Raw genomic sequence first — 54,094 nt, forward strand, 5'->3', positions numbered from 1 at the left:
CAACGACTGAGGGAGTGTTCGCGGGAGTGAATGCACCGGCCGATTATTCGGGCCTTGAAAGCGAATTGAGGGAGTTGCGTTTAAAACCCTATGACAAACCTCCTAGCTTCTCGATTTTTGATGTTTGGCGTCAGCACACTCTGGGCATTAGCGCACTGGTTATCTTAATGGTTTTGGCCTTGGGGTTGCTCCTGGCGCTATTGGAACGTAATCGCCGCCTGGCAGCGCTCTGGAAAGACTTGCAGCGATCGGTGAGAGCACAGAAGGCGGATCATCAAAGACTGGAAGATCTTAATCAGCACTTCGAGCTGTTTCTCAATCGTACAACCGACTTTATGTACTTTAAGGATGCCTCACGGCGTTACGTGTTTACGAGTCGCAGCTTTGCGGAGCTGGTAGGTTTTTCGGATCGACGCGGCGTAGAAGGTCTTCGAGATGAGGATGTCTTTCCCCCGGAGATTGCCGAGGAATATGTTCGACAGGAAAAGGAGCTTTTCCGATCGCGCGAGCCGTTGGTGGATCAGCGTCAGCGCTTTAAGAAATTAGACGGGAGCATGGGTTGGATATCGACCTATAAATGGCCGATCTTTTCCAAGGATACCAGCGAGATTACCGGTCTCTTTGGGATAAGTCGCGACATCACCGACCTTCATGACCATGAGCAGCAGTTAGAGCGAGCCGCACACTACGATGCGCTTACGGGATTGCCAAACAGGACTTTGTTTTCTGATCGTCTCGATCAGGCAATGGCCTCTGCGGATCGTCGACTCGTGGAGCTTGCGGTCGTTTATATGGATCTCGATAAGTTTAAAGAGATTAACGATGAGCATGGTCATGCCACCGGTGACGAACTTCTCGTGCAGCTTTCCCAGTTGTTTAGCCGTCAAATCCGACGGACGGATACCGTCGCGCGTTTGGGGGGTGATGAATTTGTTTTTCTTATCTGTGACTTTAACAGCCGAAAAGAATGTATCGCGCTGCTAGATCGCCTTTTGACTGCGATTCATGAAACGCGCGTGGTGTCCGGTGTGTCGATGCAGGTGTCGGCGAGCGCGGGTATAGCTTTCTATTCCCCGGCTATGGACGTTGGCCCTGACCACCTTCTTAGGCAGGCAGATCAGGCCATGTATCGCGCCAAGGAAAGCGGTAGGAGCCTCTATCGTATATCCGACGAGCAGGAGGATTCGGCGCTTCGCGCCTTTGTAGAAGTCTTCGGCGATGGTATAGAGCGGGGGGAGTTTGAGCTTTTCTATCAACCCCTGGTTGATATGCGTAAAGGGACGGTCATCGGTGCGGAAGCTTTACTGCGCTGGCGCCATCCCGAGCGTGGGCTGTTACCCCCAGATCAGTTTTTGCCAGCCATGATGGGACATCGCTTGGCGGTCAAGCTGGATAGCTGGGTTCGCGGCGAGGCGCTCGCCCAGCAAAAACGCTGGCAAGAGAAGGGCTTGGATTTGGGTATGCACGTGAACGTTACGGCGCTGGACATCACGCAGCCTGAGTTTGTTCCGGGGCTGCGGGCAGATATAGCCGCCGCTGGTCGTGATTCGACGAGCGGGTTCACTCTTGAGATTTTGGAAAGTGCAGCAGTAGCCGATGCGGCTCGGGTAAACAGTGTCATCGAGGAGTGTCGAGAACTGGGCGTAAATTTTGCACTTGATGACTTTGGTACGGGTTACAGCTCGCTTTCCCATATTAAAGATCTTCGTGCCAGTACGGTGAAGATCGATCAGAGGTTTGTGCAATCAATGTACGTAAGCTATGACGATTTTGCGCTGCTTATGGCAATTCTATCCATGGCGAGGGCATTTGATCGAGAAGCTGTCGCAGAAGGGGTAGAAACGATAGAGCAGGCGGAGATGCTTCTTTTACTGGGCTGTTCTGTGGCGCAGGGTTATCTCTTTTCCCGGCCTATTCCTGCAGCGGATTTTGAGCGGTGGGTTGCAGACTGGGAGCTACCTTCAAGCTTACGTAACACCGCGGAAGAATACTCATCCTTGCCTACGCGAGGGGCACACGAGGGGCGTGCGCTCTGGGAGCAACGTACTCACACTTCGCAGAATCGCGTCTCTCCTAGCACTGTTAAGCGTGCACCGTGATTATCCCCGCGCTGGTGATTAACCCGAGCGCAAGTGGAGTAGCTCCCGCTCAAGATTCATGACGTGTTCGTCATACTCATCTAGCTCGCGAAGAGCTTCGGCGAGGGAGAGCAGATAATCAGCATTGCTTCCACTGGGGCCATGACTGTCGGCGATATGCTGCGCTAGCTCGCGATCAGAGCCCTCGCCGAGAAACGCCGGATTACTGCGCGTCGCTATGTAGAAAACTCCCGTGACAGTCTGGTCGCGATCTTCAAGTAACAGTGGCGTGGAATGGCGCTCGTAACCATTTTTCTCTCGATGATCCAGATGTTCAAATACCGATTCATCAACCAGATAGGCGACGCCGCGACACAGAGCATCGCGGTCGGGAATAAGGGTGACGACTCGACCGGGAGAGTGCGGAGTTCCTCGGTGATCGTGAGAGCCCTGCCAAAAGCGTCTCGACCAGTTTTTAAGCAGCGCGACTTCCCGTTCGATAAAAGGGAAGTCGACTTTGTAGATCAGGGATCCGTAGCCGAATATCCAATGCTGATTGTTCACTGTTGATCAACCAAAATCTCGCTCCCACACCACTGTTTACCAGCTGATCTTACATCTGTCGCGCCGCAAGCTGCGTACCTAAGTGAGCGAAACAACTGTTTATATTTCAAAGGTTCCAACATGACACAGAGTAGCCTTAGGGAACAGGCTTTGGTGATTGGCGGGCGGGGCGGCATTGGCAAAGCCGTTGCCAAGCATTGGTGCGAAGATCCTAGATTTAGCGCGGTATGGGAAGTCAGTCGACATGCTCCCAAGGATGACTCGAAGTTTGGTCGGCGGCGATCTCTTACGACGGACCACAGTGAAGAAGACATTGGGGAAGTCTGTCGTGAGGTATTGGCTGAAAGCTCTCGCTTGTCTCGGGTAGTCATATCTTTGGGCACGTTGCACGGTGTTGACTACGGACCGGAAAAATCTCTAGATGCCCTGCGCCAAGCAGCTATGGAGGAGGTGTATCGCGTAAACTGCGTATTGCCCATGTTATGGCTTTCGGCTCTTGCTCCCGGGCTTCGCAAAAATCCCGACTGTCGTATTGCGGTTATGAGCGCTCGCGTTGGTAGTATTAACGATAATGGCTTGGGCGGGTGGTATAGCTATCGCAGTGCCAAAGCCGCACTCAACATGGGTTTAAAGTCGGCGTCTATTGAATTGGCTCGCAGAGCAAAAGGGGTAAAGCTTATTGCTTTCCATCCTGGGACGGTTGATACAGCTCTATCTGAGCCGTTCCAGCGAAGTGTTCCCGAGGGCAAATTGTTTACTGCGGACTTCGTGGCGGAGCGCTTGACTGGAGTCTTGGACGAGCATAAGGCGGATGGGCAGATTTCTTATCTGGACTGGGCCGGCAAATCGATTCCCTGGTGAAATACCCTAGCTTGACGCTGGGTTATTCTAGGCTATGATCCCTCAGCTTTTTTATAAAAATGGACGGTCCTGAATGCTCTCTACGCGCGCCTCTTACTTACCCAGCCTGATAACCGTGTTACTGACGGCTTTTCTCACCGCCTGTGCCCAGTATGACTCGGAGCGTGGCGTGGAGGTGAATTGGGATCAAGCCACGCTGGATGGCTTTCAGATAGGGTCTACGACCCGAGGACAGGTAATGGCTGAGTTGGGGCCGCCGTCTCAACTGGTAAGTCTCGGGGATGAGACTGTGCTGTACTACCTTAACGAGTCCTCCCAAGGCCAGGGTTTGATCCTCGTTGTATACAACCGTTTTGACATCACCGCCCGCTATGATCGTGCCGTATTTATCTTTGATAGCCACGATGTTCTGGCTGACTACTCCGGGTGGGTCGTGCCTGCAAATGAAGACTAGCTTTGCCGTCGCTATGCTGAGCGCCAGTCTGCTCCTTGGTGGTTGCACGCAGAGGTTTTACCAATTTGGTGAGGCCTTGCCCGAAGGTATAGAGGAGCAGGCTCACGGTGAGAATATGGCAAGCGTGCTTGCTCGCCTGGGCCCACCCCTCCGATTTGCCGTCAGCAACGATCAGTTTGTCATGGCCTGGGAAGCCTGGAAGGTTCGCGAGTCGGCTCTAGGCTTGAGTTTAGGGTGGGCGGGTGCTGACTTTCTGAACATCGATTGGGGTAGTGCGCAAATTCAGGGCGACTTTCTCATCATGAGTTTTGATGAGCAGCGACGTGTTACGGTGGCGAAGCGCGTTTATCGGGATGATCGTTTGGGCGGCGGTGCAGCCATTCAACCCTTTTTCAGTTTTGTTTCTGTCGTAGACGTGGATGATTTGTTAGAGCCTTTGCCCCAGCACGATTGGGGCGGCGGGCAGCTACTGCCTTTACCGGAGGTTCTCAACAATCTTCTGAGTCCTGGCATGGGTAATGCGGTGGAGCAACGGGGGACCCCTTCCGGCGCGGGAGCCAGAACCCTGGAATGGCTGGAGTAATTGTTTAGTACAATCACGCATCACTTAATCACTCTCATAATCACTCTTATTTAACGTGGAGATAAAAACATAATGGATTTTCAAACTTTGCCCCAATTCCTGGATCACTGGGCCGACACCCGTGGTGACAAAATCTGGATGCGTGATCTGCGTGAAGAGGGTAGTGAGGACTACACCTGGGCAGAGGCGCGGGCACAGATTAACGCAGTTGCGGCCGCATTAGAGACACGCTTTGGCCATGGCCAGAGCATGATCGTGCTTTCACGGAATAGGCCGCATTGGTTTATGGCAGACTTAGCGACCGTTCGTTCCGGTAACGTGACCGTCAGTATGTTTACGACGCTGCCCGCAGGCACGGCGCAGTACATCGCTGAGTTTACAGAAGCGAAGGTTGTCTTCGTCGGCGAAAGTCCTAACTGGGAGGCGGTGCGTCCCGTGCTTCCCGAAGATATTACAATTGTGGCCTTGCCCGGCGTCGAGATCGAAGGTGATCACCTGACTTGGGATCAGCTCCTTGCAGAAGGCGAGGGCAAAGAAATCAGCTACGACTGCGCTGCTGATGACATGATGTCTCTCGTTTTCACATCCGGTACTACGGGCGTGCCCAAAGGCGTTATCCAGACCCACGAAAGCAACGTCATTCCTATTAAACGCTTCATCGATGCCTTCGGTCTTCGAGACCAGCCGCGGTATTTCTCCTACTTGCCCCTTTCGCACATTGCTGAGCGTCAGATCGTAGAGTACTCGTCGCTGTTTTGTTGCGGAGAAGTGAACTTCAACGAATCTCTTGAGCACATACTTCGCGATCTTCAGCGCACGCGCCCCCACATGTTTTTTGGGCCTCCGCGTATCTGGGAGCAATTTCAACAGGCGGTCATCGGTAAGTTTGGTGGTCAGGAAGCGCTCGAGGGAGCATTAAAAGAAGACGCCGAAGGCATAGGGAAACTCGTGCTCGATACCATGGGCCTGGGTGAGGTGGAGTTTTGCCTGGCCGCTGCCGCACCTACACCTCCACCGTTGATTCACTGGTGGGATTCTCTTGGATTAAAGCTGATGGAAGGCTTTGGGCAGACAGAGGCCATGGGGCTGATCGTGAGTGGTCATGACACGCGACGTATTGGTTCCATCGGTAAACCGGTAGGCGAAGTGGAATACAAAATCACCGAAGAAGGGGAGCTCGCAGTACGCGCCTTGGGTTGCACTCCGGGTTACTACAAGCAGCCCGATAAAACAGCTGAACTTATTCGCGATGGCTGGCTGCATACCGGTGACAAGGCCAAGGTTGATGAAGACGGATTTATTTACATCACTGGCCGAGTAAAGGATTACTTCAAGACGATTCAAGGGAAGTTTGTAGCGCCGCCTCCTATCGAGGGCATGTTTGCGAATAACCCTTTTATTGAACAACAGTGTCTGATCGGCAGGGGGTTTTCGAAGACCGTTATGATCGCGGTGCTTACTGATGCGGCTCAGAGTGAAGACACCGAGGTGGTAGAAGCCTCAATTCGCGATAGCGTCGCAACGATTAACAGTGAAATTGAGAAACACGCGCGTATTGGCGCGGTCATTATCAGCACCGAGCCCTGGAGTATTGAGAATGAAGTGCTCACCCCAACACTGAAGATTCGTCGGGACAAAATAGAAGAGCGCTTTGGCGAGCAGGGTGAGGCTCTGGCTCGTAGTGCGGCCGAGCAAGGTGAGCTACTGATTCACTGGGCCTAGTTCCGGTTCCTCCTCTCAAGTTGTTGAGCAACAAATGACGGACGAAAGAGCCGGGCAGGTGTGGGTTGATGCCGACGCCTGCCCGGTGCCGATCAAAGAAATCCTCTTCCGTGCGGCAACACGTTCACAATGCATGACTACCCTGCTGGCGAACCACGGCATGGCTGTTCCGCCATCGCCCTATCTGAGCTTCGTTCAGGTCCCTTCCGGTTTTGATGTGGCGGACAGTGAGATCCTCAAGCGCCTTGAGCCCTGCGATCTCGTGATCACTCAAGATATTCCTCTTGCCGCCGAGGTTGTCGAGCGTGGTGCTTTGGCAATTAGCCCGCGAGGAGAACGCTACACCGCAGAAAATGCCCGAGCGCGCTTGGCGGTCAGGGACTTTATGACTGAGCTACGAGATAGCGGAGTACAAACGGGCGGCCCTGCGCCCTTGGATAATGCAGACAAACAGCGTTTCGCGAATGCGCTGGATAGCTGGCTGGCAAAGCGTTCCCAAACAGGAACGCCAGCCTAAAACAGACTCAGCGTAGGAACTCTCCACGAGTCGCACTATCGTTTTTGAACGCGCCACCCAGAGCAGTGGTGCGGGTTGAAGAATTACTATCCATCACGCCTCGAGATTTTACGCAGTAGTGCACAGCGTTAATTGTAATGGCAACGTCTTCTGTCTCTAACAGGGTTTGTAGCGCGACCAGCACTTGCTGGGTAAGTCGCTCTTGAACCTGAGGGCGCTGCGCGAAAAACCTCACAATGCGATTGATCTTCGACAGGCCGATAATCTTATTTCCCGGGATGTATGCCACGCGAGCTGTGCCATCGATGGTGACAAAATGGTGTTCACAGGTGCTCACCAGGTCGATGTCGTCGACCAGCACCATTTCCTCCACTTGCATCTTATTCTCGATGACAGAGATTTTCGGGAACTGCGCGTAGTCGAGTCCACTGAATATCTCATCAACGTACATCTTGGCGATGCGGTGAGGAGTCTCCTGAAGACTGTCGTCAGTCAAATCCAGCCCGAGAGTTTCGGTAATCTCTCTAAAGCTGTCGCGAATCCGTTCATATTTCTGCTGGCTCGTCAGACCGTTGTCCACGAGCGGGGTTTCCAGCCCTCGCTCGACGAGCGCGCGGCGTACGCTGAGCGCTTCGGAACTTATATCTTCAACAAAATCAAGGGTTTCTGTCGCGACTGCTTGGTTCATAGACGTTCTCCTTAGTATGTCTTTTTACGTCGGTTTCGAGCACTCGGATTGCTTAAACTTTGCTTACTTTGACAGTGGCCAGGGTGGGTGCAACACTCAAACGAGAAGGTCCGAAGCAAAGGCCCGCAGGTGAAGGTCCTTAGGTGAGGATCCTTGGGTGTACATCACAGGGAGCGGTACGATGAACGGAACGAGACCCATACGGTTGGGCATCATGGGCTTTGGCCAAACGGGCAGGCAAATATACGAACTGGCCGCTGCGTCCTCTGATATCGAAGTTGTTGCGGTGGCGGACGTAGGCAGAGCGGATATCCTGCATTATCTACTCCAATCTGAGGCTAAAAACCCAGAGATTTTTCGTCTAGACGGCAACTTTCTGTGCACCGACCGTCAACGTAGTCGTTTAATGTCTATCGATACACCTGCGGAAATGCCCTGGGATATTTTTGAAGTTGATATTGTTATCGACGCCACGGGTATCTACCGCTCCGAGGCGGACATGCAATCCCACCTCGCCGGTGGTGCTCCCCGGGTTTTGATACGCACGCTGCCCGAGGACACTATCGACCGGGTGATCATTCCCGAAATCAACAGCGGTGCTGCAGACGTACGGGATCGGATGATTTCTGCGGCGTCACCGACGACCACGGCGCTGTGCCTTCTTTTACACATCTTGTCAGAGCGGTTCGTCGTCGAGTGCGGAAGCATGACCACGGTGCATGCCTATACATCGGATCAAGCGCTGCAGGACTACGCGGGTAGTGATTATCGCCGTAGCCGCTCAGCGCCGAAAAATATTATTCCCAATGGCCACGATGCAGGTCGTTGGCTGGGCCATATTCTGCCCAGCTTCGCAGGCAAGGTGCACACATCGACTCTCAATGTACCGGTGCAGGAAGGTTGTCTGCTGGATACGACACTTGTCCTAGACGACGACACAGTAACGGCTGAGGACATTAATGAGGTAATGCGAGCTGGCGCGAAAAAGTATCCCCACAGCGTCGCTGTGGTGGAGGACCCCATAGTCTCCTCCGACGTACTGGGCAGTGATTATTCTCTGTTGTTTGATGCCAAGGGCACTTTAAAGGCCGGAGAGCACTTCATTAAAACGCTCGGATGGTATGAAACCCGTGGGCATGCAGCGCGATTGTTAGATGTCGCCAGGCTCTATGCCAGCCTTGATCAGCAGACGGAGGCCGCATCATGAGAATTGCAATTAATGGCTTTGGTCGAATCGGTCGCTCTGTTTTTCGTATTCTCGAAGAGCGCGATGATATTCAGGTTGTTGCGGTCAATGACTTGTTTGACCACGATGCGCTGCGCTACCTATTGAAGTACGACACGGTGATGGGGCCATTTCCCCATGAGCTCACTTTGGAAGATGATTTTCTGGTGACACCGAAGGGCCGCGTGCAGATGCTCAGCGGTCGCGACCCCTCAGCCTTGCCCTGGGCTGAGCTCGGTATCGACGCCGTTGTCGAATCCACTGGCGTTTTCCGTTCTCGTGAACAACTGCAAATGCATCTTGATGCAGGCGCGGGCCGCGTCGTGTTGACCGTGCCTGCAAAGGATGAAATCGACTACACGGTGGTCTTGGGCGTTAACGAAGAAGGACTCAACGATTCGCATCGCATCGTGTCCAATGCCAGTTGCACAACCAATTGTCTGGCACCCATGGCAAGGGTTCTTCACGAGGAATTTGGCATTCTTGAGGGCGTGATTAACACCGTGCATGCGTATACCAATGACCAGCGCTTGGCCGATGTTCCCCATTCCGACTGGCGTCGCAGTCGTGCCGCTGCCGAGAACATTATTCCCACTTCAACCGGCGCTGCAAAAGCCGTTGGCGTTGTGCTGCCTGATTTAAAGGGAAGGCTTCACGGTATTGCCTCCAGAGTGCCGGTGCCTGATGGGTCGGTGGTGGATTTGTTCGTGAAACTATCTCGTACGGTGTCGGTCGAAGAAGTGGACCGGGTTGTGAAAGCCGCGTCTGAGTCGACTCGTTTACAAGGCATATTGCAGTACAGTGACCGTCCCCTGGTGTCTACGGATGTTATAGGTGATAGCCACTCCTCGATTTATGATTGTGGCTTTACCGCAGTAACAGGCGGTCGATATTTGAGGGTTTTGAACTGGTATGACAACGAGTGGGGATATAGTTGTCGAGTTTGCGACGTGCTCGCTACGATGAGTCACTGGTAAACTTGCGCCACAAGAAACCACCTGGGCAGACAATACGGTTTGCTCAAGATTGATTAAGGATTCCCCATACTATGTTTAATCGCTTTTTCGGCTTCACGGCAGTTTTTGCTTTGCTTTTTAGCCCGCTTAGCTATTCCGGTGAGTATGACGACGCCCTCGCTTCTTTTCGCGCTGCGGATCAAACGGCGCCGTTCTTTGAGAATGCTTACGGCTATGTGGTTTTTCCCACCATCGGCAAGGGCGGGTTCGGGATTGGTGGGTCTCATGGAGCCGGTCGCGTGTATGCCAAGGGGATGTATGTCGGCGATACCTCGATGACCCAGTTGACCGTAGGTCTGCAGATGGGCGCACAGGCTTTCAGCCAAATGATTTTTCTGGAGGACGAGCGCGCATTCAAGAGTTTTACATCGGGAAATTTTGAATTCAGTGCTCAGGCGACAGCCGTTGCGATTACTGCGGGCGTGTCTGCAGAGGCGAACACCGGAGGCGGCACAGCTACCAGCGCCAGCGGTGGCAGAAACGACGCTAACGTGTCGAACAGTGGCTACCGTAAGGGCCTGGCAATTTTCACGATCGCTCGGGGTGGACTCATGTACGAGGCGTCTATCGGCGGCCAGAAGTTCTCTTACAAGCCGCTCTGAGGGCGGCTTTCTCGGCCACAGCGTTGGAGGCCAGTTCAGAGCTATTTAGAGCGGCTAGTGGGGGTGCTTCCGACGATCACGACATGTAGTGATCGCGGGCCGTGAGCGCCCAGTACCAGTTGCATGGAAATATCGGCGGTGCTCGAGGGGCCCGAGATCATCATCAAACCCCTTGGGCGAGATTCTCTGTCCTTCAACTTGGGTTCAGTCCAGATACCTTCCAAGCGTTCACAGATATCTGAGCGATCCACGAGGATAATGTGGTCTTCGACCAGCAGATTATTGAGGCCGGGATTATTGCGGTCCAGCATCAGTGCGAGAGAGCCAGTTTCAGCGACTCCGCGATAGGCGTAGCTTACCGAGACCGTGTCCCCTGGTTGAGCTGTATCGAACCGGGGTAAAAGACCGCCGCTTCGCCATGGTAACGCTGCAAGGCGCGGATCATGCCCCGTTACAATGCGCCGCTGCCCATACTTTTGAGCGATAGTTCTGGAGATTTCTTCCACCGCTGCACTGCGGGATTCCACTTCCATGGAGCTTGCGCCATTACGCTGCAGATTAAAGCGCATCGCCTCGCCAAGATCTGCCTTAGGCAGAGGGGCAGAGCGGGGTGTTCTGAGTTCGCTTAGCTCCTTGGCTATTTGCTCCGCGGAGCTTCGTCGAGAGGCGCCCTTGAGGCGTGCCATCACCTCTTTTTCTGCTTCGTTGGCGCTCATTCCTTCGACGCTTCCCGATGCATTTGCTGGAAGGTTTTGGCGGCAGGTGAGGGCAAGTCTCTCGCCTCAAACCAGCCCCCAATCAACGGTAGTCTGCCGATAAAGCCCTTGCGCCCTCCGATTCTGTGCATGATGCCCACGACCGCCGAAGTGATGGTCTGATAGAGACGCGGATGCAAAGACAGCCAGGAATGAAGCCGAATACCTGCGCGCCAGCGTTTCCCGGTGATGCCCTCGGTGAACTTCTCTTCGCGGAGATCGCGGAGCAGGTCGGGTATGGGGATAGCTGCGGGGCAGACTTCCTCGCAGCGACCGCAGGCGGTGCAGGCGTCAGGGAGAAGCGCACTATCTTCCAGTGAGGTCAGTAGTGGCGTGAGCACGGACCCCATGGGGCCCGGATAGACCCAGCCATAGGCATGGCCTCCCGCGCTCATATACACGGGGCAGTGATTCAGGCAAGCCCCACAGCGAATGCACTGGAGCATCTCAGCGTAGTCGCTCGCCAGAATCTCGCTACGCTCGTTGTCCAGCAGTACAAAGTGGGTTTCCAAAGGGCCGTCCACGTCTGTGGGGCGACGGGGGCCAGCGTAAAAGCTTGTGTAGCAACTGACAGCTTGGCCAGTGGTGGATCGCACCAGCAAACGAAGCATGGCCATGGCGTCTTCGGATCTCGGCAATACTCGATCTACGCTCGTGCAAACGATGAGCACTGGAGGAAGATTAGCGCAGAGATCACCATTTCCCTCGTTGGTTACGAGCATGGAGAAGCCATTTTCAGCGATGAGTGCGTTGCTACCTACAATGCCTATGTCAGCACTCAGGAAGTCCTCCCGCAGTATCTGACGCGCTTCCGCTACCATCGACTCAGCACTGCCAAGGTCCCGTTCCCCGAGGTCGTGGCGTTCGAGAAACAGTTCACGGATTTCAGCCTGTGTCTTGTGGAGCGCTGGGCCAACGATGTGGCTCGGCGTTTCCCCGGCTTCCTGAATAATGTACTCGCCAAGATCGGTTTCTCTTACAGTAAAACCGGCGCTCTCTAAAGCCGCGTTGAGTTCCGTCTCTTCGGTGATCATGGACTTACCCTTGGCAACTCGCCGTGCCTCGCTCCGCGCGCAGATGTCCAGGACTATCTCATTGAGCTCTTCACCATTACGGGCGAAATTCACTGTACTGCCGTTCTCGCGGGCATTGTGAGTGAAGGTTTCGAGGTAGTGCCCCAGATTTCCCAGTGCATGCTCGCGAATAGCTTTTACGTCCCGACGGAGTTCTGAAAAGTCGCCGTCTCCGAAGTCGCTAATCGCTTTGCTGCGCTGTTTTGGCATGAGGGCGCCCAGCACTTTGCGGTTCTTTGCGCGCTCGGTGCTGGCAATCGCCTCCTCGGCGAGTTCCAGAAATTCACGACTGCGTTGCTCCATTAGCTATCCGCAGCTTTGACTGTGGATGCGGCGCGATCATTATCCATAAGCACTTCCGCGATGTGCTTGAACTGCAGTTCCTTACCGGTTCTCCCTGCTCGTCCTTCCAATGCCAGGAGGCAGCCAAGGTCTCCTGCAACGAGCGTCGTTGATCCACTGTTTTCAAGATCCTCGATTTTGCGGTCAGCCATATCCCCTGAGATAGCGGGCATCTTTGCGCAAAAAGTGCCCCCGAAGCCGCAGCAAACATCAGGCTGCGCAAGTTCCTTCACGGTGACATTGGCACGGGTAAGCAGTGATCGTGGCTGATCTCTGATCTGCAACTCCCGTAAACCAGCGCAACTGTCGTGGTAAGCAATGCTGTTCGTTGATGTCCGCGGCGTCGGCTGGTAGTCGCAGACTTCAAGTAAAAACGTGGTGAGCTCAAAGACCCGACCGGCAAATTGCAGAGCGCGCTCTTTCCACGGCCCTTCAAGCAATTTCGGGTAATGCCTGATCAGCATGCCCGCGCAGGAGCCGGAGGGAAGTACTACGTAATCAAAGTCCTCAAAGCGCTCGATCACTTGTTTTGCTGTGCGCGTTGCTCCCAGGGAATCACCGTTGTTGTAAGAAGGTTGTCCGCAGCAAGTTTGCGCTGGAGGGACTGTTACATCGCAACCGGCGATTTGTAACAGCTCTAAACTGGCCTGCGCTACCGATGGGCGCATCAGGTCAGCGAGGCAGGTGATGAAAAGTGCGACCTTGGGAGATGACTGCGCCGGGGTCACTCTGGCGTTCTCTGTCACGCTGGCGATCTCTGGATAGTGCGCATAGCTTTGTCTTTCGCTGCCGCAGAATGAAGTGTGCAGCAGTATAGCTGCAAAAGATCATCATCCGATTATCAGTAGCAGACCGATACTCATAAGCAGTCCGCCGATCATTGCCAGGACACCCTTTATCCAGGGGTGTTGGGACAGCCATAGCGCGCCAATTATTTCGGAGGGCGTGCTCTTGAGCTTTGCGCTGTAGCGTTCGGTATCGAGACTTCCCGATTCCAGATTAGCTAGTCCCGGTATTGCGATCGGTAAAACCACCTCCGGAGCAACAAGCACTGCAGCATTTCCACGCATAACCGTTCGCTCACCATAGAAGTATCTACCGTCGTAATCCACGGAAATGAAGTGCTTGTCCAATAGTCCAAGGTGCCCACCGGAACCTTCGCGCAATTTGCTCGAGGCATATAGCAACCCGGCTGCCGCTGGAAGACCAGCGAGGAGCCACAGCCATCCTCCGAGAGTAGCGAAGAGCAGGATTAGGAAGAACATCAGAGCCACAAGTATCAGACTCGTTCGTTTTATCGCGGCATCGGCTCTTACCGAACGGGGAAGCCAATGGATGCCCCCGGGCATGGGGTCGAGGAGGGCACTCCTTTGCTGAGGACACTTCTGCAGCGATCGATAGCTAAAATGATATAGCAGCGCTAAAGACGCGCAAAAGACTATTAGTATCATCGGCAAGCCGATTCCAAGCTGCCTCATCAGGCTCCGTTGTTGAGACACCTTTATCCAGTTGTCTCTCTCTTCAGTCAGCAATGTGGACTCGAAGACGGCCTCGATGCTGCCATCGCTAGCGACCCGTTGTATCTGTGCTTGCTGAGTGTCGGCGACCAGCACCTTGTCCCGCCAGCGAATAAGGTAGGGTTCAACGAGGGGGGCGGGTAAGGCGATGGGCTTGGGACTTCCCCACTGTTTATCAAATTGAAACAAGTTAGCGGGCGCTTCTTCACCCGCCATTAATGCCCAATACTCCTCTTCCCCAATTGCCACATCACGTAATCTGTCTTGCCCCTTATCGACCGCTTCAAGAGGCATGACCAGGAGAGCATCAAGTTGCTGACCGAAGTTTTGTGCATCAGGACGATAGACCCCCAACATGGGGCCTTCTGCGGCCGGCGCCAGGAGCAGTCCGCCGCTGGAAAGCAGTCTTGGCTGCCCCCAAGGAGGCTGGACGGTCGCTTCGGATTCAATCTCTCCCGCGCTGTTGCTTCTCCATAGCTGTCCCTCTGCACCGAGGAAAAAGAAGTTATCGCCCAGTAAAGAGCTGGCGATGGCAGTCACGGGGCTTTCTAATACTTCTGGGCTAAAGGGATAGCAGCTTAGTTCGCTTAGGTCGCATCGCTGAAGCCGTAGTTGACCCTCCTCCGCTATGGCGTTGAGGAGCAGGTCTCCACTTTGCGTCGCCCAAAGCGGAGGCGCGATCCGCTTAAAACCTAGCTCCGCTGCGCTGATACGGCCTTTGGGTAGTCCTGATCGTTCGTGTAGCAAGAGCGCGCCCTCTACCAGAAGCACCAACTCATTGCCGGGTAGTGAGATTCCCGCTAGAGCACCGAGAGGTTTCTGTCCCGCGGGGGCCGCCGGAAAACGGACGATGACGGCAAGCATAACAGCGCAAAGCGCAAGTCCAACACCAGCAGCGATAAAGCCGCGTATCTGGGTGGTTTCAAGAAGTTGTGCGCGGTTTTGTAGTGGAAATGCCGGCCGTAGTGCGAAAAGATTTGGGGCTTTTCCAGAAGGCTGCAGTGCGGCGGGCGCACTACCGGAATCAGATTTCGGTTCATTTTCCGGTGCCGGTGCCGGTGCCGGTGTGGGTTTAGGGGGTTGCTGCGGCTTCGCTGTGAGCTTCGGCTTTTGTTCTGTTTTTTGTTTTGGCTTGGGTCTGGATTCTGCAGCGGGCGGCGTTTCCTCTGGCTTTATGTCGGGCTCAACAGAAGAAATTTCACAAATCAGACCGACTCCACGAAGTTGCCGATAGAGTCGTTGAGCGTCACTTTTGGTGATGTTGCGTCGCAATGGCACGGGCTTGCCACTGAAAAATACAGACACACCGCTCACGTCCCGTAAACCAAAAAACGCTGCGAGGGTTCTCTTGGCGCGTTCGATGTCGGTGCCGGGCAGTAGCTGCCCAGAGAAAACAAGATTAAAGCGTGGCTGCTCGGAATTCGTCAAAGCTGCGCTCTCGCTCCGCCGAATCAGGCTAGCTTGTGGGAATCAGGCTGAACTTCAGCCCAGCACTTTCTTCCAGACGCGGCAAGAGAGTCGGCGCTAATGCCGATGCTGGCGTCCATACTCCGCCATCGACGGTTGCCGGATCTTTGGCGAGACATACGGCCGCTTCTCCAAGCATCCTTGAGGTCGCGCCATAGCCGGGATCACGATCTCCGCTGACGCGAGCTCGCAAGGATTTAGTAACGTCTGTGGGATGTTCCGCGTGGAAGTAAAGCTCGAAAAATCCCCGTTCCCGGGCATCTCGATCGGGACCCTCGCCAGGCTTCGGCAACAGCTTCGCCAAGGTGTTTCGGCCGATGGAGTTGCTTGCTGTCAGCATTGCGGCACCCATTCCAAGACTGATGGCTAATGCCTGAGCACGACTCGTGCATAGCTGACTCTCGTCGTAGTCAAAGTCTCTACCCCAAGGAAAGCCCAGCAATGCATTGCTTCGTCTGACCACGCGTTCGTTAATCAAAGCCATGACAAAAGGGGTAGTCCATTGTTCAAAGCATGGATCGAAAGCGGGAAGGCTTTGGTCCTGTACGTCGGGCCCTGGACTTTCTCCTTGGGGATACAGGCAATACTTGTTCTTGAGTAAGCGTCGAAGCGCTGGGTCACGACCTGCGTCCTCTAGGACCCCCAGTAAGCTCGCAACTGTTCCACCACTGGCGGCTCCTCGAGTTTTACCCACGCGTCCGCGGACCCGGGCTGCAGCGACGCCGTGTTGTTCATACATTGCTTGCTGTACAAACCAGTTGCCCAGATCGGAGGGGATGGAGTCGAAGCCGCAGCTGTGCACAATGCGCGCACCGCTGGTTTCGGCGGCTTCCTGGTGGCGCTCAATCATTCGCGCGATCCAGTGCACTTCACCCGTAAGATCGCAGTAGTCAGTTCCCGCTTCCACGCAGGCCGCGACTAACTCGCTGCCGTGTCGTGCATAGGGACCTACGGTGCTGCAGACAACTGAGGTACTGGAAGCCAGGGCTTTCAAACCGTCGAGATCACTACTATCGGCAGTGATGAGTGGCAGGGGGTTTGCCGGTTTTACGCCCTGCAGGGCTTGCCGCACTGTTGTTAACTTGTCGAGGTTTCGGCCCGCTAGAGCCCAGCGAATTTCTCCGTCGCTGCCGTAGCGCTCCAGGAGGTACTCGGCCACCAATTGACCGGTGAATCCGGTGGCTCCAAAAAGAACTATGTCGTAGCTGCGCTCTGACATACCGATTACCTGCCTCTAGTGAATACCGTGCATCATGCGACGCAGCAGTGGCGACAGCAATAGCATCAGCAAACCTACGCCCAGACCAAGCCAAAAGAGGCTGTTAAACAACTCTCCGTAACTTGCCAGTGCTGCCGCTGTATCGGTGATAGTGCCACCGCTGGTTTCCAGAGCAGCTAACTTCGCCAGCTGTGCTGCGACAAATTCGGAGTAGGCGGTGGCCAGGAACCACGACCCCATCATTACGCCTACGACGCTGGGTACGGCAAGTTTGGTGACGGCGGAAAGGCCGACGGGTGACAGGCAAAGCTCTCCGCAAGTATGCAGTAGGTAAGCGAGCACCATCCAGTATCCTGAAACGAGGCCGGCCTGATCGGGGTTTGCCGCACCGATCACCAGAGCGCCAAAGCCAAGACCTGCCTGGGCGATGCCAAGTGCAAATTTTACGGGCGTAGATGGCTCTAGCCCGCGGCGTCCGAGGGTGGTCCATAGCCACGCAAAGAAAGGCGCAAACATAAAAATGAACATTGAATTTAGTGCGCCGTATTGAGAGGCGGTAAGCGTCATGCCAAAGACTTCTCGATCCATCACGCGATCCGCGAAGAGAGTCATGGATGCCGCGCTTTGTTCAAACAAGGCCCAGAACACGACGGTGGACATGGTCAACACAATGAGCACGATCATTCGGCTGCGTTCAATGGCATCGCAGCGAGCGATGATGAACCAGCTCAAGCCACCCAGGACAATGAGCGATAGAGAATTGAGGAGTAGTCCCACAGCAGCGTGAAACTGCAGCATTTGCCAGACCACTACAACACCCGCTAGAGCGCCTAAATAGATGCTGTGCTCGCGAGACAGTCCAATGGTCGTGCGCTGATCCAGCTTGCTATCTTCGGGCGGCTCCGCGAGCCCTGCTAGATAGCGTTGACCATAAATGAACGTGGCCAAACCGATGAGCATGCCGATGCCCGCTGCGCCAAAGCCGTAGCCCCAGCCATAGGTCTCACCGAGATAACCGCAGAGTAGCGTTGCCGTGAAAGAGCCTAAGTTAATCCCCATATAAAAAATCGTGAAGCCTGAATCACGTCTAGGATCGTCCTTGCTATAGAGCTGCCCCACGATGGTCGAGATGTTTGGCTTTAGGAATCCTACCCCGATAACGATGAGCGCCAGGGAGGCGTAAAAAACCTGTAGTGCTCGAGTGTCACGCTGGATGCTGTCACCCACCATGCGTGCCTGCTCACCTTCGATGGCCATGCCGAGGTGCCCTGCAACGAGCAGCAGGCCACCGAGGATCACTGACTTGCGCATCCCCAGGTATCGATCAGCCAAGAGCCCCCCGATCACAGGCATGGCGTAAACCAATGCGGCATAGCCGCCGAGTACCTCTAATCCTTCGGCATCTGTAAACAGGTGATACTTCGTGAGATACAACAGCAATAGATACTTCATGCCGTAAAACGAGAATCGCTCCCACATTTCTGTGGCAAAGCAAATCATCAGGCCCCGCGGGTGACCAAAAAAGCCGCGGTCATCCAAAACTACTGGGGCATCTGCTGTTGCTGTGGACATTCAGTTCTCCTTATTGTTCTAGCTAGGCCGCCAAGCGCGCCGGATCGTCATCACCGGCAATAGCAAGGCGCAATAGCTCCGGATCAAGAATACGCTTGATGACTGCAAACATCGCTGCGGCCTGAGGGTAGTAGTGTCTCAGATAGCCCAACCACTGTTTGATGGGGTTTACCGCGTAGCGAGCGTCATAGGTTTCCATGGTGATCGCAAGGTACTTGATTAAATACCCGCGTATCTCATCCCAGCTGAGCGCGGGCTGTTCTGTGCCCTCATCGGCTGCGCGAATTAACCGGGGAAGATCTGGTCTACAAAGTACGCCGCGACCCAGCATCAAGTCGGGGGTGTTGCTCTTTTCTCGGGCAAGCCGAGCGTCGCCCACGCCCCAGATTTCACCATTGGCTATCAATGGAAGTTGGGTCACGGAGCGAGCCAAGGCGATGTGCTCCCAGTACGCCGGAGGACGATATCCATCTGAGCGGGTCCGCGCGTGAATAACAATCTCACTGGGTTTTGCCGCATCGATACCCGAAACAATGTCCAAAAAACTGTCGCTATTGTCGAAGCCCAGACGAATCTTTACGCTGAGGGGAACCGAATCGGGCATCGCTCGTCGCGTCGCTGCTACAATCGAGTGCACGCGCTCTGGTTGACGAAGGATGATGGATCCGCCATCGGAACGGTTTACCGTTTTGGCGGGACAGCCGAAGTTTAGATCTACGCCCACGGCACCGAGCTCAGCGGCGCGAGCCGCATTCTCTGCGACCAGATTTGGATCGCCCCCAAGAATTTGCAGATATACAGGCACGCCGGAGGGCGTCCGTCCCCCTTGAGCTAGTTCAGGGCATATTCGGTGAAACACTCGCGGCGGCAGCAGTTCCTGGCTGATTCGCAGGAATTCGGTCACGCAGCGGTCAATGCCACCGAGCTGCGTGAGCAGGTCACGCATAGTGTGATCGATGACGCCCTCCATGGGCGCCAGTAGGATGCGGGGATTTGGTTCACAGTTCACAGGCGTGAAGTATACGCAGACTTGCTACTGCACACAGCTACCGTGACCCGAGGCCTGCCCCTCGTTTATGATGGTGGAATCTAGGGGGATTCGCATGAACGCCAATCTGCTGTCGCAGGGTCTTGAACTACTTGTCTATGGTATGGGCACGGTGGTGGTTTTCCTGACCGTGTTGGTTTTTGCCACGCGGTTAATGTCGACAGTGATACAGCGCTTCTTTCCAGAAGCTCCGATAGTCGTTCCCCAACGTTCTGTAGGTTCTGTCAACGCAGCACTTGCACCGACACCTGAAATCCTGGCCGCGATTAGTGCGGCTGTGCACCAGCATCGTCGTCGGAAATTGGCACCTCCCGCATCTGCTAATGATCAAAGGAAACCCCATGTCTGATCATCCCGGAAAGTTAGGCATCACTGAACTGGTTTTGCGTGACGCGCATCAATCGCTGTTTGCCACGCGCATGCGCATCGATGACATGTTGCCGATCGCCGCAGAGCTTGATGCCGTTGGCTTTTGGTCTATGGAGTCCTGGGGTGGTGCGACCTTCGACGCGTGTATTCGCTACCTGGGGGAAGATCCCTGGGATCGTATCCGTGAGCTGAAAAAAGCCATGCCAAATACTCCCCAGCAAATGCTGCTGCGAGGCCAGAATCTGCTCGGATACCGCCACTATGCCGACGACGTGGTCGAGAAGTTTGTGGAGCGCGCAGCCATCAATGGCGTGGACGTTTTTCGGGTCTTTGATGCAATGAACGACATGCGCAATATTGATGTGGCGCTTAAGGCCGTGAAGAACCAGGGGAAACATGCCCAGGGCACTATCGCTTACACCCTAAGTCCCGTGCATGACATTGAAGGCTGGGTCGATCAGGGGCGACGCATCGAAGATATGGGGGCCGACTCTATTGCCATTAAGGATATGGCAGGGCTATTGCGTCCCTACGTGGGTTTTGAATTAGTTACACGCCTGAAGGCAGCGTGCTCTATTCCTATTCACATGCAGTGCCATGCCACCACTGGCTTGTCCACGGCCACCAACCTGAAATGTATCGAAGCGGGTATCGATAATATCGATACCGCGGTGTCGAGTATGAGCATGACCTATGGCCACTCGCCGACAGAAGCGTTGGTGGCGATTCTGGAGGGCACTGACCGAGACACGGATTTGGATCTTGTGGCGCTGGAGCGCATTGCGAGTTACTTCCGCGACGTTAGAAAGAAGTATGCGAAGTTTGAGGGCTCACTGCGGGGAGTGGATTCACGCATTTTGGTGGCCCAGGTTCCCGGCGGGATGTTGACCAACATGGAGAATCAGCTTCGAGAGCAAAATGCCGGAGATCGTCTGGGGGAAGTACTGGAAGAGATTCCCGCGGTTCGAGAGGACCTGGGTTTTATTCCGCTGGTGACACCGACGTCACAGATCGTGGGTTCTCAAGCGGTACTTAACGTGCTGACTGGTGAGCGTTACAAGTCCATCTCTCGTGAAACAGCGGGTGTATTGAAGGGCGAGTATGGCGTAACTCCAGCGCCGGTTAACGAAGAGCTTCAGCAAAGGGTGCTGGAGGGCGGTGAAGTTATTACCTGTCGCCCCGCAGATTTACTGCAACCCGAAATGGAAGTCTTGCAGTCCGAGCTGCGCAGCCTGGCGGCTGAGAAGAGTATTCGCCTTGCGCCCGGAGAAGGGGAGGTTGACGACGCACTCACCTATGCACTGTTTCCTCAGGTGGGGCTGCGGTTTCTCGATAAGCGCGGTGACGCATCCGCCTTCGAGCCGGTGCCGGGTACAGAAGCGCCTGTGGAGTCGCCAGTGAAGGCTGTCACTTCCACGCCAGCGACCGGCGACGGCGAGACTGGCGTGTATACCGTGTCGGTTAACGGACAGCGCTATGTCGTGGAAGTGTCGGAGGGTGGTGATTTGGGGGACGTCCAAGCCGTGGCAGCCGCGAGTGTACCCGCGGCAACGCCGACAGCCGCCCTGGATGCCGAGGCGATCAATGCGCCTTTGGCAGGGAATATTGTGAGTTTGGCAGTGGCGCCAGGCGATGCTGTCAAAGCGGGCGATGTCGTTGTGATGCTGGAAGCCATGAAGATGGAAACAGAAGTTCGCGCACCCAAAGACGGTACGGTGACTTCGATTCTTGTGGCAGCGGGTGACGCGGTGGCGGTCGGCGATGCTCTCCTGGAGATGGACACCCACTAATGGATCGTTTGGCCCAGCTTTGGGGCGCCTCCGGCCTTGCTCAGATGGATCCTGGCTCGGCCGTAATGCTGGGTATTGCGCTTTTGCTGCTTTATCTGGCAATTCATCGACGTTTTGAGCCCCTGCTGTTGGTGCCCATAGGGTTTGGGGGGCTGCTGGCAAACATTCCCGGCGCGGGGCTCGCATACTCGGCGGTGGATAAAGCGCTCCACGGAGGTGATCTTGAATTGCTTGCGGCTTTGGCGACGCTACTCGCTAGTACTGCGGATCCTGCGAGTATCGCCGCTGCGCTGGAGCTGGCTCCTCAGGCAGTGCAGCTTGAGGCTCTGCAACTGGCGCGCGATGCGGGCCTGAGCGATGGCATGCTTTACAGTTTTTACAGCGTGGCTATTGGCAGTGGAGTCGCCCCTCTGGTTATTTTTATGGGGGTGGGCGCAATGACAGATTTTGGACCACTCCTGGCCAACCCTCGAACACTTCTTCTCGGTGCCGCCGCCCAGTTTGGTATTTTCGCAACGGTGCTCGGTGCAGTGGGTCTGACGTCTTTGGGTGTGACAGACTTCAGCCTGGCGCAGTCAGCTGCTATTGGGATTATTGGCGGGGCCGACGGTCCTACAGCAATCTATGTTTCCAGTATTCTTGCGCCGGACTTGCTTGGCGCCATCGCCGTCGCGGCTTATTCCTACATGGCTCTGGTGCCACTTATTCAGCCGCCGATCATGCGCGCTCTTACCAGCAAAGAAGAGCGACAGATTGTGATGGTGCAGTTACGCGAGGTGAGTCGGCGGGAAAAGATCACGTTCCCTTTAATGCTCCTGATTCTGGTGGCCTTGCTATTGCCAGATGCAGCGCCGCTTTTGGGAATGCTGTGTTTCGGTAATCTGATGCGAGAATGCGGTGTGGTAGAGCGTTTAAGCGCGGCTGCTCAAAACGCCCTGATCAACATTACCACCATATTTCTGGGTCTTGCCGTGGGCTCAAAGCTCGTCGCAGACAAGTTTTTAGACGTAAACACGCTGGGAATCCTTGCCCTGGGGATCGTCGCGTTTAGCGTAGGGACAGCATCGGGCGTTTTGCTGGCAAAGCTCATGAATCGTTGGGGCGGCACAGCTATCAACCCTCTTATAGGCTCTGCGGGAGTGTCCGCCGTGCCCATGGCCGCGCGAGTCAGTAATAAGATAGGGCTTGACGAGGATCCTCACAATTTCTTGTTGATGCACGCCATGGGGCCGAATGTGGCCGGTGTTATCGGTTCTGCGGTAGCGGCGGGAGTGATGATCACTCTTGTCAGCTGATCGCCGATTTAAGTTGATGGAGGCGCGGCTTGCTTTTCGGTAGAATCGCAGCTTAACCCTTAGATGCCGTGTCGCCCATGAACCCCAATTATCTCGATTTTGAACAGCCGATTGCCGAGCTTGAGGTGAAAATCGAGGAGTTGCGCCATGTGGGTTCCGGGGCTGAGCTCAACCTCTCCAGCGAGTTGGGAGAGCTGAAAGCAAAGAGCGTAAAGCTCACGGAAAAGATTTTTTCCAATCTGAGCCCCTGGGATGTGGTGCGCGTCGCTCGACATCCCTTACGCCCCTACACCCTTGATTACTTGCCGCTGATATTCGAAGACTTCGATGAGCTTCATGGCGATCGCCACTTTGGCGATGACAAAGCGATAGTCGGAGGGGTTGCTCGTCTTAACGGCGAATCGGTCATGGTGATCGGGCAAGAGAAAGGGCGTTCGGTGAAAGATAAGGTTTACCGTAATTTTGGGATGCCCAAGCCCGAGGGCTACCGTAAAGCCTTGCGACTCATGGAAACCGCAGAGCGTTTTAGTTTGCCGGTGATTACGCTTATTGATACGCCGGGGGCCTATCCCGGCATCGACTCCGAGGAGCGCGGCATATCCGAGTCGATCGCCACCAACCTCGCGGTGATGTCACGGCTGAAGACGCCTATCGTGTCAGTAGTTATCGGCGAAGGAAGCTCTGGTGGAGCGCTGGGTATTGGCGTGGCCGATCACCTGGCCATGTTGCAGTACGCCACTTACTTTGTGATCTCTCCCGAGGGCTGCGCGAATATCATCTGGAAGTCTTCGGAATTTGCCTCAGACGCTGCTGCGGCTATGGGTGTGACCTCTGAGAAGCTGAAGGAACTAGGCATTGTCGACGCTAGCATCGACGAGCCTTTGGGTGGCGCGCACAGAGACGCTGCCCTTATGGGAGAGCGTATCCGAGAGCATATCGCTACGGAATTGGATAAGCTCAAGGCCATGGATACCGATGAAATGCTCGAAGCCCGTTACGCGCGGCTCCTCGCCTACGGCAACTGAGGTTCACTCTGGGGTGGCTCAAAGCCCCGTTCTTCATGCGATTACTCAGCACGCGGCCACGCTAGCAGCAGCGCGGCGTGTGTTCGTCGCCTATAGCGGGGGGCTGGACTCTACGGTCCTGCTGCACGCTGTTGCAAAAAACCATCCTGATGCTATCGGTTTGCATGCCAATCATGGGCTCCATGGCGATGCGATGCGCTGGGCGCAGCATTGCGAGGAGGTTTGTAAGGGTCTTGATATTGCCTTCGACTCTACCGCGCTTGCGATTGTCGACGCCGGAGAGGGGATTGAGGCTGCTGCACGCACTGCTCGCTATCGCTGGTTTGAGACGATCCTAAGTGAAGGCGATATTTTGCTAATGGCCCATCATCAGGACGATCAGGCAGAGACTCTGCTACTACGTTTGCTTAGGGGAGCAGGTCCCGAGGGGCTCTCGGGTATGCCGCTAAGCCGGACTTTGGGTTCAGCAGTGCTGTTAAGGCCGCTGCTTGGACTGCCGCGCACTGATCTGGAGGCCTACGCAGAGGATCATGCCTTGGTCTGGGTTGATGATCCCAGCAATAGTGATATTCGCTTTGATCGCAATTATCTCCGCCAGGAACTCATGCCGCTGCTTGCTCAGCGCTGGCCTGGATACCGCGCAACCCTGTCGCGAGCGGCGACTCAGCTGCGCGAACTCAATGAGTATCTTCCCGCGCCTTACCTGGCGGTAGTGACGGGATCTCTTCAAGACCCGGGCTTTCGGGTGAGCGACCTTCCCGACGAGCCAGCCCTTGCGGCACTTTCTTTGCGAAAATGGTTACGCGAGCGATCCCTGACGGCGCCACCTTCGGCGCGATTGCACGAGTTTCTAAGGCAGTTGCGGGAGGGCGCCGGCGCGCAGCTATGTGGTGCAGGCTGGATTATTGAGCGTTACCGGGATGCGGTGTACTTGCTTCCAAGCTTGAAAGAGAATCCGCCTCTAGAGGCTCCTGTACGCCTAGGAGAATGGCAGCCGTGGCCGTCTATGGGGCAATTGAAGGTTGTATTAAAAGAAGGCGCAGAGCCTCTTGATCTGACCCTGAGGTCCCGGCAAGGCGGTGAGCGCATTGAGTTCTCTAGTGGACAGCGGAAGGACCTCAAAACGGTCTTTCAGGAGCTGGAAGTGCCCCCTTGGTGGAGAGATCGCCTGCCTCTATTGATTCAGCGATCGGGATCGACCGAAGAGCTGCTGGCGGTGGCTGATTTACGTTACTCTCCGCGTGCTGCGTCCCTGGGGGTCGAAGTTGTTCGAAAAGGGGAAGAATTTCCCGAGAAATAAACGCTTCTTTGCGGGTTTCTGATTGAGGAGAAACCCGCTTTCTGTTAACTTGGCCTCCCATCTTATCGCATGGTCGCGGGCCCGGATTGTTGGTAATCCTGTTCGTCCGAGACTGTTTCACGACATAGTCAACAGGAAGGCGTGACATGACGCGATTGGTCTTTGTGACTGGTGGTGTAGTTTCTTCTCTAGGCAAGGGTATCGCAGCGGCATCGCTTGCTGCGGACCTTGAAGCTCGTGGTTTGAAGGTTACGCTGCTCACACTCGACCCCTATATCAATATCGATCCCGGCACTATGAGCCCGTTCCAGCACGGTGAGGTGTACGTCACCGACGACGGCGCCGAGACGGATCTGGATCTCGGCCATTACGAACGCTTCACCCGCGCTGTGATGAGTCGTCGGAATAACTTCACTACGGGGCGTGTTTATAACCAGGTCCTGGCCAAGGAGCGTCGCGGTGATTATCTGGGCGGGACTGTTCAGGTTATTCCTCATATCACGGATGAAATTAAACGCCGGGTGATTGCTGGTGCCGGCGATGCCGATGTTGCTGTTGTGGAGATCGGTGGCACCGTAGGCGATATCGAGGGGCTGCCGTTTTTAGAGGCGGCGCGTCAGCTAAAAGTGGAGATGGGTTCCTCTCGGGCCCTTCTCATGCACCTCACGCTGGTGCCCTACATAGCTACTGCGGGCGAGATTAAGACCAAACCTACACAGCACTCCGTTAAGGAATTGCGCTCCATCGGCTTGCAGCCCGACATTCTGCTGTGTCGTTCGACGGTTCCCATTGAAGAGAGCGCCTGCAGCAAAATCGCGCTGTTTACCAATGTTGAAGCCCGGGCGGTGATACCGCTGCTGGATGCCGACACTATCTACCGAATTCCTCGTGCGCTTCATGCAAATGGACTGGATGATTTTGTCGTGGAGCGATTCAATCTCGAATGCCCTCCGGCGGATCTCAGAGAGTGGGACGAGGTGCTCCAGCGGCAGGTCGCGGAACGGCAGGCAAAGGTCCGTGTAGCCATGGTAGGCAAGTACATGGAACTGCCGGATGCCTACAAGTCATTAAACGAGGCGCTGTCCCATGCAGGGCTTCAGACCTTGACGGATGTTCAGGTCGATTACGTTGAGGCGGAAGATATCGAGCGCGATGGCGTAGGGATACTCGAAGGGGTAGACGCTATTCTGGTGCCCGGCGGCTTTGGTGACCGAGGTGTAGAAGGCAAGATTGAGGCGGTGCGATATGCCCGCGAGAACGATATTCCGTTTTTGGGTATCTGTCTGGGAATGCACGTGGCGTTGGTGGAGTACGCGCGCAACGTTTGTGGTTTAGACGGAGCACACTCCTCGGAAATGGCTCCGGAGACACCTCACCCCATCGTTGCTCTGATTACCGAGTGGCAGAATGCCGACGGCAGCACCGAACAGCGGGATGAGAGTTCAGATTTGGGAGGCACCATGCGCCTGGGTTCTCAGCCCTGTCATCTGGAAGAGGGGACGCGCATCCGCGAAATTTATGCAGCGGATGTGATCAACGAGCGTCACCGCCATCGCTACGAGGTCAACAACAATTACGTCGAAACTCTTCAGGATCACGGCATGGCGATTGCGGGCTGGTCGGCGGATAAGTCGCTGGTTGAGATGGTTGAGCTTCCTGAGCATGCCTGGTTCGTGGCTTGTCAGTTTCACCCCGAATTCACTTCCCGTCCTCGAGGCGGACACCCCTTGTTCACAAGTTACATCCAAGCTGCCTGTCAACGTGCTGCGGGGAACCGCTTTGCTCGTGACACGGCTGCGGGCTGATCGGATAGGGGCGCTCCAATGATAAAGACAGTAGAACTCGGCGATTTGCGTATCGCTAATGACGCACCCTTTGTATTGCTCGGTGGTGTGAACGTTCTCGAAAGCCGGGAGTTCGCGCTGGAGGTGGCCGCAGAGTACGTATCTGTATGCGCCGATCTTGGTATCCCGCTGGTTTTTAAGGCGTCCTACGACAAGGCTAATCGCTCTTCTATTCATTCTTTTCGAGGCCCTGGGTTACGTGAGGGGCTGGATATTCTTGCGGAGGTGAAGTCGCGATTCAGCGTACCTGCGATTACCGACGTACACGCGCCGGATGAGGCGGCCGCCGCCGCTGAAGTCTGCGACATTATTCAACTGCCCGCGTTTCTGGCCCGCCAAACTGACCTGGTGCGCGCTATGGCTGAAACCGGCGCGGCGATCAATATCAAGAAACCACAGTTTTTATCCCCGTCCCAGATGGCCAACATAGTCGAGAAGTTCCGTGAATGCGGAAACGAACGTCTTATGCTCTGCGAGCGAGGAAGCAATTTTGGCTATGACAACCTGGTTGTGGATATGCTCGGTTTTGGCGTTATGCGTAACGCAACAGGTGGCGTGCCACAGATCTTTGATGTAACCCACGCGCTGCAATGTCGAGACCCCATGGGCGCTGCATCGGGAGGCCGTCGATCTCAGGTAACGGAACTTGCCAGAGCAGGAATGGCTGTTGGTCTGGCTGGCCTGTTTCTCGAGTCTCATCCGGACCCTGACAAGGCTCTCTGTGACGGTCCCAGTGCTTTGCCTCTCGATAAATTAAAACCCTTTTTGGAGCAGGTTCAAGCCGTTGATAGTCTGGTTAAAGGGCTGCCTGCTCTTACTATAGACTAGAGTTAATCTTTGACGGCGCGCGGAGTTTGAAGTGTCTCTGGCGCTATCCCCACACGATTTAGGGAGAATGAAAAGTGAGCAGAATTACTGAGGTTCAGGGTTTTGAGGTGCTGGATTCTCGAGGTAACCCGACGGTTATGGCGGAGGTAACCCTCGAGTCTGGAGCCTGTGCGGCTGCTTTTGCGCCATCGGGCGCGTCAACCGGGTCTCGAGAAGCCCTTGAGCTGCGCGATGGTGATTCCGGGCGCTATCTTGGTAAGGGTGTCAGTAAAGCCGTTGGAAATATCAATGGTGCTTTGCGCACGGCCTTGCTTGGTATGGATGCTTCGGCCCAGCGTGATCTCGATAATGCAATGCTAGCGCTGGATGGGACCGAGAATAAAGAGTCCTTAGGAGCTAATGCCATGCTGGCGGTCTCTTTGGCAGCGGCAAGAGCCGCAGCAATTGCCAAGGGTAAGCCGCTTTACGCACATATTGCTGAACTCTATGGAAGGGGTGCCTTGAGCATGCCCGTACCTATGATGAATATCATTAACGGCGGAGAGCACGCCGACAACAATGTTGATATTCAGGAGTTTATGATTCAACCCGTGGCAGCCACTAGTTTTGCCGAGGCATTGCGTTGCGGTGCCGAGATTTTCCATCACCTCAAGAAAGTACTTTCGGCACGAGGTCTAAGTACTGCCGTGGGTGATGAGGGTGGATTTGCCCCGGATCTGCCTTCAAACGAAGCGGCCTTGGAAGTTATCGGTGAGGCTGTGGCAAATGCCGGCTATAAGCTTGGCACTGACGTTACCCTTGCGTTGGATTGTGCCGCTTCAGAATTTTACCGTGACGGGCGTTACTGGCTGGGCGGCGATGGTCGTGATTTTGATAGTGCGGGCTTCACCGAGTATCTCGCAGGCCTTGCCGATGCACATCCTATTCTTTCGATCGAAGACGGTCTTGATGAGTCAGATTGGGACGGTTGGAAATTGCTGACTGAGCGCCTCGGCGACCGGGTTCAGTTAGTGGGCGATGACCTGTTTGTCACAAATACCAAGATTTTGGGGCAGGGAATTGAGCGCGGGGTCGGTAACTCTATTCTGATTAAACTGAATCAAATCGGCACTCTTTCGGAGACTCTGGATGCCATAGGTATGGCGGCTGATGCAGGCTACACCTCGGTGATTTCGCATCGCTCGGGGGAAACAGAGGATACGACGATAGCGGACTTGGCGGTTGCTACGGGCGCGGGTCAGATTAAAACGGGCTCTCTATGCCGTTCGGACAGGGTGGCCAAGTACAACCGGCTTCTGCGCATTGAGGCCGAGTTGGGGTCGACTGCGCCCTATCGCGGGCGTGCCGAGTTTGCGCGTTAGGAATTCACTTGCGCTGGATCTTGCTGATACTTTTTGTGCTCCTCGCCGGCTTGCAGTATCGCCTTTGGTGGGGAGAGGGCGGGCGTCTCGAGCTATTGCGCCTGCGGCAGCAGGCTCAGGATTCCCAGCGCGAGAATGCAATATTGCGTGAACGTAATGAAGAGCTGGCACGGCAAGTGATGGATCTCAAGGCCGGTAACACGGTGCTAGAGCAGCGAGCCAGAGAAGAGCTTGGTTTAACCCGGGAAGACGAGGTTTACTATCAGTTCGTGGACCCCGCCAAGCTTGTGCCGAAAGCTGCCGAGCCCCAGTTGTGAGCGAGCTGTGGGCAGTGGTCCCCGCAGCGGGAAGTGGCTCGCGGATGTCTCAGGGGCAGTCAAAACAATATGTACAGCTTTACGGGCGCACACTTCTGGATTGGAGCGTTGGGGCCCTGTTGTCCTGTTCACAGCTTCGTGGCTGCGTGGTTGCCTTGCCTAAAGCAGACTTGGCTCTCGATAAGGTCGGCGTCCTGGAAGATGCGCGAGTAAGTCTCTGCGCCGGCGGCGCTAGCCGCGCTGAGTCAGTGGCGGCAGGTATCGCAGCGCTGCCTGCGGAAGATAACGACTGGGTGCTGGTGCACGATGCAGCGAGACCCTGCTTGTCACAGAGCGACCTGCAAACTTTGATAGAGGCGGTTTCTGGGTCCGGTGTCGGCGGGATTCTGGCTTTGCCTATTACAGATACTCTAAAGCGCGCGGATGAGAGTGATCATGTTTCGGCGACTCTGGACCGCGAAGCTGTCTGGAGCGCCCAAACTCCCCAGATGTTTCGCGTGGGAGAACTCCGGGGTGCGCTAGCTGCGGCACAGGCCAATGGCTACGCTGTGACAGACGAGGCTTCAGCTATGGAAGCGTCCGGTTTTGCAGTACAACTGGTAAGAGGTTCTGTAGGCAATCTCAAGGTAACCTACGCCTCAGATATGCAATTGGCGGCATTTTGGTTAAAAGAGCTTCATCCACAGGAAGTATCGATAGAAGGGAGAGAGTCTTGATGCGGATCGGACACGGCTTCGATGTGCATGCCTTTGCTGAGCCGGGGCAGGGCGCCGATGCGGTCATCCTCGGCGGGGTCTCTATACCTCATGATCGGTCTTTACTGGCCCATTCTGATGGCGATGTCGTTCTACATGCTCTTTGTGACGCCCTCTTAGGCGCAATTGCCGCGGGTGATATCGGTAAGCACTTTCCAGACACTGATGCGGCCAATGCGGGCATTGATAGCCGGGAATTGTTGCGTCGTTGCGCCCTCCTCGTTGGCGAAGGGGGATTTACCCTGGGTAATCTGGATATCACTATTGTGGCTCAGACCCCGCGGATGGCAGAGCATGTCGATGCCATGCGTAAAAATATCGCGGATGACCTGTCCGCGACTATTGATCAGGTGTCAGTAAAAGCCACTACCACCGAAGGCCTTGGATACGTGGGGCGCGGTGAGGGTGTTTCCGTGCACGCCGTCGTATTGTTGCAGAGCTCATGAACAGGACCTCGGATGTTTCAGGGATAGGCATGACCTCGCAGCGTACGCGAGAGCGTCTTGTGCAGCGCTTACAGGAGCAGGGCGTCAGCAATATCGCTGTGCTTGATGCTATGCGGAACGTGCCACGACACCTGTTTCTGGATGAAGCCATGGCTCATCGAGCCTATGAAGACACGGCCTTGCCCATTGGTTTTCAGCAGACATTGTCACAGCCTTACATCGTCGCTCGAATGACCGAACTACTAATCGCCGGTCGTGACCCTCAAAAGGTTTTAGAGATTGGCAGTGGCTCGGGCTATCAGAGCGCTGTGTTGGCGGGACTTGTCGGCGAGGTGTATTCGCTGGAACGGATAAAGCCGTTGTTGATGGCGGCGAGAAAGCGCATGCGCCAGCTCAAGCTTCGGAATGTCCAAATGCGCCATGGTGATGGCTTTGACGGATGGGAGTCACAGGCACCTTTTGACAGTATTCTTGCGGCGGCGGCTCCAGAGCGAGTGCCTCCATCATTGCTGGATCAGTTGGCGCCGGGCGGCCGTCTGGTGATGCCCGTCGGTGGTCGGGAGCAAACACTGGTTGTAGTGGAGCGCACTGATGCCGGGTTTGAGCGCTACGACATTGAGCCCGTACGCTTTGTGCCGCTGCTCCCGGGTCTTGGTAATGGATGAACCTTCGGGCACACAAAAGTCCGGCGTTTCACTGATCCCCGGCGTATTGCTGAGAGGCGTGCTCATGGGAGCGGCAGACATTGTCCCGGGCGTCTCTGGTGGCACCATGGCGTTTATCACCGGAATCTACCAGCGCCTGATCAATGCGATCACTGCGTTTGATGTCACGCTGATACGCTGCGTTTTTGCGCGGCGCTGGGAAGAAGTATTTCGGCGCACGGACGCTGCCTTTCTAGCGACACTACTTCTGGGTATCGCAATCAGTGTGTTCTCGTTGGCGCGTCTGATTACCTTTTTGTTGGAGACGCAACCCTTAGTCTTGTGGTCGTTTTTTTTCGGCCTGATTTTAGCTTCTGCCCTTGTATTACTGCGCCATGTATCGCGATGGTCAGTGTCAGCTGTTGTCGGCTTGTCTCTAGGGGTATTGTTTGCAGCGGGTATCGGTTTGTCCCCGGCGTTTGCTTTGCCGGTGGCGTCCTGGAGTTTTTTTGTGGCGGGCTTCTTCGCCATCTGCGCGATGATTCTTCCAGGTATATCCGGGAGCTTTATTCTCGTTCTTCTTGGGATGTATCCGGTTGTTCTCGAAGCGATCGAGACGCTGGACTTTGTGTCTCTCGCTCTATTTGCCGCGGGCGCCGGGTTTGGACTTCTGGTTTTTTCGCGGCTGCTGAGTTATCTCCTGAGAGAGCATCACAGTCCGACTCTAGCCACCCTCACCGGGTTTTTATTTGGCTCACTCCTTGTAGTATGGCCGTGGAAGGTGCCAGGTTCTGATGCTGGAGCAACTGTTCCGGTGTCTCCGAATTATTACAGTGCCCAGTTTGGCGAAAACCAACTGTTGCTTTGTCTTGCATTGATGCTCTTGGGTTTTCTTGCAGTTTGGTTGCTGGAAAGCCGTTGGGGTGGGCCGGAGCGCTAAGCCATGTTACGGCTCGCAGTGCCGCTATGTTGCTTATTTGTCGCTGCGCTCATTACCGCTTGTGCCGATAAGCCGCTGGCACCCATTGAGGATCGCAGCCGCGGTGGCACATCCAGAGTAGAGGAGCGTTATACCGTTCTACGCGGTGATACGCTGTTTTCTATTGCCTTTCGTTATGGCCTCGACTTTCGACGCCTTGCGGCGGCGAACACCATCGTCGAGCCCTATACAATCTTTCCCGGTCAGACTTTGCGGCTTGCGGAAGCTGATCCCCCTAAACCCCGCCTCAAGGCGACGCCCGTTACTGTAGCGAAGACGCCTGATTCAAAGACGACAACGCCCGCGCCGAAAAGCCAGCCAGCGCGTAACATTACACCGGCTGTGAGCTCCCAGCCAAAGCCAACCACGACAGCGAGCAAAAGCCAAAAGCCATCGCAAGCTGCACCGAAGGCCGCTCCAGTGAACATTAAGGTGAGCGCCTGGCGCTGGCCCGCCAAGGGCAAGGTGGTGCGCCGTTTTGACAAGAATTTACACAAGGGCGTAGACATAAGCGGTAGCCGTGGAGATGCCGTAGAGGCGGCCGCGGCGGGTCGGGTAGTGTATGCCGGTAGTGGCATCGCTGGTTATGGCTTGATGCTGATCGTGCGCCACAACGATGAGTTTCTGAGTGCTTATGGTCACAACGATGCCTTGCTGGTGGACGAGGGAGATGTCGTGCGCTCGGGTCAAAAAATAGCGGAGCGGGGTAGTTCTGGCACAGACTCGGTAAAACTGCACTTTGAGATACGTCGACAAGGACGTCCGGTGGACCCCCTCAAACTGTTACCAGCCCGATAGCAGGGTGCTTGTTTTGTGATGGCTCGCTGAGCTAAGCTCTTCGGCCCGAAGTATTTTAGCCAAAGGCAAAACGGCGGAATACACAGGCTTACTACAGGACGCTAACCCATGGGTAGAACCAAGGGGAGCTCGGCCAGCGGCACGAAGAACGGTCGCGGACAGAGAGATAAGCGGCACCAGTCTAAAGTTCCAGGGCTGGCGGGAGACGCTTTGGCCGCTCTGAATGAGTCGGAGCAGGCCGAGTCTGATTCAAAAGCAAGTTCACCTTCTGGATTGAAGTCTGGGTCAGGCAAAACTGATTCCGGTGATGCGGATACGCATCAAATCACGCTTGATCCAACTCAGCTCTACCTCAACGAAATTGGCTTCGTTCCTTTGCTCACGGCAGACGAAGAAAAATACTACGCGCGTCTGACACAGAAAGGTGATGAAGCGGCGCGAAAGCGCATGATAGAAAGCAACTTGCGCCTCGTAGTGAAGATCTCCCGCCGATATTTACACCGAGGTATGAGTCTTCTGGACCTGATCGAGGAGGGAAATCTTGGCCTGATGCGTGCCGTAGAGAAGTTTGATCCGGAGCGTGGTTTTCGCTTTTCTACCTATGCCACCTGGTGGATACGACAGACCATCGAGCGAGGCATAATGAATCAGGCGCGCACGATTCGTCTTCCGATTCACGTAGTGAAAGATCTCAACGGTTGCCTTCGGGCAGCGCGGGAGCTCACCCAGCAGCTGGATCATGAACCTACCACGCAGGAGATAGCCTCTCGGACTCACAAGTCCCCGAAAGAAGTGTCACGGCTTATGGGGCTCAATGAGCGGGTAAGCTCCATGGACGCGCCTTTGGGTCCGGAGTCAGACTCTTCAGTAGTGGAGACCATTGCAGACGATCACGGTTGTGATCCTTCGGAGCAGCTACAGAACGATGATGTCCACGACAGCGTGGCGGACTGGCTTAATGAGCTCTCCGACAAGCAGCGGGAAGTCGTCATGCGACGCTTTGGGCTTCTGGGGCACGAGAGCAGTACTCTGGAAGAAGTCGGTCAGGAGATAGGCCTTACCCGCGAACGCGTAAGGCAAATACAGGTTGAGGCGTTAAAGCGCCTGCGTCGCATCCTCGAACGACAAGGCCTGTCAGCAGACGCTCTACTTCAGCAATAACAGCGGCGCGAACGCCGGGAATATCTAGCGCTCTAGGAGTGCTAACTTTCCGGGCTTACCTGCCCACTCTTCTGCATCTTCAGGTGCTGGCTTCATCTCGGTAATGCAGGGCCATACTTCAGCTAATTCCGCATTGAGTTCGAGAAATACCTGCTGATCAGCAGGCAGTTCGTCTTCCGAGAATATCGCGTCGACCGGGCACTCGGGCTCGCATAGGGCGCAATCAATACACTCATCAGGATGGATGACCAAAAAGTTGGGTCCCTCATAAAAGCAGTCCACTGGACACACTTCCACACAGTCTGTGTGCTTGCACTTAATGCAGTCTTCACCAACAACGAAGGTCATGCTTGGATATCCTTAAACTTGATTCTGATCATTGTTCTGCCAGAGCTTATTGCTCTGACACAACGCTGGAGCAGAAGTGTAGCGATTCGCTTCCACGATGAGAAGCACCCCCGCGCGCAAAGTCAGTCTGCCAGCTCGCGCAGATTATAAAGGACTGCGAGCGCCTCTCGCGGTGAAAGGGCGTCTGGGTCGGTCTCACGAAGTAAGCTCAAAGCCGGGTGGTTGGCATTGTCCGCAAACAAATCTCCCTGGGGAACACTTGTCGAAGTAACAGAAGTCGATGGCAAAGACGATTGACCAGCGTGATTTTGGCTTTCGAGTTCTTGCAGTTTGCCCGCTGCTGCGTGGAGTACCGTCGCTGGAACACCGGCGAGTTTAGCGACTTGCAGTCCAAAGCTTCGATTTGCGGGGCCTTCCTGGATTCGATGCATAAATACTACGTGCTCACGATGCTCTACAGCGTCCAGGTGGACATTCACCACGGTAGGAAGTTGCTCAGCAAGAGCGGTGAGTTCAAAGTAGTGAGTTGCAAAGAGTGTAAACGCACGAGTTTTTTCGGCCAGATGTAACGCGGCGGCCCAAGCCAAAGAGAGACCGTCAAAGGTGCTGGTGCCTCTGCCTACTTCATCCATGAGTACCAGGCTCCTCTCACTAGCGTTGTGGAGGATATTAGCCGTCTCGGTCATCTCAACCATAAATGTAGATCGGCCACTCGCAAGATCATCGGCCGCTCCAATACGCGTGAATATACGATCTACCGTCGACAGGGTTGCGGCCTTGGCTGGCACAAAGGAGCCCACATGCGCCAGTAAGGTGATGATCGCGTTTTGGCGCATATAGGTAGATTTACCACCCATGTTCGGACCGGTAATGAGGAGCATCCTGCGATGCTCATCCAGAAGCGTATCGTTGGCGATAAAAGGCTCTTCGAGAACCTGTTCTACAACAAGGTGACGGCCCTGATCTATGTCCAACTTTGGCGTGTCGCTGAACTGCGGTCGGCACAAATCGAGACTTTGACTACGTTCTGCCAGCGTGGCGTACACATCCAATTCTGCCATGGCTGCGCCGCAGCTACGCAAGGCGTCCAGGGAATCCTGCAGTATCGCCAGTAGCTCTGCATAAAGCTGCTTTTCCCGAGCAAGGGCGCGGCTTTTGCTCGACAGTGCTTTGTCTTCAAACTCCTTAAGCTCTGGAGTGATAAATCGCTCGACGTTCTTGAGGGTCTGTCGCCGCTGATACTCCGCAGGCACTTCGTCGGATTGGCTCCGACTGAGTTCGATGTAGTATCCATGCACGCGGTTGTAACCGACCTTTAAACTCGCCAGTCCCGTGCGCTCTCGCTCGCGGGTTTCTATAGCCACTAAAAAGCCGGCGGCGTTTTCGCTGATGGAGCGGAGCTCGTCGAGCTCGGCATCGTAACCCGTTGCGATAACTCCGCCGTCGCGAAGGACCACGGGAGGATTTTCTATAATTGCCCGCTCAAGAAGGTCAACCAGCACCGGAAAGTCTCCTAGTGCGGTGGTCGTTGTTTTTAGCGCGTCCGACGCGTCTGCAGGCGTCGCTGCGCGGAGTGCCGGCACGCTGCTTAGGGCAAACAACAGACGAGTGAGGTCCCGGGGCCGGGCACTGCCTAGAGCAACCCGGGTAATGATGCGCTCCACATCCCCAATAGGGCGCAACACGTCCCGAAGACTCTCGAAAGCGTAGTTTTCTCGCAGGGCCTGAACGGCCTCCTGGCGTTCTTTCAGCGTGTCGGTATTGGTAAGTGGCCTATGCAACCAGCGCCTTAGGCAACGGCTGCCCATAGCAGTCTTACAGCGATCCATGACCGACATCAGAGTGTGCGTCTCGCCGCCAGCCAGATTCCTGTCTATTTCAAGATTTCGGCGAGTTGCCGCGTCCAGAACTACACTCTCTTCCCGCATCTCCGGTGCAACAGCCGTAATGTGCGGTAGTTGGCTGCGCTGAGTGTCTCGGACGTAGCTGATGAGGCAGCCTGCCGCAGCGATGCCCAGTCGGAGGTGCTCGCAGCCAAAACCCCGAAGGTCGTGGGTTTGAAATTGCTCCCGCAGGTTTCGCTCGGCTGACTCGAGGTCAAATTCCCAGGAGGGTTGGGAGCGTGCCCCCGGGCGACTTGTTACGCCGTGTTGCTGCATTTCTTCGTGGTAAAGCAGCTCGGCAGGGTCGAGCCGCTCAATTTCCCCGAGCAGAGCTTCTTCGCCATCGAGTTCCATCAGCCGGAATCGTCCGCTTCCGAGATCAAGATACGCAAGGCCATAACGGGTTTGCTGCGCAATGAGGGCTACAAGTAGTTGCTCTCGTTTTTCTTCGAGAAGCGCCTCATCACTGAGCGTCCCGGGAGTGACGACCCGAACCACCCGTCGTTCCACCGGCCCCTTGCTTGTCGCCGGATCACCTATTTGCTCGGCAATTGCTACGGAAATGCCAGCCTTCACCAATCTGGCAAGATATCCCTCGGCTGCGTGGTAGGGCACCCCCGCCATGGGAATGTCCTCGCCCGCTGACTTCCCCCGTGCTGTCAGGGTGATGTCCAATAGTTCTGCAGCGCGCTGAGCATCCTCGTAAAACAGCTCGTAAAAGTCCCCCATGCGGTAAAACAGCAGCTCGTTAGGGTGGTCTTTCTTGATGCGCAAAAATTGCTGCATCATCGGCGTATGTTGGCTTTGATCGTTGGGCAAGACGGTTTCTGAGGGTCCTGTAAATGCAGGGCGCAGTGTAATTCATCGAGGGGTCTAGCGACCAGAGAACTGCGCTAAGAACTAATCCATGGTTTTCGTTCAAAAAGTCTAGTCTTTTCGCTGCGCAAAGGTAGGTCTAGAATAGGATAGCAACCGCGAGGAGCAGATGTCCGAACATGGGTATAGAGATCCATAAGACAACTTTTGATGCCGAAGACCGTCGGCGATTCTCCGAGCGTTTAGAGTCGCAGCTTCAGCAGCTGTCGAGGCTGATGAATAGCCCGGGCTTCGGCAGCCCCGTAGAAAGCGTTGGGGCGGAACTGGAGCTATACATTGTTGATGCGGACGGCAGGCCGGCCTATCTCAACGATGCTTTGTGCAATGCGGCGGCGGACCCCCAACTCACCGTAGAGCTCAACAAATACAACCTCGAGTACAACCTGAGTCCTCAGGGGCTGGATCAGGAAGGATTGGCCGCGACAGAGCGGGAGATCGTGACGAAGTTGCAGAAGCTTTCGATCCTGGCCGCTGAGAAAGACGCCTTTGTTGTTCCTATAGGCATTCTTCCGACGCTTACAGAGAAAGATCTTGGTGACCACTGTGTTACGGATCGTCAGCGCTACCGTGCGTTAGTAGCCCAACTTATTGCCTGGCGAGGCAGTGACTTCAATATCAATATCAATGGCGAAGAGCCGTTGAAAATGACCATGGCCAACATCACTCTGGAGGGCGCGAACACGTCTTTTCAAGTACATCAGCGTGTGAGTCCAGAGCATTACGCCGCGACGTTTAATGCGATGCAATTGGCGACCCCCCTCGCGATTGCAATCAGTGCCAATAGTCCGGGCTTGTTCGGCCGTCAGCTCTGGGACGAAACCCGAATACCTTTGTTTAAACAGTCCATCGATACGCGAGACATGGACCGTTATCGCTGGAGTGAACCGCCTAGAGTTTGCTTTGGACACGGTTGGTTGCGTAAGGGCGCCTTTGAACTGTTTGACCAAACGGTACGTCTCTATCCGCCATTGCTGCCTGCCTGCGATGAAGAAGCGCGCAATACCGGCGATGGCGCGCCAGGCTTGGCGGAGCTTCGTTTGCACCAAAGCACCGTTTGGCTGTGGAATCGCGCGGTCTATGATGATGCGGACGGGGGGCATCTTCGCATCGAAATGCGCGCCTTGCCTGCAGGACCGACGTCCATCGATATGGTCGCCGGGGCAGCGTTCATGATGGGCCTTGCGCGGGGCTTGAGAGACGATATGGATGGTTTGATGTCGGCCCTCCCTTTTCATTTGGCGGAGTACAATTTTTATCGCGCCGCTCAGCATGGGCTGGATGCACGTATGGTTTGGCCGAGTCTCCAACAGCACCGCCTGCGGGATGCTTCCGTGGTCGACATTATTGCTGAGATGCTGCCTGTGGCCGAGGAGGGGTTGAGTAAGCTTGGCGTTAGCCGGGCAGAACGGGATCGCTATTTGGGCGTAATTGATGCGCGCTTGAGCGCAAGACGTAACGGCGCTCGCTGGCAACGAGAAGCGACGCAGGCGTTGATAGACCGTGGTCACGGTAAGTCCACTGCGCTTAGAGAGATGCTTACCCGTTACCGGGAGCACAGCGCTGAGAATGTTCCCGTGGCCGATTGGCCAGTACCCTAATGGGGCAATGTTTGGGGCTGGCAAGGTGATGCGGTTTCGCTTCCTGAAGGATCCCCAGAGCAGTATTGCGGGGTCTAATCCCAATGCACTTCTTGAGAATCTCGGCGGACCGGCCTGCATCCTCTTTTCTGGAAAAGACAGCACAAGAACCCGCGCGGTGGTTACGTTGCTACACGGCAATGAGCCCTCTGGTTTTTTCGCTCTGCACCGATGGCTCCATGCGGGGCACAAGCCAGCGGTAAATCTTTTGTTCATCGTGGCGTCGGTGCACGCTGCGCTGGAACCTCCGCGTTTTAGTCATCGCATGCTACCTAGAGCGAGGGACCTAAACCGCTGCTTCAGCCCTCCTTTTGACGACGAGCAGGGCCGTTTGGCGCAGGAAATTCTCGAACTGCTCCGTGTGCATCGACCTGAGGCGGTAGTTGATATGCACAATACATCCGGCTCCGGTCCGTCCTTCGGTGTATGCACGCACCTTGATCGTCAGCACGATGCTCTCGTATCGATCTTTACCCGGCGTCTGGTGGTCTCCCACCTAAACCTGGGAGCGCTCATGGATATTAGTGATACGAGTTGTCCTACGGTGACTATAGAGGTGGGAGGACGGCTGGATGACGATGCCCATGAGCTGGCCTATGAGGGCTTGCAGCGCTATGCCCTGGCAGAGCGGGTTCTCGCCAATGATGATGAGACAGATTGGGGCATAGAGATTCTTCGCGATCCGATTCGCCTGGAGCTGCGCGAGGGCGTGACTCTTGCTTACGATGAAGCGCCACGCCCCGGACATGACATCACGCTAAGAGTCGATATCGAGCATCACAACTTTGGAGCGGTGAGTTCTGACACACCCCTTGGCTGGGCGAGGGATACCCCCCAGTCGCTTTTTAAAGCTACAGATGCCTTCGGGCGTTGCGCGGTAAACGCGCTGGTTCGCTGTGAAAATGGCGTGCTTTTCCCCTCATGCAGTCTCAAGCTGTTCATGATCACTACCAATGCAGGCATTGCCGAGAGCGACTGTCTGTTTTACGCGGTGGCTGCGGGTACCTAGCTCGACTGACTCCAGTCCATTTAGCAGTAAAACATTTTTACAGGGGGGCTATGAGGCTTCGGCATCGGTTGTCACCCGTCGCAAAGAGCGACAGGTCGCATTACTAGCTGTGTTTTCATGATTTTTCGGCGCATATGATGGTTGCATTCTTCAGCGTAACCACTGATTATATGTACAGTAGTTTTTCACCAGGCTGAAAACGCTGATTTTGCAACAGCAGAACGGTAACAGAGCAACAGCTGAGCAGTGACAGAGCATTAACAGAGCAGTAACAGAGCAGTAAGACAAACCGTTAAGACTAAGCAGTAAAACAGACCAATAGCGAATGACTCGTAGAAAATTAGGAGAGCAGCACATGAACGCAAATAAGGAAAAGGCACTCGAAGCGGCTCTAGGCCAAATCGATCGTCAATTCGGTAAAGGTACCGTCATGCGCATGGGAGATAGCGATCGCGTAGCAATCCCATCGATTTCTACGGGGTCACTTGGCTTGGATGTCGCGCTAGGCATTGGTGGTCTTCCCAAAGGACGTATCTGCGAGATCTTTGGTCCTGAGTCGTCGGGTAAAACCACATTGACCCTGCAAGTCATCGCTGAGGCACAAAAAGCCGGTGGCACAGCGGCTTTTATCGATGCAGAGCACGCTCTGGATCCAATTTACGCCGAAAAGCTAGGCGTACAGATTGATGATCTGATCGTTTCGCAGCCAGATACTGGAGAGCAGGCGCTGGAAGTTGCCGAGATGCTGGTGCGCTCCGGTGCTGTCGATGTGCTGGTTGTTGACTCTGTCGCGGCGCTGACGCCTCGAGCTGAAATCGAAGGCGACATGGGCGATTCTCACGTTGGCCTGCAGGCACGACTGCTGAGTCAGGCGATGCGTAAACTCACGGCGACAATCAAGCAAACGAATTGCCTTGTGATCTTTATCAACCAGATCCGTATGAAGATTGGCGTTATGTTCGGCTCGCCCGAAACCACGACTGGTGGTAATGCCCTGAAGTTCTATTCGTCTGTGCGACTCGATATCCGCCGTATTGGTGCGGTCAAAGAGGGCGACGAGGTGGTGGGCAACGAAACGCGTGTCAAAGTCGTGAAAAACAAAGTGGCGCCACCGTTCAAACAGGCGGAATTCCAGATCATGTACGGCCGGGGTATTTATCGCACGGCAGAAGTTATCGACTGGGGCGTGAAGCTAAGCCTCATCGATAAGTCTGGAGCGTGGTATGCCTATAAAGGCGACAAGATTGGCCAGGGTAAAGCTAACGCTGCGAAGTTTCTCGAGGACAACCCAGCGCTCGGTAGCGAGATCGAGGGATTGATTCGCGCGCAGTTACTGGACGTGGGTTCCAACGAAGAAGACGCCGCTCTTGAAGGCGAAGAGGGTGCAGAGAACAAAGCTAGCGACTGATTGTAAGTCCCATGACAAAGCCCGTATTGCACGGCTTTGTCATCCATCTAGTATCCGGCGTTGTCGACGCCGGCTTTCCTCCACGGGTGCTGGGGTTCCACTTCCCCTTACCACTGCTCCAGCGCCCTTTTTTTACGTCCCGCTAGCCAGTAGTCTTGTGCCGCTATGAAGCGCTCATCTCAAGCTATCCAAAGCCCCCGTAACGCAGCGATGAACTTACTCGCCCGCAGGGAGCACTCTTTGGCCGAGCTAAAGCGCAAGCTTGCGCGTAGATTTGAGAGTGTGGAATTGGATTTGGCGCTACAAAAACTGGCGGACGAAAATCTTCAGAGTGATGAACGCTTTGCTCAATCTTATGCTCGGGAGAGGATGCTTCGTGGTATCGGTCCACTGCGTATCGAATCGGAGTTACGCCAACGCGGTGTTGATAGAAGGCTGATTGATGAGGCTATTGCGATTGTCCCGAGTGAGGAGGGACTCACATGGCGTTTAGTCGCAAGAGATGTACTCCAACGGAAGTTCGGCGATGAGAGACCCACGGATCTTTCAGAGAAAGCGCGGCGTTTGCGTTTCCTGGGTTACCGGGGATTTGGTGAAGAAGCCGCGGATCTAGTGCCCGACGTTTCTTAGGGTAAGTACTGATACTACGATGTCAGCGGCCGTTTGCGTATGTTATCGAGGCTTACGGGATCACTCGGCCCAAACCATCGCCAAGACTCACGCAAACCTAGTGACCTTCGTCTGCCGGCAGAATACGGATAGGCAGCGGCTCCGAGGCGTCGAGGTGAACATCGCGCTGCGGGAAGGAAATGCTAATACCTGCCGCATTGAACTCCCGATAAATAATTTGTCTCAGCTCAGTGGACACCCGCGGGTAATCCCGCAGAGCAAAGCAGCGCAACCAAAGCACCAGCGCATTGTCTCCAAAGTCTTCAAAGCTGACATAAGGCGCTGGATCCTCAATAATTTCAGGGTGCCCGTTCGCCACTTCTTTTAGCTTTTGCATCGCAGCATCGACGTCTGAACCGTATGCGACCCCGATGGGTATAACCAGGCGAAGCTTGGAGTTGCTCAGCGACCAGTTGGTGACGACACTGGTAATGAGCTCCTTGTTGGGGATCATTAGTTCTTTGCCTTCGAAGGTTTCTATTACCGTCGCTCTTGCGTTGATGCGCGTTACCGTCCCGTCTTCACCGCCAGCGTGGATAATATCTCCCACACGGATAGGCCGTTCAAAGAGCACTATCAGCCCGGAGATGAAGTTCGCGACAATCTCCTGCAGGCCGAAACCGATACCGACGCCTAGCGCAGCGACCAGCCATTGCACTTTTTCCCACTGGAACCCGAGCATGACTAACGCAGTGGACATACCGACCCCAAGGATCAGGTACTGCATAAGCATTCCGGCGGCGTAGCGACTCCCTGGAGTGACGTTTGTCCATTCGGTAAGCACTACGTTCACCAGCGGCGGAAGATGGCGGGTTATCAGCGATGTGACAGCAATGATAATTAGTGCAAGAAGCAGCACGGAGAGGGTGATCGCGCGCAGTTCTCCCTCGGGCAAGCTGCTATCGGTGGTCGTCCACAGGGTGACGGTGTCAAAAATAGAGAGTGCCGGAAGCGCAGGCGCCCATATCCACCACAGGAGGCCGCCCAGGGCGAGAAGACGCGCGAGGCCGAGCAGTCGTGAGTACGCGTCGGAGAGGGACGTCACCGCATCCATGTCACTGCCTGCGTCCTCTGACTCTTCATCGGTGTCGCTTTCTGCTCGGGCGCGAAGTTCCTCTCGCGCCTTTCGCTCAAGACCCGATCGGAAAATGATGAGGATCCGCTGCAGGACATTTGCTACGAACAGTACAGTGATGACTGCGGCCACGGATCCTGTGAGTGCGCGCAAATATAAATGCGCTGCAAAGAGCTGGCCGCTCAAATGCATGAAAACGATAGATGCAGAAATGAGTACGCCGACCTGCAAACTGTGTCGAATGATGCGATCACTGTGAAACTCATCGGAGCGAAGCATGCGCACAAGCGCAATCAGCAGGAAGACTGCGGTAGACATACTACCTATGGCGGCTAGCGCTCCGCCGCTATCGGTAGGCGATGAGGCCCGCCCCAGAATCGTAACTGCCACAGATAGGGTGACAGCTAAGGTAAACCACGGGAGGTCGCGAGACGCAGCATCGGCACGAGGGCTATTCCACTTCAGCAAACGGCGACCTAGTCCCAGTCGATCAGACATACGTCGGAGGCTGCCTAGGGCGAAGAGTAAGAGTCCCGACGCGCCGAGTGCGCGAGCTATGCCCATCACAACCGGATCTCCCGATGCAGCGATGTAAAAACCGCGACCGGCGAGGAAGAGCACGCTAGGAAGCGCTAAGGCCGCCAATAATGTGAGTGATAGTGTCTTGAATATAAGCGAAGCACTTTCGTCTCGTGGTCGAATGGGTTTTCCGAGGAGGTCGTCTAAAGCTCGAGAGATTCTTCGATGCTGGATAGCCCCAAAGGAGAGCAATAGCAGCATTAAGAACGCGGGGTCACTGACGACTCTTTGCCAATCTGCTGTGAGACGCTCAAGCGGACGGGTTTTCCCCAGCGTGTGTAATTGTTGCAGCACACGGTGGGGATCGACATAGGCGTAGTTGCGAACCCAAAGAAGGTTTGCGGTTAACAGCGTTTCATAATCACCGACAATCGTGGCGAGCTCTTCAGTGGTTTGGTTAGCATCGACCAGTAGGCTGAGCAGAGTGTTTCCTGACTGCATGTTTTCCTGCAGTAGTTCCCGTCGCTGAATGTAGAGCCTTTCTGCGCTGCGTCGATCGGTTGCGCTCCAGTCGTCCAAATCACCAAAAGTGTCGGCTAAAAAACCACTGCGATCGCCTAACTCGCGCAGAGCCTGTTCGGTGTCTATCGCTTTAATAGAGACCGTAGCGATTTCTTCATTTCGGTCGGCATTTCGGCTGAGAATTGATCGTGGGTCGGGGAGACTGGCGAGTCTCGTCAGCATAACTTCGCCAAGCTTTGATTCCAGTCCCGCTACGTTTAATCGTCTCTCTGTGAGATCGGCATCTTGCTTAACTTCGTCAATGCTTTTGCGCGTGGCAGCAACGCTCTTTCTGCCTTGTTCAATCTGCATGGAAAGAGATTCAAAGCTGTTCACCAGGGCGAGATTTTCGTCGGCCATGGTTTTTAACTCAGAGCGAGCATCGGATAGCTGAGATAGGAATCGTCTGGCTTCCGTGGCGCGCTGGGCGGCGGCGCCTTGGCGCTTTTTGGTCGCCGCTTCTCGTAGCTGGCTGAGTAGGGTGTCGGCTTCTGCTATTGCCGCATCAAGCCAAGCGATGCGCGCGGTTCGAATGCCATTTAGAGCGGGCCCACTTCGCAGTCGTAGTTCTAACAGACTGAGTTCCGCATCCAGCATTCGCTGGTGGATTGCGGACGCCAGATCGGTAATACGATCCCCGATGTCCGAAGCTTCCGCTGGGTCACTGACTTGAGGAGGGTCATCGGCTCTCCGTTTACTGATCTCAGCTATTCGATCTCGTGCGGCAGTTTCTGTCTTGGCGAGGCTGGATAGTGTGTCCAGCGCCTCGGTACGCTCCTGCGCCCATGCGTCGCGCTGGCTTTGCATGATGCTGATTTCTGTTTCTATATTGGCAAGGCTAGGGCTGTTTCCCAGGCGACGCTGGAGGGTGGCCGGGGCATTTTGAATATCGCGCATGCGATTTTTATAGTCGGCGATAAGAAGCTCGCTGTTCTTTAGCTTCTCTTCGATTTCGCTGCGGGAGCTCTTGTGCTGCTCCAGTTTGGCGCGGTCCTGAGCGGCTGCCTGGAGCCGTTCTGATAATGCAGCACGACGCTCCGCGGTAAGACTGAGATCATCATTTAGTTGGGTCTGCAGTTCTTTCAGCCTGTCTGCTGATGGTGTGTCCTGCGCAAAACCATAGCCTCCAAACAGGCCGCTCCACAGCAGGCATGCGGTTAGCATGAAAGCATTTTGAGATAATCGCTTCTTTGGGCTCACGGCAGTCGTGGGATTAGCGTCCATGAGGAATCTCTTAGGGGTTTAGCAGGGCTTCCCGAAGGCGCTGCGCCCACGCCTGCAATGCCTCGGTGTTTTCCGGGCCCGTTCGCAGGAGTTGCTTATGCAGGTCGCTAGCACTCTCAAGTTCTGGGTCGGCGTAGGCCCAAAGAGCGCCTTTGCTGACAAGTGCCGGGGGCTGTTCACGAGTAGGCGCGGAGATCACGTTCTCTAGTGCGGCGATTAAAGTGTTGTCCATCGCATCGGCGGGGTAGCCCAATGCAGCGTAGGCGTCCTTTAGCAGCTCCCGCTGATCCTGAAAGATGGAGGCCAATGTGTCTACTGGCAACGCAGTGATAGCGCTCACGAGTTTGTCGTAGCGCCTGTAGCTCTGCCGGCTTACTGAATAGTCCGCGCCCTCCTGCGTGGTGAGGAAGGGTCCCGAGGGTCTTGCCAGATTGGATGTGCGCGTCGGGACAAGCCCTCGCGCAAGCTGGTCAAGGCTGCTGACACCGCGATCCAGTAAGTAGGGAGCGTTATAGGCAGAGTCCAGCGCTGTTGCGGTACTTAGTCCTGATGCGCGGATGTCACTACGCAATTGCTGATCCAGCTCCTCAGGTGTCGGTGGCGGCGGTGGAGTTGCTTCCACAACTACTTGTTCCACAGATTCTTCAGCCACGACCACTTCGTTTTCTTCAGGGTCAGGTATGTCGGGTGCCGCGAGGATCGCTTCTTCGGGTGTTGGTTGGGGTATCTCGATGGGTGTAACAACTTGCTGAACAGCAGTTTCTTCTACCTGTGGTGGATTCTGATCCTTATCTTTGTCGCGAGGCATCAAAAGATAGGCGCCACCGGCTAGTATCAGCACCGCTACAGCCGTTACCAGTGTTTGCTTGGTGTGACGGCTTCCTCCGTCATCGTTGCTAATGCGGTCGTCGCGATCGGCTTGCATCCTTGCCCCCTAAGATTCCTGTAGTTAAGAGTGTAGGCGATACGCCTTCTAACTGACACAGGGTGTTGCCCTGAGAGTTAATGCTAAGGCAGCGAAGTTGCATTTTGGTTCCATAGGAACCGAGTTCTGCTGCGCCTACATCGGCTGCTCTTGGACTTCCTGCGCCCACTACAGCAGACGCCAGAGTGCGGTAGGGCAATATTAGGAATCGAGTCGTTGGGGGGCTTGATCAGGCTTGGCATAAGCCATGCGTTGGACCAGGTCACTCCGGTAGTAGCTGTCGAGACCGGATATTGAGATGCTGTCGGCTAGAGCCGGATCCAAGGCTCCTGCGTCATTAATGGCGATGTCAGGGGCCTCCAGCCATACTATTTCGCCTATCACCATATGCGTGCCGTTAATCGCGATGGGGATTTCCTCTCGGAGCTCCATACCCATTCGCACGCTGGCCTCTGCTACGAAGGGGGCGGCCACACCGTCTTGCCAATCTTCACGAAGTCCCGTCGCTGCAAACTCTGACACCTCACGTGGGTAGCGCGCTGCGGTCTGGTGCGCCGCATCCACAATGCTGCCGTTCACGTGGTTGATCGTGTAGCTTCCCGCGTGGCGGATATTGTCGAGAGTGTGGCGCTCGGTATTATCCGGTCGGAAGATCAAGGCCAGTAGGGGAGGGTTGGAGCCAATATGCACCAACGAACTCATAATCGAGAGGTTAGTGTGGCCCTCTTCATCGATCGTACCCACCAGGTTGGCAGGCTTGAACCCCGTAATTGAGTTAATCAATGCCGCACGCCGGCGCCGTTCAAGAGCTTCTATGTCATTGCTGCTGAGGAGCATGCGTTCTCTCATCGAATTGATTGCCATACAGGCGTCGGTAGCGCCAACGGGCCCACAGCGTGTACACGAGATCCACAGCGTGACGGATGATGGGCCAGCGCAAAGCACTCAGTATACGGCCGTGCCTTGTACCTTCCCAGGCAGCCACATTAGCGTCTGCGCTGGTTAGCCAGACACCATCTGCACGGCGTAGATGAAGTACGCGCAGCAATTGGTCTTTGTTCGGGGCTGCCTCCGTCTCCCCGGGAGTAAGCAAACTTGTCCCTTCGGTCAGATCATGAACATCAATTATATTCAATGAATCGCCGCGGGTTTGACGCAGCTGGGCAATCTCGCCCGCACAGAGAGGACACTGCCCGTCGTAAAAGAGCGTGTCTACCTCTCGATGGGCGCTCGTGCCTTTTCCAGTCGCGTCGTTTGCGATGAGAGAATCGTTGTTGGTCACTGTGCGTTGGTCACTGTATCAGGCTCGGGAGTCCCCACCGCCGCCGGCTGAGCAATCGTCTTCTGATCCACAGCTTGATAGCCCCAGCCATTTCCAGAGATAGCATCGGCCAAAAATACTGTTCCAAAACAGCGCGAAGGCAATAACTACGGAAGCACCCTGGAGGACGCCAAACCGTTCTGCACTGAGTATCCACGCCACAATGATGGCACCCAGCGTAAAACGTACGATTCTTTCAACAGTTCCTATATTGCGGTCAATCATTTCGAACACATGTCTTGCAGGTTTAACTTGTAGGGTTGTACGCGAGACATATGCGCCCGGATGGCTGATATCCGATTAATTTATAAGGTATTTTTGCGGCTTTAGCGGGGGTAACTGGTTTCCAGACGGTACAGGGTCTCCTCAAACTCGGCGCAAATCTCTCCCAAAATGTCTGCAACGGGCCTAACTTCGTCAATACGACCGCATACCTGCCCCGTGAGGGGGATAGCCGACTCCATGTCGCCGCCAAAATATAAGTCCTGGGGTTTGCCAAATTCGGCCATGGCATTCACGTCAGGCTGCTTTTCCAGCGCGCTGGTACGTTCAGTTCTCAAAGCTCGGAGGCCTGGAGACTGAAAACGATTGAGAAACACCGTATCGGTTTCCTGTGCGTTGACGATCGCCTGTTTCCAGTTATCGTGGACGGGCGATTCCATGGCGGAAACCATGCGCGTGCCTAGCTGTACGCCTTCTGCTCCCAGAGCAAATGCTGCAGCCATGGAACTGCCATCTACAAAACCGCCAGCTGCGATGATCGGCACGTCAACCTTCGATCTGACGAGCGGTAGCAAAACCATGCTCGCAACGTCTTGAGGGTTCTTGAAGCCACCGCCTTCTCCACCCTCAACAATGAGACCATCGACACCGTACTCCACTGCTTTGATAGCGGCCTTTAGATTGGGAACGACGTGAAAAACCGTAAGGCCGGCGGACTTGAGTAACTCTGTGTAACGTTCTGGTGAACCCGCTGACGTGGTTACGAAGCGGACACCCTGGTCGATGATGAACTGGGCTATATCGGGGTCACGCACAAAGGCCTGCGCAATGTTGACGCCGAAGGGGCGGTCGGTGAGTTCGCGCATGCGAAGGATTTCATCGCGAATCACGTCGAGCTCCCCGGAGGAAGTTTCGATAATCCCCAGTCCACCTGCATTGCAAACGGCTGACGCGAGTTGGGATCTGGCTATCCAGCCCATGGGGGCCTGGACGATAGGAAGCTCTGCGCCTGTCATGCGCGTGACACGATTATCGAATTTCATAAAGCTGTTCCTTAGCGCTACATTGAGATCGGATTGTTTAGCGATGGTTGTTTGCTGTTGGTTAGTTGTCGATGTCTGCCAGCACCCGAGCCTGCGCAGCGGCAATTCTCGCTACGGGCACCCGGTAGGGGCTACAACTAACGTAATCCAATCCCAGGTCGTGGCAAAAGCGAATAGAGCGAGGGTCTCCGCCGTGCTCGCCGCAGATTCCGTACTTGATGCCTTTTTTGGCCTGTCGTGATTCTTGAACCGCCATGCGCATAAGACGCCCTACCGCTCGTTGGTCCAGAGAGACAAAAGGGTCATCTTCAATAATCTTGGCGTCAAGATATTGCGGTATGAAGCGCCCGGCATCGTCCCGGGAGAACCCATAAGTCATTTGCGTAAGGTCGTTGGTACCAAAGCTCATGAATTCCACCGCCGAGGCCAATCGATCAGCGCCAAGGCATGCGCGGGGCGTCTCCATCATAGTGCCAATCTTGTAGCGCAGCGAAACGGATTTCTCCTTTGTTACCTTTGCGATGCCGCGGTCGATGACCTCGCTGATCAGCCGTATCTCTCGCACGTTAACTACGAGAGGAATCATGATTTCAGGGAAGGGGTTCAGTCCTTCTTCACGTGCCTGCAAAGCCGCACCGATAATGGCGCGAACCTGCATGCGCGTAATTTCCGGGTAAACCACTGATAGTCGGCAACCCCTAAAACCCAGCATCGGATTTACTTCGGCAAGATCGTTGCGCGCCTGATGAATCTCCTGAGGATCTTTTCCGAGACGCTCTGCTAACGCGTTGGCATCGTCTTCGTCGTGAGGGAGGAATTCATGCAGGGGAGGGTCCAATAAGCGGATCGTCACGGGGAGTCCATCCATGACGCGGTAAAGCTCCAACATATCTGCATGTTGAAACTCTTGAAGCTTTGCCAGATGCCGCTTACGTTCTTTGCGATCGGTAGAGAGAATCATGGCGCGCATGTGATCGATGCGATCGCTAGCAAAAAACATATGCTCTGTTCGGCAAAGGCCAATGCCCTCTGCACCGAGTTCCCGCGCCTTGGCGGCGTCTTCGGGCGTTTCTGCGTTGGCACGTACCTTCAGGCGACGGTGCTTATCAGCCCAGGACAATAGAGTTTGGAAGTCGTCCGAGGTGCTTGCTTCCACTTTAGGGATATCCCCGAGCATGACATCGCCCGTCGCACCATCGAGAGTGACGGTGTCTCCGCGCTTGATCACCGTGCCATCCGCTGCAGTCGCGGTGCCTTCGTGAACAGATACCCGCAACTCACCGCAGCCTGTGATGGCGCAAACGCCCATGCCTCTTGCCACTACCGCGGCATGGGAGGTCATCCCCCCTAGCTCTGTGAGAATGCCCTCGGCCACTCGCATCCCGTGAATATCTTCAGGAGTGGTTTCGCGACGAATGAGAATAACTTTGTTGCCGTCCGCTTCGACGTTTACCGCTTCATCAGCCGAAAACACGGCAACACCGGTAGCGCCACCGGGACTGGCGGGGAGACCGCTTGCGATAACGGCTCGTTCTGCGTCGGGGTCAACCATTGGATGAAGGAAAGACTGCACGTGTTCTGGCGATACGCGCAGTAGCGCTTCTTTTTCGTTGATCATGCCCTCGCGAACCATGTCGACCGCGATTCTGACCGAGGCGCGCCCCGTTCGCTTGCCGCTGCGTGTTTGCAGCAAGTAAAAGCGACCCTCCTGAACCGTAAATTCGATGTCTTGCATGTCCCGGTAGTGGGATTCAAGCAGTGCCTGAGAGTCCAATAGTTCTTTGTAGGCGTCGGGCATGCGCTCTTGCATGGCGTCTACCGGAAGGGGTGTTCGGATACCTGCCACAACATCCTCGCCGGCAGCGTTGAACAGCACTTCGCCAAAAAAGAGCCTTTCGCCAGTTGAGGGATTGCGAGTAAACGCAACGCCGGAGCCCGAATCCTCGCCAAAATTGCCAAAGACCATAGACTGCACGGTTACCGCGGTACCCAGGGAATCGGGGATGTTGTTCATTTCTCGGTACACGTTGGCTCTTGGCGTGTGCCAGGACTGGAATACAGCTTCTACGGCCAGGCGCAATTGTTCAAAAGGATCTTCGGGAAATTTGACCATGGTCTTAAACGTACTGATGACCGCCTGCCAGTCCTCGGCCTCCATAGCGACGTCCGTTTCGTAAGCCTTTCGCTCTTTATAATCTTCGATGACTGTTTCCATGGCATGGGTGTCAGCGCCAAGGACGACATCTGCGAACATCTGGATAAAACGCCGGTAGCAGTCATAGGCAAAGCGCGGGTTGCCTGTCTTGCGTGAAAGCCCCTCAGCTATTTCATCGTTGATGCCCAGGTTCAGGATGGTGTTCATCATTCCGGGCATGGAGATCGGAGCGCCCGATCGAACAGAAAAGAGCAGGGGGTTCTCGGGGTCCCCGAAGCGGGTGCCCATTTGTTTTTCAACCAAGTCCAGTGCAACGCGATACTCTTGCTCCAGCAAAGTCGGGAGCTTGTTGCCGTTCTCAAAGTATTCGCGGCAGGTAGGCGTGGTGATGACAAAACCGAAAGGCACCGGCAGCTTAAGCGCCGTCATTTCACACAGGTTGGCGCCCTTGCCGCCGAGGAGATCGCGGTCGTCTTTGCTGCCTTCGGAAAATAGGTATACACGCTTGGCCATAAACTGTTTTTCACCCGCTACGCTTTCATTTGATCGCTTATCTTAACCGACCTTGGTTCTATCCTTCCTGTCAACAGTCATATTTGTGAATGATCCGCGCTGTGAGCGTTGACCCTGCGCTTCTGCCGTATGAGAATTGGCACTGTCAACATAACTCAAAAAAGGTGACTCGCATGCCCGCTATTAAATCCCTCAAAGCGATACCCGCTGCACTTGCTGCTGCTGGATTTGCTGCGTCAGTGTCCCTGCCCGCATTAGGACAAGGCGCAGGAATGCTGGAAGAAGTGATTGTGACTGCTGCCAAGCGTCAGCAGACACTGCAAGAGATTCCCATTGCCGTTTCAGTGGTTACCGCTGAATCCATCGAGCAATCTCAGGTTTTGGATATTAAAGACCTGCAAACATTGGTTCCCAGTCTTCGCGTAACCCAGCTTCAGGGTAGCGCGCAGACCAACTTCATTATTCGCGGCTTTGGTAACGGCGCCAACAATCCCGGCATCGAGCCTTCGGTTGGTGTATTCATCGACGGTGTTTACCGCTCGCGTGTAGGTAGTGCCTTGGCAGATTTGCCAAAGCTGGAACGCGTGGAAGTACTGCGCGGTCCACAGAGCACACTGTTTGGTAAGAACGCGTCGGCGGGTGTTATCAACGTTGTAACCGCCAAGCCTGATCTGGCTGGGTACAGCGGATCGGTATCGGCCACTCTAGGTAACTACAACCAGAAAATTGTGCGCGGTAATATCACCGGCCCTATTTCTGACAACGTCGCCTTTAGCTTGGCGGGTAGCATGAACCAGCGAGATGGTTACTACGACAACCTTGAGCTAGATACAGAGCAAAATGAGATTAATCGTTGGAATCTCCGCGGCCAATTACTATGGAATCCATCTGATCGTATGGAAGTGCGTTTTATTGCAGATTCTGATGGTCTCGATGAGCAGTGTTGTGGTGTTGCCAACCTTGTGAATGGCCCGACCGGCGCGGTTGTCCAAGCCCTAGGCGGTAACCTTGTCCCTGAGCAGCCTTTTGCCTACGAAGGCTTTTATGACTTTGACCCTCAGAACCGTATCGACACTCAAGGTTTGTCGATGCAGATTGATTACGATTTTGACAGCTTCACGTTGACGTCTATCACGGCGCAGCGGAAGTTGGAGCAGTTCGACTTGGGCGACGTGGATTACACCAGTGCACGCCTGGTAACGCCTGATGCCGCGAATGAGCGGGATACCACTATTGATACTTTCACTCAGGAACTCCGTCTTACTTCTGCAACTGACGGCCCATTACAATGGATGGTGGGAGCGTTCTACTTTACGGAAGAGCTGGATACTCAGGGTGCATTTGGCTACGGCGATCAATTCCGTCCCTATGCTGACTTTCTGATTCAGGGCGCCACGGGCGGCGCTCTAAATTTGGGCGTGCTTGAGTCGATTTATGGTGTGCCTGGTTTGTCCTTCCTGGAGGGGCAGGGCTTCCCTAGTGAGGCCTACACCTTGGACGATGACACCTTGTCTTTGTTTGCTCAGGTTGATTTTGATATCACCGACGCGTTAACGCTGACCCTGGGTGCTAACTATACCGAGGTCGATAAAACAGCGACAGCAAATCTAGTTTCTACGGATGTTTTCGCGACCTTACCCTTTGGCGGTACTCCGTTCGAGGGTTTGCAGGCACTGCAGTTTTTGCCGCCTTACCTGAACTTCGGAAACCCCTCTGTCGACGGCAATACCGTTGAAGACAATACGACCAACGACGATGATATTACCTACACAGTGCGTCTTGCCTACGATCTAACGCAAAACATCAACGTCTATGCGGGTGTGAGCACAGGTTTCAAAGCAACATCCTGGAACATGTCACGGGACTCACGTCCATTTGCGTCAGATATCCCGGCTCTGGGCGCTGCAGGGCTGCTGCCACCTAATATCGTGGCGGGTACACGATGGGCCGGGCCAGAAGAGTCAACGGTCTATGAGGCTGGTCTAAAGGCTGAGTTCGACACAGTGAGTTTGAACGTTGCGATCTTCAATCAGGAAATCGAGGGCTTTCAGCAGAACATCTTCACGGGAACAGGCTTTGTGCTGGGTAATGCCGGTAAGCAGTCCACAGATGGCGTTGAATTTGATATGAACTGGGCTCCTACCGATGGCCTGCGTATCTCCTTTGCTGCTACCTGGCTTGACCCTCTGTATGACTCCTTTGTCGGAGGCGTTGGTATTGGCGGAGCAACGGATCTGTCGGGCGAGCAACCAGCAGGTATTCCAGAGCTGTCAACCAACACCTCAGCTACCTACAACTTCAATATCGGTGAGGCCATGTCCTATGCACGCATAGAGCATGTGTACGAGCAAGAGGTTCAGGTGGTGGATAACCTTCCCAAGTCTGTTGCCGGCCGCGAAGTTAATATGATCAACGCGAGCTTTGGTATGAACTTCAGCAGTGGTCTTGAGTTGAATTTCTGGGGCCGGAACCTGAACGGGGATGAGTACCT

At 55.0% G+C, this 54,094-nt stretch carries 47 protein-coding genes; 29 read left to right on the forward strand and 18 right to left on the reverse strand.

All coding sequences use genetic code 11. The features are described from left to right. Positions 1-2,099 (forward strand): putative bifunctional diguanylate cyclase/phosphodiesterase (locus AB8B76_RS03225; protein ID WP_405270211.1); only part of this gene is annotated, 2,099 nt, incomplete at its 5' end. Positions 2,100-2,117: 18 nt separating this feature from the next. Here AB8B76_RS03225 and AB8B76_RS03230 read toward each other — a convergent pair. Next, complete coding sequence (locus AB8B76_RS03230) at positions 2,118-2,642, reverse strand: gamma-glutamylcyclotransferase (RefSeq protein WP_405270214.1); 525 nt, start codon at positions 2,640-2,642, stop codon at positions 2,118-2,120. Between the two features lie 120 nt (positions 2,643-2,762). Here AB8B76_RS03230 and AB8B76_RS03235 point away from each other — a divergent pair, with 120 nt between their 5' ends. The 5 genes from AB8B76_RS03235 (at position 2,763) to AB8B76_RS03255 (ending at position 6,779) form a co-directional block, all read left to right on the forward strand. After that, a complete protein-coding gene (locus tag AB8B76_RS03235; RefSeq protein ID WP_405270217.1) occupies positions 2,763-3,503 on the forward strand; it encodes an SDR family NAD(P)-dependent oxidoreductase in 741 nt (246 codons plus the stop codon). A gap of 73 nt (positions 3,504-3,576) precedes the next feature. Then, the gene (locus AB8B76_RS03240) at positions 3,577-3,957 is read left to right on the forward strand and encodes a hypothetical protein (RefSeq protein WP_405270219.1); all 381 of its coding nucleotides are present in this window, start codon (positions 3,577-3,579) and stop codon (positions 3,955-3,957) included. After that, complete coding sequence (locus AB8B76_RS03245) at positions 3,947-4,540, forward strand: hypothetical protein (RefSeq protein ID WP_405270222.1); 594 nt, start codon at positions 3,947-3,949, stop codon at positions 4,538-4,540. Before AB8B76_RS03240 ends, AB8B76_RS03245 begins: the two co-directional genes overlap by 11 nt. A gap of 72 nt (positions 4,541-4,612) precedes the next feature. Continuing rightward, positions 4,613-6,262 carry an AMP-binding protein gene (locus AB8B76_RS03250; RefSeq protein WP_405270224.1) on the forward strand — a complete coding sequence of 550 codons (1,650 nt, stop codon included), beginning with the start codon at positions 4,613-4,615 and terminating at the stop codon, positions 6,260-6,262. Positions 6,263-6,296: 34 nt separating this feature from the next. Next, positions 6,297-6,779: a YaiI/YqxD family protein gene (locus tag AB8B76_RS03255; RefSeq protein ID WP_405270227.1), complete on the forward strand. Its 483-nt coding sequence runs from the start codon at positions 6,297-6,299 to the stop codon at positions 6,777-6,779. 7 nt (positions 6,780-6,786) lie between these two features. Here AB8B76_RS03255 and folE read toward each other — a convergent pair whose 3' ends face one another. After that, complete coding sequence (folE, locus tag AB8B76_RS03260; RefSeq protein ID WP_405270230.1) at positions 6,787-7,467, reverse strand: GTP cyclohydrolase I FolE; 681 nt, start codon at positions 7,465-7,467, stop codon at positions 6,787-6,789. A gap of 181 nt (positions 7,468-7,648) precedes the next feature. Here folE and AB8B76_RS03265 point away from each other — a divergent pair, with 181 nt between their 5' ends. The 3 genes from AB8B76_RS03265 (at position 7,649) to AB8B76_RS03275 (ending at position 10,310) form a co-directional block, all read left to right on the forward strand. Next, positions 7,649-8,674 (forward strand): glyceraldehyde 3-phosphate dehydrogenase NAD-binding domain-containing protein, encoded by a 1,026-nt coding sequence (locus AB8B76_RS03265; RefSeq protein ID WP_405270233.1) that lies wholly within the window; start codon positions 7,649-7,651, stop codon positions 8,672-8,674. Continuing rightward, positions 8,671-9,669 carry a type I glyceraldehyde-3-phosphate dehydrogenase gene (gene gap / locus AB8B76_RS03270; protein ID WP_405270236.1) on the forward strand — a complete coding sequence of 333 codons (999 nt, stop codon included), beginning with the start codon at positions 8,671-8,673 and terminating at the stop codon, positions 9,667-9,669. The genes AB8B76_RS03265 and gap overlap by 4 nt, the downstream gene beginning before the upstream one ends. 71 nt (positions 9,670-9,740) lie before the next feature. Continuing rightward, positions 9,741-10,310, forward strand: coding sequence for a YSC84-related protein (locus AB8B76_RS03275; protein WP_405270239.1), 570 nt, complete (start codon positions 9,741-9,743; stop codon positions 10,308-10,310). A 41-nt stretch (positions 10,311-10,351) separates the two neighbouring features. On the opposite strand, the gene AB8B76_RS03280 is transcribed toward AB8B76_RS03275, so the two are convergent. The 7 genes from AB8B76_RS03280 to AB8B76_RS03310 form a co-directional block, all read right to left on the reverse strand. Continuing rightward, complete coding sequence (locus AB8B76_RS03280; protein WP_405270242.1) at positions 10,352-11,026, reverse strand: lactate utilization protein C; 675 nt, start codon at positions 11,024-11,026, stop codon at positions 10,352-10,354. Next, positions 11,023-12,441, reverse strand: coding sequence for a lactate utilization protein B (locus AB8B76_RS03285; RefSeq protein ID WP_405270244.1), 1,419 nt, complete (start codon positions 12,439-12,441; stop codon positions 11,023-11,025). Before AB8B76_RS03285 ends, AB8B76_RS03280 begins: the two co-directional genes overlap by 4 nt. Beyond that, positions 12,441-13,226 (reverse strand): (Fe-S)-binding protein, encoded by a 786-nt coding sequence (locus tag AB8B76_RS03290; protein ID WP_405270246.1) that lies wholly within the window; start codon positions 13,224-13,226, stop codon positions 12,441-12,443. Before AB8B76_RS03290 ends, AB8B76_RS03285 begins: the two co-directional genes overlap by 1 nt. A gap of 84 nt (positions 13,227-13,310) precedes the next feature. After that, a complete protein-coding gene (locus AB8B76_RS03295) occupies positions 13,311-15,425 on the reverse strand; it encodes a hypothetical protein (protein ID WP_405270248.1) in 2,115 nt (704 codons plus the stop codon). Positions 15,426-15,453: 28 nt separating this feature from the next. Continuing rightward, on the reverse strand, positions 15,454-16,683 hold the full coding sequence (locus AB8B76_RS03300) for a saccharopine dehydrogenase family protein (RefSeq protein WP_405270250.1): 1,230 nt from the start codon (positions 16,681-16,683) through the stop codon (positions 15,454-15,456). 15 nt (positions 16,684-16,698) lie between these two features. Then, positions 16,699-18,255, reverse strand: coding sequence for a peptide MFS transporter (locus AB8B76_RS03305; protein ID WP_405270252.1), 1,557 nt, complete (start codon positions 18,253-18,255; stop codon positions 16,699-16,701). Between the two features lie 22 nt (positions 18,256-18,277). Next, on the reverse strand, positions 18,278-19,225 hold the full coding sequence (locus AB8B76_RS03310) for a tRNA dihydrouridine synthase (RefSeq protein ID WP_405270254.1): 948 nt from the start codon (positions 19,223-19,225) through the stop codon (positions 18,278-18,280). A 133-nt stretch (positions 19,226-19,358) separates the two neighbouring features. On the opposite strand from AB8B76_RS03310, the gene AB8B76_RS03315 reads away from it, so the two are divergent. From AB8B76_RS03315 to rpoS, 15 genes are all read left to right on the forward strand, one after another. Beyond that, positions 19,359-19,652, forward strand: a complete 294-nt coding sequence (locus AB8B76_RS03315; RefSeq protein ID WP_405270256.1) for an OadG family protein — start codon at positions 19,359-19,361, stop codon at positions 19,650-19,652. Further along, positions 19,645-21,462 carry a sodium-extruding oxaloacetate decarboxylase subunit alpha gene (gene oadA / locus AB8B76_RS03320; protein WP_405270258.1) on the forward strand — a complete coding sequence of 606 codons (1,818 nt, stop codon included), beginning with the start codon at positions 19,645-19,647 and terminating at the stop codon, positions 21,460-21,462. Before AB8B76_RS03315 ends, oadA begins: the two co-directional genes overlap by 8 nt. Then, on the forward strand, positions 21,462-22,757 hold the full coding sequence (locus AB8B76_RS03325) for a sodium ion-translocating decarboxylase subunit beta (RefSeq protein WP_405270260.1): 1,296 nt from the start codon (positions 21,462-21,464) through the stop codon (positions 22,755-22,757). Before oadA ends, AB8B76_RS03325 begins: the two co-directional genes overlap by 1 nt. A 77-nt stretch (positions 22,758-22,834) precedes the next feature. Beyond that, positions 22,835-23,782 (forward strand): acetyl-CoA carboxylase carboxyltransferase subunit alpha, encoded by a 948-nt coding sequence (locus AB8B76_RS03330; RefSeq protein ID WP_405270262.1) that lies wholly within the window; start codon positions 22,835-22,837, stop codon positions 23,780-23,782. Positions 23,783-23,795: 13 nt separating this feature from the next. After that, a complete protein-coding gene (gene tilS, locus AB8B76_RS03335) occupies positions 23,796-25,082 on the forward strand; it encodes a tRNA lysidine(34) synthetase TilS (RefSeq protein ID WP_405270264.1) in 1,287 nt (428 codons plus the stop codon). Between the two features lie 146 nt (positions 25,083-25,228). Beyond that, positions 25,229-26,887, forward strand: coding sequence for a CTP synthase (locus AB8B76_RS03340; protein ID WP_405270266.1), 1,659 nt, complete (start codon positions 25,229-25,231; stop codon positions 26,885-26,887). Positions 26,888-26,905: 18 nt separating this feature from the next. Then, entirely contained in the window at positions 26,906-27,754 is an 849-nt protein-coding gene (gene kdsA / locus AB8B76_RS03345) for a 3-deoxy-8-phosphooctulonate synthase (protein ID WP_405270267.1), read from the forward strand. Between the two features lie 74 nt (positions 27,755-27,828). Further along, entirely contained in the window at positions 27,829-29,115 is a 1,287-nt protein-coding gene (gene eno, locus AB8B76_RS03350) for a phosphopyruvate hydratase (protein ID WP_405270269.1), read from the forward strand. A gap of 8 nt (positions 29,116-29,123) precedes the next feature. Then, on the forward strand, positions 29,124-29,432 hold the full coding sequence (gene ftsB / locus AB8B76_RS03355; protein WP_405270271.1) for a cell division protein FtsB: 309 nt from the start codon (positions 29,124-29,126) through the stop codon (positions 29,430-29,432). Continuing rightward, the gene (gene ispD / locus AB8B76_RS03360; RefSeq protein ID WP_405270273.1) at positions 29,429-30,148 is read left to right on the forward strand and encodes a 2-C-methyl-D-erythritol 4-phosphate cytidylyltransferase; all 720 of its coding nucleotides are present in this window, start codon (positions 29,429-29,431) and stop codon (positions 30,146-30,148) included. The genes ftsB and ispD overlap by 4 nt, the downstream gene beginning before the upstream one ends. Next, complete coding sequence (gene ispF, locus AB8B76_RS03365) at positions 30,148-30,633, forward strand: 2-C-methyl-D-erythritol 2,4-cyclodiphosphate synthase (RefSeq protein WP_405270307.1); 486 nt, start codon at positions 30,148-30,150, stop codon at positions 30,631-30,633. The genes ispD and ispF overlap by 1 nt, the downstream gene beginning before the upstream one ends. Beyond that, complete coding sequence (locus AB8B76_RS03370; RefSeq protein ID WP_405270275.1) at positions 30,630-31,298, forward strand: protein-L-isoaspartate(D-aspartate) O-methyltransferase; 669 nt, start codon at positions 30,630-30,632, stop codon at positions 31,296-31,298. The genes ispF and AB8B76_RS03370 overlap by 4 nt, the downstream gene beginning before the upstream one ends. After that, positions 31,291-32,217, forward strand: coding sequence for a DUF368 domain-containing protein (locus AB8B76_RS03375; protein ID WP_405270277.1), 927 nt, complete (start codon positions 31,291-31,293; stop codon positions 32,215-32,217). Before AB8B76_RS03370 ends, AB8B76_RS03375 begins: the two co-directional genes overlap by 8 nt. A gap of 3 nt (positions 32,218-32,220) precedes the next feature. Next, the gene (locus tag AB8B76_RS03380) at positions 32,221-33,054 is read left to right on the forward strand and encodes a peptidoglycan DD-metalloendopeptidase family protein (protein WP_405270279.1); all 834 of its coding nucleotides are present in this window, start codon (positions 32,221-32,223) and stop codon (positions 33,052-33,054) included. 108 nt (positions 33,055-33,162) lie between these two features. Then, positions 33,163-34,215 (forward strand): RNA polymerase sigma factor RpoS, encoded by a 1,053-nt coding sequence (gene rpoS / locus AB8B76_RS03385; protein ID WP_405270281.1) that lies wholly within the window; start codon positions 33,163-33,165, stop codon positions 34,213-34,215. Between the two features lie 24 nt (positions 34,216-34,239). On the opposite strand, the gene fdxA is transcribed toward rpoS, so the two are convergent. After that, entirely contained in the window at positions 34,240-34,563 is a 324-nt protein-coding gene (gene fdxA / locus AB8B76_RS03390) for a ferredoxin FdxA (protein ID WP_008294852.1), read from the reverse strand. Between the two features lie 122 nt (positions 34,564-34,685). Continuing rightward, positions 34,686-37,235 carry a DNA mismatch repair protein MutS gene (mutS, locus tag AB8B76_RS03395; RefSeq protein WP_405270309.1) on the reverse strand — a complete coding sequence of 850 codons (2,550 nt, stop codon included), beginning with the start codon at positions 37,233-37,235 and terminating at the stop codon, positions 34,686-34,688. A gap of 206 nt (positions 37,236-37,441) precedes the next feature. Here mutS and AB8B76_RS03400 point away from each other — a divergent pair, with 206 nt between their 5' ends. The 4 genes from AB8B76_RS03400 to AB8B76_RS03415 all read left to right on the forward strand — a co-directional run bounded on the left by AB8B76_RS03400 (position 37,442) and on the right by AB8B76_RS03415 (position 42,006). Continuing rightward, entirely contained in the window at positions 37,442-38,920 is a 1,479-nt protein-coding gene (locus tag AB8B76_RS03400) for a glutamate--cysteine ligase (RefSeq protein ID WP_405270283.1), read from the forward strand. Beyond that, positions 38,889-39,968 (forward strand): M14 family metallopeptidase, encoded by a 1,080-nt coding sequence (locus AB8B76_RS03405; RefSeq protein ID WP_405270285.1) that lies wholly within the window; start codon positions 38,889-38,891, stop codon positions 39,966-39,968. Before AB8B76_RS03400 ends, AB8B76_RS03405 begins: the two co-directional genes overlap by 32 nt. 355 nt (positions 39,969-40,323) lie before the next feature. Then, positions 40,324-41,376, forward strand: coding sequence for a recombinase RecA (recA, locus tag AB8B76_RS03410; protein ID WP_405270287.1), 1,053 nt, complete (start codon positions 40,324-40,326; stop codon positions 41,374-41,376). 165 nt (positions 41,377-41,541) lie between these two features. Further along, complete coding sequence (locus AB8B76_RS03415) at positions 41,542-42,006, forward strand: regulatory protein RecX (protein WP_405270289.1); 465 nt, start codon at positions 41,542-41,544, stop codon at positions 42,004-42,006. 97 nt (positions 42,007-42,103) lie between these two features. Here AB8B76_RS03415 and AB8B76_RS03420 read toward each other — a convergent pair whose 3' ends face one another. The 7 genes from AB8B76_RS03420 to ppdK all read right to left on the reverse strand — a co-directional run bounded on the left by AB8B76_RS03420 (position 42,104) and on the right by ppdK (position 51,603). Then, positions 42,104-45,424 carry a mechanosensitive ion channel domain-containing protein gene (locus AB8B76_RS03420; RefSeq protein ID WP_405270291.1) on the reverse strand — a complete coding sequence of 1,107 codons (3,321 nt, stop codon included), beginning with the start codon at positions 45,422-45,424 and terminating at the stop codon, positions 42,104-42,106. Positions 45,425-45,434: 10 nt separating this feature from the next. Continuing rightward, complete coding sequence (locus tag AB8B76_RS03425; RefSeq protein WP_405270293.1) at positions 45,435-46,349, reverse strand: DUF3014 domain-containing protein; 915 nt, start codon at positions 46,347-46,349, stop codon at positions 45,435-45,437. 201 nt (positions 46,350-46,550) lie between these two features. Next, positions 46,551-47,186 (reverse strand): flavin reductase family protein, encoded by a 636-nt coding sequence (locus AB8B76_RS03430; protein WP_405270295.1) that lies wholly within the window; start codon positions 47,184-47,186, stop codon positions 46,551-46,553. Continuing rightward, positions 47,167-47,631, reverse strand: a complete 465-nt coding sequence (locus AB8B76_RS03435; protein WP_405270297.1) for a thiol-disulfide oxidoreductase DCC family protein — start codon at positions 47,629-47,631, stop codon at positions 47,167-47,169. Before AB8B76_RS03435 ends, AB8B76_RS03430 begins: the two co-directional genes overlap by 20 nt. Before the next feature lie 18 nt (positions 47,632-47,649). Further along, positions 47,650-47,895 (reverse strand): DUF2892 domain-containing protein, encoded by a 246-nt coding sequence (locus AB8B76_RS03440; protein ID WP_405270299.1) that lies wholly within the window; start codon positions 47,893-47,895, stop codon positions 47,650-47,652. Between the two features lie 101 nt (positions 47,896-47,996). Next, a complete protein-coding gene (locus tag AB8B76_RS03445) occupies positions 47,997-48,935 on the reverse strand; it encodes an NAD(P)H-dependent flavin oxidoreductase (protein ID WP_405270301.1) in 939 nt (312 codons plus the stop codon). Positions 48,936-48,996: 61 nt separating this feature from the next. Continuing rightward, positions 48,997-51,603, reverse strand: a complete 2,607-nt coding sequence (gene ppdK, locus AB8B76_RS03450; protein WP_405270303.1) for a pyruvate, phosphate dikinase — start codon at positions 51,601-51,603, stop codon at positions 48,997-48,999. A 173-nt stretch (positions 51,604-51,776) separates the two neighbouring features. Here ppdK and AB8B76_RS03455 point away from each other — a divergent pair. Beyond that, a partial coding sequence (locus tag AB8B76_RS03455; protein WP_405270305.1) for a TonB-dependent receptor occupies positions 51,777-54,094 on the forward strand: 2,318 nt, incomplete at its 3' end.

The sequence above is a fragment of the Congregibacter sp. genome (assembly GCF_045107095.1).
GTDB lineage: Bacteria > Pseudomonadota > Gammaproteobacteria > Pseudomonadales > Halieaceae > Congregibacter.

Coding starts and splice junctions, on each gene's coding strand:
- AB8B76_RS03285 (WP_405270244.1), bottom strand. CDS start 12,441: ATGGAGCAACGCAGTCGTGAATTTCTGGAACTCGCCGAGGAGGCGATT.
- AB8B76_RS03415 (WP_405270289.1), top strand. CDS start 41,542: ATGAAGCGCTCATCTCAAGCTATCCAAAGCCCCCGTAACGCAGCGATG.
- AB8B76_RS03405 (WP_405270285.1), top strand. CDS start 38,889: ATGTTCCCGTGGCCGATTGGCCAGTACCCTAATGGGGCAATGTTTGGG.
- folE (WP_405270230.1), bottom strand. CDS start 7,467: ATGAACCAAGCAGTCGCGACAGAAACCCTTGATTTTGTTGAAGATATA.
- AB8B76_RS03340 (WP_405270266.1), top strand. CDS start 25,229: ATGACGCGATTGGTCTTTGTGACTGGTGGTGTAGTTTCTTCTCTAGGC.
- gap (WP_405270236.1), top strand. CDS start 8,671: ATGAGAATTGCAATTAATGGCTTTGGTCGAATCGGTCGCTCTGTTTTT.
- AB8B76_RS03400 (WP_405270283.1), top strand. CDS start 37,442: ATGGGTATAGAGATCCATAAGACAACTTTTGATGCCGAAGACCGTCGG.
- AB8B76_RS03425 (WP_405270293.1), bottom strand. CDS start 46,349: ATGCAAGCCGATCGCGACGACCGCATTAGCAACGATGACGGAGGAAGC.
- AB8B76_RS03275 (WP_405270239.1), top strand. CDS start 9,741: ATGTTTAATCGCTTTTTCGGCTTCACGGCAGTTTTTGCTTTGCTTTTT.
- AB8B76_RS03330 (WP_405270262.1), top strand. CDS start 22,835: ATGAACCCCAATTATCTCGATTTTGAACAGCCGATTGCCGAGCTTGAG.
- AB8B76_RS03370 (WP_405270275.1), top strand. CDS start 30,630: ATGAACAGGACCTCGGATGTTTCAGGGATAGGCATGACCTCGCAGCGT.
- fdxA (WP_008294852.1), bottom strand. CDS start 34,563: ATGACCTTCGTTGTTGGTGAAGACTGCATTAAGTGCAAGCACACAGAC.
- AB8B76_RS03250 (WP_405270224.1), top strand. CDS start 4,613: ATGGATTTTCAAACTTTGCCCCAATTCCTGGATCACTGGGCCGACACC.
- kdsA (WP_405270267.1), top strand. CDS start 26,906: ATGATAAAGACAGTAGAACTCGGCGATTTGCGTATCGCTAATGACGCA.
- AB8B76_RS03300 (WP_405270250.1), bottom strand. CDS start 16,683: ATGTCAGAGCGCAGCTACGACATAGTTCTTTTTGGAGCCACCGGATTC.
- ppdK (WP_405270303.1), bottom strand. CDS start 51,603: ATGGCCAAGCGTGTATACCTATTTTCCGAAGGCAGCAAAGACGACCGC.
- AB8B76_RS03420 (WP_405270291.1), bottom strand. CDS start 45,424: ATGGACGCTAATCCCACGACTGCCGTGAGCCCAAAGAAGCGATTATCT.
- recA (WP_405270287.1), top strand. CDS start 40,324: ATGAACGCAAATAAGGAAAAGGCACTCGAAGCGGCTCTAGGCCAAATC.
- rpoS (WP_405270281.1), top strand. CDS start 33,163: ATGGGTAGAACCAAGGGGAGCTCGGCCAGCGGCACGAAGAACGGTCGC.
- AB8B76_RS03430 (WP_405270295.1), bottom strand. CDS start 47,186: ATGCTCCTCAGCAGCAATGACATAGAAGCTCTTGAACGGCGCCGGCGT.
- mutS (WP_405270309.1), bottom strand. CDS start 37,235: ATGATGCAGCAATTTTTGCGCATCAAGAAAGACCACCCTAACGAGCTG.
- ispF (WP_405270307.1), top strand. CDS start 30,148: ATGCGGATCGGACACGGCTTCGATGTGCATGCCTTTGCTGAGCCGGGG.
- AB8B76_RS03310 (WP_405270254.1), bottom strand. CDS start 19,225: ATGGAGGGCGTCATCGATCACACTATGCGTGACCTGCTCACGCAGCTC.
- AB8B76_RS03445 (WP_405270301.1), bottom strand. CDS start 48,935: ATGAAATTCGATAATCGTGTCACGCGCATGACAGGCGCAGAGCTTCCT.
- oadA (WP_405270258.1), top strand. CDS start 19,645: ATGTCTGATCATCCCGGAAAGTTAGGCATCACTGAACTGGTTTTGCGT.
- AB8B76_RS03325 (WP_405270260.1), top strand. CDS start 21,462: ATGGATCGTTTGGCCCAGCTTTGGGGCGCCTCCGGCCTTGCTCAGATG.
- AB8B76_RS03375 (WP_405270277.1), top strand. CDS start 31,291: ATGGATGAACCTTCGGGCACACAAAAGTCCGGCGTTTCACTGATCCCC.
- AB8B76_RS03265 (WP_405270233.1), top strand. CDS start 7,649: ATGAACGGAACGAGACCCATACGGTTGGGCATCATGGGCTTTGGCCAA.
- AB8B76_RS03255 (WP_405270227.1), top strand. CDS start 6,297: ATGACGGACGAAAGAGCCGGGCAGGTGTGGGTTGATGCCGACGCCTGC.
- AB8B76_RS03280 (WP_405270242.1), bottom strand. CDS start 11,026: ATGAGCGCCAACGAAGCAGAAAAAGAGGTGATGGCACGCCTCAAGGGC.
- AB8B76_RS03235 (WP_405270217.1), top strand. CDS start 2,763: ATGACACAGAGTAGCCTTAGGGAACAGGCTTTGGTGATTGGCGGGCGG.
- AB8B76_RS03315 (WP_405270256.1), top strand. CDS start 19,359: ATGAACGCCAATCTGCTGTCGCAGGGTCTTGAACTACTTGTCTATGGT.
- AB8B76_RS03440 (WP_405270299.1), bottom strand. CDS start 47,895: ATGATTGACCGCAATATAGGAACTGTTGAAAGAATCGTACGTTTTACG.
- AB8B76_RS03380 (WP_405270279.1), top strand. CDS start 32,221: ATGTTACGGCTCGCAGTGCCGCTATGTTGCTTATTTGTCGCTGCGCTC.
- AB8B76_RS03305 (WP_405270252.1), bottom strand. CDS start 18,255: ATGTCCACAGCAACAGCAGATGCCCCAGTAGTTTTGGATGACCGCGGC.
- AB8B76_RS03240 (WP_405270219.1), top strand. CDS start 3,577: ATGCTCTCTACGCGCGCCTCTTACTTACCCAGCCTGATAACCGTGTTA.
- AB8B76_RS03245 (WP_405270222.1), top strand. CDS start 3,947: ATGAAGACTAGCTTTGCCGTCGCTATGCTGAGCGCCAGTCTGCTCCTT.